This is a genomic window from Phycisphaerae bacterium (assembly GCA_024102815.1).
In the GTDB taxonomy this organism is placed as follows: Bacteria; Planctomycetota; Phycisphaerae; order UBA1845; family UBA1845; genus JAGFJJ01.
In genome coordinates, this window is record JAGFJJ010000006.1 from 1 (window position 1) to 57671 (window position 57671).

Annotated in this window: 47 protein-coding genes and 2 tRNA genes (1 of these 49 running past the window's edge); 18 read left to right on the top strand and 31 right to left on the bottom strand. The window is 61.5% G+C overall.

The annotated features are described in order from the left end of the window. Positions 1 to 74: 74 nt before the first annotated feature. From ltrA to J5J06_01340, 9 genes are all read right to left on the bottom strand, one after another. A complete protein-coding gene (gene ltrA / locus J5J06_01300; protein MCO6435706.1) occupies positions 75 to 1892 on the bottom strand; it encodes a group II intron reverse transcriptase/maturase in 1818 nt (605 codons plus the stop codon). An 883-nt stretch (positions 1893 to 2775) separates the two neighbouring features. Beyond that, a complete protein-coding gene (locus J5J06_01305; GenBank protein ID MCO6435707.1) occupies positions 2776 to 3966 on the bottom strand; it encodes a hypothetical protein in 1191 nt (396 codons plus the stop codon). 69 nt (positions 3967 to 4035) lie between these two features. After that, on the bottom strand, positions 4036 to 4794 hold the full coding sequence (locus J5J06_01310; GenBank protein ID MCO6435708.1) for an ImmA/IrrE family metallo-endopeptidase: 759 nt from the start codon (positions 4792 to 4794) through the stop codon (positions 4036 to 4038). A gap of 4 nt (positions 4795 to 4798) precedes the next feature. After that, the gene (locus J5J06_01315) at positions 4799 to 5161 is read right to left on the bottom strand and encodes a helix-turn-helix transcriptional regulator (GenBank protein ID MCO6435709.1); all 363 of its coding nucleotides are present in this window, start codon (positions 5159 to 5161) and stop codon (positions 4799 to 4801) included. Further along, on the bottom strand, positions 5158 to 6318 hold the full coding sequence (locus J5J06_01320; protein MCO6435710.1) for a restriction endonuclease subunit S: 1161 nt from the start codon (positions 6316 to 6318) through the stop codon (positions 5158 to 5160). The genes J5J06_01315 and J5J06_01320 overlap by 4 nt, the downstream gene beginning before the upstream one ends. Further along, a complete protein-coding gene (locus tag J5J06_01325) occupies positions 6315 to 7895 on the bottom strand; it encodes an SAM-dependent DNA methyltransferase (protein ID MCO6435711.1) in 1581 nt (526 codons plus the stop codon). The genes J5J06_01320 and J5J06_01325 overlap by 4 nt, the downstream gene beginning before the upstream one ends. 4 nt (positions 7896 to 7899) lie before the next feature. After that, positions 7900 to 8592 (bottom strand): hypothetical protein, encoded by a 693-nt coding sequence (locus tag J5J06_01330; protein MCO6435712.1) that lies wholly within the window; start codon positions 8590 to 8592, stop codon positions 7900 to 7902. Further along, positions 8589 to 9614 carry a ParA family protein gene (locus J5J06_01335; GenBank protein MCO6435713.1) on the bottom strand — a complete coding sequence of 342 codons (1026 nt, stop codon included), beginning with the start codon at positions 9612 to 9614 and terminating at the stop codon, positions 8589 to 8591. Before J5J06_01335 ends, J5J06_01330 begins: the two co-directional genes overlap by 4 nt. Positions 9615 to 9631: 17 nt before the next feature. Next, a complete protein-coding gene (locus J5J06_01340) occupies positions 9632 to 11995 on the bottom strand; it encodes a DEAD/DEAH box helicase family protein (protein MCO6435714.1) in 2364 nt (787 codons plus the stop codon). A gap of 288 nt (positions 11996 to 12283) precedes the next feature. Here J5J06_01340 and J5J06_01345 point away from each other — a divergent pair, with 288 nt between their 5' ends. After that, positions 12284 to 13081 (top strand): phage Gp37/Gp68 family protein, encoded by a 798-nt coding sequence (locus J5J06_01345; protein MCO6435715.1) that lies wholly within the window; start codon positions 12284 to 12286, stop codon positions 13079 to 13081. Continuing rightward, positions 13074 to 14225 carry a three-Cys-motif partner protein TcmP gene (locus J5J06_01350; protein ID MCO6435716.1) on the top strand — a complete coding sequence of 384 codons (1152 nt, stop codon included), beginning with the start codon at positions 13074 to 13076 and terminating at the stop codon, positions 14223 to 14225. The genes J5J06_01345 and J5J06_01350 overlap by 8 nt, the downstream gene beginning before the upstream one ends. An 8-nt stretch (positions 14226 to 14233) precedes the next feature. Here J5J06_01350 and J5J06_01355 read toward each other — a convergent pair whose 3' ends face one another. The 4 genes from J5J06_01355 to J5J06_01370 all read right to left on the bottom strand — a co-directional run bounded on the left by J5J06_01355 (position 14234) and on the right by J5J06_01370 (position 17032). After that, positions 14234 to 14635 carry a hypothetical protein gene (locus J5J06_01355; GenBank protein ID MCO6435717.1) on the bottom strand — a complete coding sequence of 134 codons (402 nt, stop codon included), beginning with the start codon at positions 14633 to 14635 and terminating at the stop codon, positions 14234 to 14236. Between the two features lie 2 nt (positions 14636 to 14637). Beyond that, positions 14638 to 16227, bottom strand: coding sequence for a recombinase family protein (locus tag J5J06_01360; GenBank protein ID MCO6435718.1), 1590 nt, complete (start codon positions 16225 to 16227; stop codon positions 14638 to 14640). Positions 16228 to 16301: 74 nt separating this feature from the next. Beyond that, positions 16302 to 16796, bottom strand: a complete 495-nt coding sequence (locus tag J5J06_01365; GenBank protein MCO6435719.1) for a DUF2924 domain-containing protein — start codon at positions 16794 to 16796, stop codon at positions 16302 to 16304. After that, positions 16793 to 17032 (bottom strand): hypothetical protein, encoded by a 240-nt coding sequence (locus tag J5J06_01370; GenBank protein ID MCO6435720.1) that lies wholly within the window; start codon positions 17030 to 17032, stop codon positions 16793 to 16795. The genes J5J06_01365 and J5J06_01370 overlap by 4 nt, the downstream gene beginning before the upstream one ends. A 487-nt stretch (positions 17033 to 17519) precedes the next feature. Between J5J06_01370 and J5J06_01375 the strand changes: the two genes are divergently transcribed. Together J5J06_01375 and J5J06_01380 are read left to right on the top strand one after the other, a co-directional pair. After that, complete coding sequence (locus tag J5J06_01375) at positions 17520 to 18263, top strand: hypothetical protein (protein MCO6435721.1); 744 nt, start codon at positions 17520 to 17522, stop codon at positions 18261 to 18263. Positions 18264 to 18751: 488 nt separating this feature from the next. Further along, positions 18752 to 20128 (top strand): hypothetical protein, encoded by a 1377-nt coding sequence (locus J5J06_01380; protein ID MCO6435722.1) that lies wholly within the window; start codon positions 18752 to 18754, stop codon positions 20126 to 20128. Between the two features lie 396 nt (positions 20129 to 20524). Here the strand turns inward: J5J06_01380 and J5J06_01385 are convergent. Then, positions 20525 to 20597 (bottom strand) — tRNA-Met (locus J5J06_01385). 351 nt (positions 20598 to 20948) lie between these two features. Between J5J06_01385 and purD the strand changes: the two genes are divergently transcribed. The 7 genes from purD (at position 20949) to J5J06_01420 (ending at position 34321) form a co-directional block, all read left to right on the top strand. Beyond that, entirely contained in the window at positions 20949 to 22232 is a 1284-nt protein-coding gene (purD, locus tag J5J06_01390; protein MCO6435723.1) for a phosphoribosylamine--glycine ligase, read from the top strand. Between the two features lie 337 nt (positions 22233 to 22569). Further along, entirely contained in the window at positions 22570 to 24471 is a 1902-nt protein-coding gene (xrt, locus tag J5J06_01395; protein MCO6435724.1) for an exosortase, read from the top strand. A 54-nt stretch (positions 24472 to 24525) separates the two neighbouring features. Further along, on the top strand, positions 24526 to 25224 hold the full coding sequence (locus J5J06_01400; GenBank protein ID MCO6435725.1) for an exosortase-associated EpsI family protein: 699 nt from the start codon (positions 24526 to 24528) through the stop codon (positions 25222 to 25224). A gap of 38 nt (positions 25225 to 25262) precedes the next feature. After that, complete coding sequence (locus tag J5J06_01405) at positions 25263 to 27404, top strand: polysaccharide biosynthesis tyrosine autokinase (GenBank protein MCO6435726.1); 2142 nt, start codon at positions 25263 to 25265, stop codon at positions 27402 to 27404. Positions 27405 to 28331: 927 nt separating this feature from the next. Next, the gene (locus tag J5J06_01410) at positions 28332 to 29042 is read left to right on the top strand and encodes a sugar transferase (GenBank protein ID MCO6435727.1); all 711 of its coding nucleotides are present in this window, start codon (positions 28332 to 28334) and stop codon (positions 29040 to 29042) included. A gap of 32 nt (positions 29043 to 29074) precedes the next feature. Then, the gene (locus J5J06_01415) at positions 29075 to 33283 is read left to right on the top strand and encodes a tetratricopeptide repeat protein (protein MCO6435728.1); all 4209 of its coding nucleotides are present in this window, start codon (positions 29075 to 29077) and stop codon (positions 33281 to 33283) included. Positions 33284 to 33349: 66 nt separating this feature from the next. After that, positions 33350 to 34321: a decaprenyl-phosphate phosphoribosyltransferase gene (locus J5J06_01420; GenBank protein ID MCO6435729.1), complete on the top strand. Its 972-nt coding sequence runs from the start codon at positions 33350 to 33352 to the stop codon at positions 34319 to 34321. A gap of 40 nt (positions 34322 to 34361) precedes the next feature. Here the strand turns inward: J5J06_01420 and J5J06_01425 are convergent, their stop codons facing one another. The 8 genes from J5J06_01425 to J5J06_01460 are packed head-to-tail and all read right to left on the bottom strand — an operon-like array spanning position 34362 to position 41414. Then, on the bottom strand, positions 34362 to 34715 hold the full coding sequence (locus tag J5J06_01425; protein MCO6435730.1) for a DUF1475 family protein: 354 nt from the start codon (positions 34713 to 34715) through the stop codon (positions 34362 to 34364). Beyond that, entirely contained in the window at positions 34696 to 35790 is a 1095-nt protein-coding gene (locus tag J5J06_01430; protein ID MCO6435731.1) for a class I SAM-dependent methyltransferase, read from the bottom strand. The genes J5J06_01425 and J5J06_01430 overlap by 20 nt, the downstream gene beginning before the upstream one ends. Continuing rightward, positions 35787 to 36578 carry a DUF1295 domain-containing protein gene (locus J5J06_01435; GenBank protein MCO6435732.1) on the bottom strand — a complete coding sequence of 264 codons (792 nt, stop codon included), beginning with the start codon at positions 36576 to 36578 and terminating at the stop codon, positions 35787 to 35789. Before J5J06_01435 ends, J5J06_01430 begins: the two co-directional genes overlap by 4 nt. After that, on the bottom strand, positions 36575 to 37135 hold the full coding sequence (locus tag J5J06_01440) for a DUF2878 domain-containing protein (protein MCO6435733.1): 561 nt from the start codon (positions 37133 to 37135) through the stop codon (positions 36575 to 36577). The genes J5J06_01435 and J5J06_01440 overlap by 4 nt, the downstream gene beginning before the upstream one ends. Further along, positions 37132 to 38430 (bottom strand): class I SAM-dependent methyltransferase, encoded by a 1299-nt coding sequence (locus J5J06_01445; GenBank protein MCO6435734.1) that lies wholly within the window; start codon positions 38428 to 38430, stop codon positions 37132 to 37134. The genes J5J06_01440 and J5J06_01445 overlap by 4 nt, the downstream gene beginning before the upstream one ends. Further along, positions 38424 to 39284, bottom strand: coding sequence for a DUF1365 domain-containing protein (locus J5J06_01450; GenBank protein MCO6435735.1), 861 nt, complete (start codon positions 39282 to 39284; stop codon positions 38424 to 38426). Before J5J06_01450 ends, J5J06_01445 begins: the two co-directional genes overlap by 7 nt. Then, positions 39217 to 40461, bottom strand: a complete 1245-nt coding sequence (locus tag J5J06_01455; protein MCO6435736.1) for an FAD-dependent oxidoreductase — start codon at positions 40459 to 40461, stop codon at positions 39217 to 39219. Before J5J06_01455 ends, J5J06_01450 begins: the two co-directional genes overlap by 68 nt. Beyond that, positions 40461 to 41414, bottom strand: coding sequence for an acyl-CoA desaturase (locus J5J06_01460; protein ID MCO6435737.1), 954 nt, complete (start codon positions 41412 to 41414; stop codon positions 40461 to 40463). Before J5J06_01460 ends, J5J06_01455 begins: the two co-directional genes overlap by 1 nt. 432 nt (positions 41415 to 41846) lie before the next feature. On the opposite strand from J5J06_01460, the gene J5J06_01465 reads away from it, so the two are divergent. After that, a complete protein-coding gene (locus tag J5J06_01465) occupies positions 41847 to 42197 on the top strand; it encodes a hypothetical protein (protein MCO6435738.1) in 351 nt (116 codons plus the stop codon). A 374-nt stretch (positions 42198 to 42571) separates the two neighbouring features. Further along, on the top strand, positions 42572 to 42760 hold the full coding sequence (locus J5J06_01470; protein ID MCO6435739.1) for a hypothetical protein: 189 nt from the start codon (positions 42572 to 42574) through the stop codon (positions 42758 to 42760). Positions 42761 to 42947: 187 nt separating this feature from the next. Here the strand turns inward: J5J06_01470 and J5J06_01475 are convergent. The 4 genes from J5J06_01475 to J5J06_01490 all read right to left on the bottom strand — a co-directional run bounded on the left by J5J06_01475 (position 42948) and on the right by J5J06_01490 (position 46469). Further along, a tRNA-Lys gene (locus tag J5J06_01475) sits at positions 42948 to 43019 on the bottom strand. A 192-nt stretch (positions 43020 to 43211) separates the two neighbouring features. Continuing rightward, a complete protein-coding gene (locus J5J06_01480) occupies positions 43212 to 44780 on the bottom strand; it encodes a glycosyltransferase family 39 protein (GenBank protein ID MCO6435740.1) in 1569 nt (522 codons plus the stop codon). 61 nt (positions 44781 to 44841) lie between these two features. After that, entirely contained in the window at positions 44842 to 46071 is a 1230-nt protein-coding gene (locus tag J5J06_01485; GenBank protein MCO6435741.1) for a metallophosphoesterase, read from the bottom strand. Beyond that, a complete protein-coding gene (locus tag J5J06_01490) occupies positions 46068 to 46469 on the bottom strand; it encodes a hypothetical protein (GenBank protein MCO6435742.1) in 402 nt (133 codons plus the stop codon). Before J5J06_01490 ends, J5J06_01485 begins: the two co-directional genes overlap by 4 nt. Positions 46470 to 46728: 259 nt before the next feature. On the opposite strand from J5J06_01490, the gene J5J06_01495 reads away from it, so the two are divergent. Beyond that, on the top strand, positions 46729 to 46935 hold the full coding sequence (locus J5J06_01495) for a hypothetical protein (GenBank protein MCO6435743.1): 207 nt from the start codon (positions 46729 to 46731) through the stop codon (positions 46933 to 46935). Positions 46936 to 47109: 174 nt separating this feature from the next. Here J5J06_01495 and J5J06_01500 read toward each other — a convergent pair whose 3' ends face one another. Continuing rightward, complete coding sequence (locus tag J5J06_01500; protein MCO6435744.1) at positions 47110 to 47862, bottom strand: PHP domain-containing protein; 753 nt, start codon at positions 47860 to 47862, stop codon at positions 47110 to 47112. 217 nt (positions 47863 to 48079) lie between these two features. Beyond that, positions 48080 to 48994, bottom strand: coding sequence for an alpha/beta hydrolase (locus J5J06_01505; GenBank protein MCO6435745.1), 915 nt, complete (start codon positions 48992 to 48994; stop codon positions 48080 to 48082). A 170-nt stretch (positions 48995 to 49164) separates the two neighbouring features. On the opposite strand from J5J06_01505, the gene J5J06_01510 reads away from it, so the two are divergent. The 4 genes from J5J06_01510 (at position 49165) to J5J06_01525 (ending at position 54497) form a co-directional block, all read left to right on the top strand. After that, positions 49165 to 50745: a hypothetical protein gene (locus J5J06_01510; GenBank protein ID MCO6435746.1), complete on the top strand. Its 1581-nt coding sequence runs from the start codon at positions 49165 to 49167 to the stop codon at positions 50743 to 50745. A gap of 125 nt (positions 50746 to 50870) precedes the next feature. Then, on the top strand, positions 50871 to 51422 hold the full coding sequence (locus J5J06_01515; GenBank protein MCO6435747.1) for a hypothetical protein: 552 nt from the start codon (positions 50871 to 50873) through the stop codon (positions 51420 to 51422). 94 nt (positions 51423 to 51516) lie between these two features. Next, positions 51517 to 52830, top strand: coding sequence for a hypothetical protein (locus J5J06_01520; protein ID MCO6435748.1), 1314 nt, complete (start codon positions 51517 to 51519; stop codon positions 52828 to 52830). A gap of 224 nt (positions 52831 to 53054) precedes the next feature. Continuing rightward, the gene (locus J5J06_01525) at positions 53055 to 54497 is read left to right on the top strand and encodes a hypothetical protein (GenBank protein MCO6435749.1); all 1443 of its coding nucleotides are present in this window, start codon (positions 53055 to 53057) and stop codon (positions 54495 to 54497) included. A gap of 27 nt (positions 54498 to 54524) precedes the next feature. Here the strand turns inward: J5J06_01525 and J5J06_01530 are convergent, their stop codons facing one another. The 3 genes from J5J06_01530 to J5J06_01540 form a co-directional block, all read right to left on the bottom strand. Continuing rightward, positions 54525 to 55073 (bottom strand): TIGR00725 family protein, encoded by a 549-nt coding sequence (locus J5J06_01530; GenBank protein MCO6435750.1) that lies wholly within the window; start codon positions 55071 to 55073, stop codon positions 54525 to 54527. 62 nt (positions 55074 to 55135) lie between these two features. Further along, positions 55136 to 56539 carry a VWA domain-containing protein gene (locus tag J5J06_01535; protein MCO6435751.1) on the bottom strand — a complete coding sequence of 468 codons (1404 nt, stop codon included), beginning with the start codon at positions 56537 to 56539 and terminating at the stop codon, positions 55136 to 55138. Between the two features lie 19 nt (positions 56540 to 56558). Then, positions 56559 to 57671 carry the 3' portion of an FAD-dependent monooxygenase gene (locus J5J06_01540; protein ID MCO6435752.1) on the bottom strand. Its footprint extends 27 nt past the window's final position, so only the last 1113 of its 1140 coding nucleotides appear in the window; its start codon lies off the right edge, out of view; its stop codon occupies positions 56559 to 56561.

The window sequence follows — 57671 nt, forward strand, 5'->3', positions numbered from 1 at the left end:
GGTCGCGGTAGGACCCCGGGTTGCCCCGGGGCCCCCGCACAGATCCGTACAGGCGGAATTACCGCATACGGCTCCTACTTCGGGTGCTTGGCGTAGAATCGCTCGTTGGGATACGGGTGCAATATCCGGGCTCTGGGAATCCATTTGTCAGCCAGCGGGCCGAAACGCTTCCAAGGCAGCCGATGCTTGTGGCTCCGGCGTCGCAACGCAAAGAGCCAGTGACGTATCGCCTGCGTTCGGAACGCCATCACGCTGGCCATATTGCCCGGGACAGCGTGGTAGTTGAGGTAGCCCCTCACCACCGACGCCAACCACCGAGCCTGCCCCGCTACCGGTTCGTGTCGGCGGCGCATCAGCGTCGCCCTCACTTCTCGGAGCTTGGCCGCCAGCCGCTTGCCCACCGTCTTTCGCTTGACCGTGAACTTCCTGTTGGCCCATTTGCGCCCACAGATGTGGGTGAACCCCAGGAAGTCGAAGGTCTCCGGCTTACCCTGCCCCCGCCGCTTTCGGTTCTCGACGGCGAACCGCCCGAACTCGATCAGCCGGGTCTTGTCAGGGTGCAGCGCCAAGCCGAACTTGTCTAATCGTTCCTTGAGTTCCTTCAGGAACTGCTCGGCTTCGGCGCGGTGTTGGAATCCCATGGCGTAGTCGTCTGCATAGCGCACGATGGTTACATCGCCGCAAGCCGTTCGTGTCCGCCACTGGTGTACCCACAGATCAAGGACGTAGTGAAGGTACACGTTTGCCAGGAGTGGTGATATCACCGCTCCTTGTGGCGTACCCATTTCCGTCTTTGACCAAGTCCCGGCCTCGGATACCCCTGCTCTGAGCCATTTGCGGATCAGGCGGAGTATCCTCCGGTCGGCGATGCGGTGCTCGAGGAACTTCATCATCCATTCGTGGCTGATGGCATCGAAAAAGCCTCGAATGTCTGCATCAAGCACCCAATTCACCTTCTTGCCCATGATTCCTGTCCAGAGCGCATCCAGCGCATCGTGCTGGCTGCGACCGGGCCGGAATCCGTAGGAAAAGCCCAGGAAGTCTTCTTCGTAGATGGGATTGAGCACCATCACCACCGCCTGCTGGACGACCTTGTCTTCCACGGACGCGATGCCCAGTGGTCGTTGCCGCCCATCGGCTTTGGGGATGAAGGTTCTCTTGGAGGGCTGCGCACGGTAGGCCCCTCGGTGGACCCGACCATGAAGATCACGCAAGCGATCCTCCAGGTTGACTTCGAACTGCGCCCACGTCATGCCGTCCACGCCGGGTGCCGCTTGGCGCTTGAGCGCGTAGAAGCTCTCCCGGAGCAGATCGACAGTCACGTGGTGCAGCAAGGCGGTGAACCGTGCACGCTTGTCTGCGCGTGCGACTCTACGCACACCGGCCAGTCCGTTCGACGTGCGGGTCCGGCTCTGTGTCCAGGGCACGGCCGTCTGTCCGATGTTTCCCTCAGTCAGGCCCCTTTCCTCCACCGCCTCCGCGGGTGTCACTATCGTGTTACCTTTGTTCGGCGGCTTCCTCGGTACTATGGGCCTGTCCGACTTCCCACGAGCGTACATGCCGGACGTGCGGCTTGTAGCCTTCTCCAGCCGGCCCGCCATGCCAACTTCGGCGGGCGCTCGTGGGACCTCCCGGTTCCCGTGCAAGGAGTGTCCACGCATACACAGGGTCTCCGACTGCGCGGGGTCCGTCGGCAGCTCGCCCTTGACGCTGCCGCCGGTGTTGCCTTCCGCATAAGTTAACAGCGTCGGCACCCCGGAATGCTTGATTTCGCAGCTCAATACCTGGTCTGCGTTTTCCCCTGTCAACGCTTCAGCGGCGACCTCGCGATCGACGCTACATGACTCGGGGCCGGAATGGCTGGCTGGGCCTTTTCCGTGCGACTCTTTCATTCGCTTCTCCTTGCCGGTTTTGACCGGCGCATCTAACTCTCCAGCCGATCCCGATACGGCTCGCGGATCGATCCCGGCACGTGCCGCCAGCAGTGATACGGCGGGAATGTCGCGATTGGGTTCGCCAAGCAAACGGGCTATGTAGGCCAGTCCAACCGAATCTCTCACGCAGACCACCTGGCCATCGAAAGCAAGTCGCCAGTACTCGCCTTGTCGGCGGAACTCGAAGGCGGCCGCAGATTCCTCTTCGGCTTCGCGAACCAGGGCAGTCAGAACAGCCTTATCCAGTACGATCGCATCGTCGCGCAGCTTAGCGATCCTGAACAACTGAAGAGTGGTTGGTGCAGGTGCCTTCCAGAGGTCAGGAGACGGTGTTTCACTAGGAACAAGAACGAGCGGATGCAACATCATGGGGAGCACAGAGGCCGCCTTCAGGTCGCCGGCATCTTTGCGGGCCAGCCCACGCGCAAATAGGACATCCCGAAGGCCGCCGTGCCAATCGAGTCGACCACAGTGCCAAATTCGATCAGATGCGAGCGCCCTGCACGAGCCGGACAGCGTCAGCGAAGCGGCGATGCTGCGAGCCAGCAACGAAACATCGACCGTGAACTGCTGCAGTTCTTCCGGACGGACCTCCGCTCGCAGCACCTCAGGACATGAAACGTAAAAGCGGACCTCACCGTTGGGGAGCTCGCGCGCGACGACTTCCTCCATGTGTCCTCGGTTACAGGCTGGGCAGCGAACAAACCATGAAGTGACCGAGGGCCTCAATACGCCCGCGGCGAGCAACCGTTCTCGCGCGTCCCTTGGCCACCGGCTTATCCCGCTCGCGGTAACAACTGGCGTAACGGCCTCCAGGGTGGGCCAGATGTAAGTCAGCGGCTCAACCATGATCGATACCCCACGCGCGAAGACATTTCTCGCCGAGGACGCGCAGGTCATCGTCGTCCTGGCTCTTCAGGTCACACGCTCTGGGTGTCACGTTGATAGTAAGCGTGCGCCCGCGTCGCTCGCCGTCCCCGAAGAGCCGGGCGCGAATGCGCACCTCCTCAACCCCTACTTGTGGCCGACTCAAATCGCGGCTGGCCAATAGGGCGTCGAGGTTATCGAGGACCTGGGGCCACTGAAGCCCGGGCCGCAAGCGCAGTCCCAACCCGTCAAGAGCATGATGCTCGAGGTTCGGCAGGACGAGCAGGCGGGATACATGCACACTCTCGATCCGATCAACGGTCTCCCAGGTGAACATGAACTCGGGCGACAACAGATGATCAAGGAGGTATGCGGGGCGATCGGGGTTGACATCGTCGACTTCGTCCCATCCAAGCATCCCCTGGCAGAAGAGCCGGCGGAGCTCACGTTGGGCAGGCTTCCCTCCGGCGGCGATCATCTCAAGTGCTCCGGTCGCCGGCGTGTAGACGAACAGATTGGTGAATGCCGTTGGGACATCGAGCGACTGCAATTCGCCGTCGTCGTTGAAGACCATGAAGTTGTCGGGCCAATTCGGCAGGTACGCAAAGAGATACTCGGCGCCGCTCCGGCGCGTGTAGTGGTGGACTTCGCAGTATTCGCCGCGAAGTTCCTTGTCCTGGTAATGCTTGCGAAGCGCCGCCTTCAGCCTGGCGATTCGCTCCTCAGTTACGGCGAAGTTCTCGCTGGGCGCGGTGGGCCACCGTTGCCAGTACCGAGTGGTCGACAACGAGTCGGCGCGGGCGAATACAATGGCCTCCTCGAACGCATCCGTTGCATTCAGGTAGGTCCACACGACCTTGTCCAAGCGGCGCTTCAGCGCGTCCCAGTGGTGAACCTTCTTGGGATACCGCGCCTGGAGTTCCTCCAGAATGACCTTCAGTCCTGCATTCTCAGCCAGCTGCTGGAAGTTCTTGAACAATACCTGCACTTGACGACGCTTGGCCGCTGGGAGCGCCTGGATCGCCTCGACAATCGGGGCGACCTTGTGCTCCTTAAGCCCATCCCAGGGAACATCACGAAGCTCGCCGCGTTTGGCAAAGAACTGTTGCAGGTGGACATTGGAAATCTGCTTGAGTACCTTCCGTAAGTCGAACGCGTTGGCCATTTTGGCCTCCTTGCTTGGGCGTGCCCGTTAACTGAACGGTAAACGCTCTGGACAAAAAAATAACGATGTTCACGCGAACAGTGTCGGCTCCTTCTTGCGAAGAAGGAGATTCATTCCTTCGAGCCGAATGCGCATCGCATCCGGCGATACTTCGAATGTCTCCGCCATCGGTCGTGCCACGTACTCCAGCAGCATGTTGTCGATGGCGTCGTCCCCGGACTTGATGCCGCCGCGGCGTAGGACTTCCGCCGTAAGGATCGCCTGTTGCTTGCGGCGCAGATCGTCAAGGTAGATCGGATCCATGCTACCGTGCGCCGCATGCCAAAGCCTCTTCACCATCTCGCGCGGCATTAAGATGCAGCCTGCCAAATGGTTTGCCTGGAACTCCTTTCGATCGGTCAGCCGCGAGCGCAGCACATGGTCAGGCTTGGCGCCGCCTGCGGGCAGCAACGCGGGTTGGTTGGCCTGCCGTAGATACAGATGGCGGTGCAGTCGCCAGTGCGACAACTCATGCGCCAAAGTGAATCGGTAGCGGCCGCGCATGGCGGGGAAGTCCTCAGGCACCAGGCTCGCGTCCACCTCAATCCGTTTGTCGTTGAAGAAGATCGCGGCCAGCACATCGCCCTCCGGGTACTTTGCCCGCAGGTCTTTGTACTCGACCACAAGCTTGAAATACTCCTCGACAATGTCATCGATTGGAATGGGTGGCTCATTTACTTGGCCGTGGGCGTTTCCGTATTCGGAGAGGATGAGCGCTGCTTCGTTCTCGAAGTCGTCCGGAGCGAGATACGACACCTCGGGTTTGGGCTTTGTGAATCTCCGAGCCATCGGACTACTTTCCCTTCTTCTTCATGTCTTCGGCGCTTTGCCGCAGCTCTCTCAACTGATCAGCCGTCAGGCCGCGCACAGCGCGGAGCAGGTCCGGCACTTCGGTTGGTTCCTGATGAATGATCCCCGGAAGGTCTTCCGTTATCCGCCCTGCCAGGGAGGTCCACGCATCCACGCTCTCGCCCAGCAGCTCTGCCATGCGCTTCACGCGGTCGGCTGTGGGCGGGTCCACATTCATCTGTTCGACCTGCGAAAGATACGTCGGGCTGACGCCAACGAGTCGGGCGAACTTGCGCAAGCTGAATCCCTTTTCCATGCGCTTTTCACGCAGCAATTGTCCAAATCGCTTCTGGGCCTTCTTGCTCATGACAGTTCGCCCTTGAACGCTCGATCGAGGATCGCTGGGAGCATGGCATCGCGCGCCGCGGCTGCCCCGTGGCGTAGCTCTCGAACTTCTACAGCGCGCGACCAGATTCGGTCGAACCATAACTGTTGCTTGTACCTCGGCACCGGAACAGGAATCTCTAGCATGGCCTTGGCACTTAGCGTCCTGTTCCGGTCAGCGCTTCCGGGAGAGGCTTCGCCCACGTGGTAGAGCCCTTCGGGCGAGAGTAGATGAAAACAGAGAAAGTGCGCGGTCGCCACCCCATCGGTCGGCACAAACGTCAAGTAGCGGTGCGAGCCATACCTCCCGTCGTCGTCCGGACCCGCAACGGCGATTGCGCCCTCCCACGCCTTGATGTTACTGACTAGAATGTCGCCGCGTTTAACAAGGAACGGTTTCTGCCAGGTGATCTCACTGCCAAGCAATGGCGGGTTGTGGAAGGTCCCCTTTCCGAACGAACGAACCGAGATTTGCGGGTATTCGGCGAATGTGTCGATCACGGCGGGTCGTCGCGTCAACGGGGCGACTTCGCCGAAGGGCTCCCGCGGTGCGGATTCGGCGATCTTGTGATGGGCCGCGAATAGCAAGCTGTCTGTCACGGCCTCTGCCTTGCGCGCAAGATTGCTGCTCTCGTCGAGCTTAGCAGCGAGATGGTCGATCCGTGCTACGATCCGTCGTTGGACCTCCAACGACGGGAGGGGAATTGGCGTCTGAAGAAATCGATCTTCCTTCAGGCGAACGCGATTGGTTGTGCCCTCGCTCGCCGCGCGACACATGTCGACAAATGCCGGCGTCTTGCTGAGCCAACCAAGGAACGCCGGAAGGAGTTTCCCACGGTCTGATTCAAAAGACGGGAAGTCGTTGGTCACGACCGCACCGTCGAGCTCAGTTGGCACGACGCCCATCGCACCATTCCGAGCGTCAATTCGTGACACGATGAATTGGTCGGCGGCGACGCAGAATCGACGTTCGGCCGCAATCTCCGCACCCGTCACCATCCGCCGAAGGACAACGCCTTTCCCCCACAGCCGAATCGTCACTTCACGGTACTTCTCGGCCGGAACCAACGACACCATGCGCTCATTCTTCGTGAGGAGTTCACCAAGCGGCACCAAAGGCCAACCGTTCGTGGACGTCATGTACTGACCTCCGCGAGTTCGGCTTTGATCTCCTCGATGATCGCGATGATCTGCCTTTCCTTGGCAAGAATGTCGTCAGCCAGTTGTTTGGGCGGCAGATGTTCCATCGCCGCGGCGCTGTTCGGGTTCTTTAAATCGAGGTTGCATGACGCCAGCGCGCCCGCGCCGTCGTACTTCAGCACCTGCGAGGCCGGTACGCGCCAAGCGTAGTCTGTTTCCTTTCGCCGTTTCAATTGATACCACTTGATGCAATCGGTGAATTCGTCGAATTGAATCGGCTTGGTCTTGGTATAGGTTCGGCGCCCATCAGGCAGTGGCAATTCGTAATACCAGATTTCCTTCGTAGGCCCCGAGCGGTCGAAGAAGAGCAGATTCGTCGGAATCGCCGTGTAGGGGGAAAACACTCCGTTCGGTAGCCTGACGATCGTGTGCAGATTGAACTCTTTGAGCAACTCCTCCTTGATTCGCGCCGCTACGCCGTCGCCGAAGAGTGTTCCATTGGGCACAACGATTGCGGCCCGGCCACTAGAGTCGCTCCCGCGCTGCTTGCGCAACTTCCGCATAATGAGTTGAAGGAACAGAAGCGCCGTTTCCGAGGTTTGCTTGTCCGCTGGGAAGTTGCCACGGATGCCCGCCTCCTCCTCGCCACCGAACGGCGGATTGGTGAGGATGACGTCCACGCGGTCCTTATCGCCGATGTCCGTGATTTTCACGGCCAGGCTGTTGCCGTATTCGATGGCCGGAGCGTCGAGTCCGTGAAGCAACAGGTTCATCTGGGAGAGCATGTAGGGCAGTGGTTTCGCCTCGCCGCCACGAATGCTGCGTTCTTGAAGGATTTTGCGCTGCTGCACCGTCTTGCACTGCTTCTCCAAGTACGCGAATGCCTCGGCCAGGAAGCCGCCGGTACCGCAAGCCGGGTCGAGCACAACTTCGCCGAGTTGCGGGTCGGTGACGGTGACCATGAACTGAATCACCGGCCGCGGCGTGTAGAACTCGCCAGAGTCGCCGGCGGCGTCGCGCATGTCGCGGAGCATGGACTCGTACAACCGCGCGAGCGTGTGAATTTCCTCCGACGAATCGAAGTGAATGCCGTCGACGAGGTTGATCACGTCGCGCATGAGATAGCCAGAGATCATCCGGTTGATTACTCCTTCGAACACGTTAGCGATGACATCCCGCCGCCGGTCACCGTTCGTCGATCGGAGTTTGCGCAGGTGGGCAAGAAGTCCGGTGCCGCGCTTGCCGTCAGGCCGAATCGCTTCGTCCTGATTGACGAACGCGATCAGTTCGTCACCTGTGATGCCCTCTTTGTTTGCGGCCCAGTCGCGCCATCGATAGGGCGGCGCGATCGCCGACTTGTATTTCTTGCCCGCGATGGCCGTGCGGGCTTCCTCGAGCTTCTCGCGGTCGTCGAGAAACTTCAGGAACATGATCCAGGTCAGCAAGGGGAGGCGATCAAGGTCGCCATTCAGGCCCTTGTCCTTTCTCATGATGTCGCGGGCTGATTTGATCAGGCTAGACAATTGCTGCGCCGTGGTTTTGGGTTGGTTGATGATCTCTCTTCGGTTCCTCGCCATCCGGTTAGTTTCCCTCAGGTGCCCAGACGCGGATTCCGGGCATGTAGCGCTCTGATTTGGGCAATGCATGCGGCGATGACATGAGATACTCCTGGAACCACAAGTGCTTGGCAAACACCCCCTCGACTTGTCGTATTCGCGCAGATTCCGCCCGGTACATCTCGCGGGCCTTCTCATACAGTGTTTGCCAATTGTCCTCGTCGACAATGTTCACGAAGAACACGCCGTTGCACTCGCACAGTAGATGGCACCCTCTCAGCATGTCGCTGTTGCCGCTGGACTCGAACATATCGACGATGTTGTGGTCAACGACTATACGTGGATAGATTGCCAATGACGCTTCAAGTTCATGCGCACCAGCATAGGCATGGCTATACGTGATGGCGCCACTTCGAAAGTGTTGCTGGAAGGTGACCCCGCCTCGGAGAAACGCCCCGTTCACCAAGAACGACACCTGAACGTCGCGCAGCACAGTGAGGAAATCAACCACTCTCAAACGGTCCGCGCATGTGAGTATCACCGTATCGGAGATGGTCTGATGGGCAAACTCTGCATCGTTGATGTCTTGCAGACATTGCAGCGAATTCTGCAATACGTCCTTGAACTCGAGCACACCTCGCTTGCGATCGTGCGCAAGCCGCTCGCGATAGCCTAGCACATCGAGGATCGCGGCGTACACATACGGAAGAGCGCTCACGGTAGCACCTTCGCGATCTTCTCGATCTCGCTTTGATACTCACCCATCTTTTCGAGCCACGGCTGCCACACCGTTCCGTAGTACATCTGGCCGGTGGTGGATGCGACCTTCGTGTCCTCCTGTCTGATGTCGAAGATCGCCCGTCCAAACATCTGGGCAACCGGGGCCAGGGGACCAACATCGCGGATGGTGGCCACAAAGGGGTGCTTCGGATCGCAGTGTGGCCCTGCATCTACGCCACCCGGGCCGAGCAGATCGGAGGCGATTTTCTCGGCAATCATGTTCTGCCACTTGACGTATGACTCTTTGACGCGCCCACTGTGCACCTTGAAGTTTTGGATGACCGCTCCGAGCATCAGTGGACGCCCCGGGAATGAGTCGATCCCGAACGGGGTGAACGTCCGCGTGATCTGGTCGTGGCGTTCGATCCATTGGCGAATGACTGATCCCAAGACGCGGACCGCCTGATAGCAGAACCGATCCGGAGTAAGCGGCACGATGAACCCGTCGCACGCGAGCACTACTGTCCGAGTGATGGCACCGGTGCTCGGCCCAACATCGCAAAGCACGTAGTCGAACTGCTTGACAGCGGCCAGTGTGTGGAGCATTCGGTAAAAGACGACGTAGGTGTTCTTCTCGTTGATGTTTTCAGTAATCGCCTGGTTCCAGGCATTGCCGAAGTAGTTCTCGGCCATCGTAAACTCGAGGTCACCCCGGAGGATTGAGAGGTTCGGATATATTCCGGAGTCCACCAGCTGTATTGACGCTGCGTCGATGCTGCGAGTGTCACCGGCAAAGCGGGGGTGCAGCGCTTGATAAATCGATGTACCCGGCAAGTCGCGGTCGGGGTCGTCTAGCAAATCCGTCGATGCAAAGAACATCTCAGTGACGTTGCACTGTGGATCGCAATCGACCACGAGTACGCGTTTGCCTCCGCGCGAAAGAAATACTGCCAGATTGAACAAGGTGGTCGTCTTGGAAACGCCGCCCTTGTTGTTGTACATTGCAACTATCTGCGCCATGGGTGACGTCCTTTCCGCTATGCCGCCTCGTACAGCAGCGTTTGGAGCTGGTTAACCGCCGCGCGTAGGCGTGCCGCGGTGCCAAACTTGGCAGCAATCTCGATCACGTTACCGTGCTCGTTAATTGGCGGTAATTCGAGCACGTCAGGCACGACGAACTGCGCCGTGCCGTGTTCCGTGTACTTGTCCAATAGCTCATTCAGAATGGCCTTGGCTTCGGGTCCATACTGATCAAAAAAATCCTGTCGTTCCGTGCGGAGCCGCTGCGCACGCTCTCGCCGTGTACGCAGCGGCGCGTTGAAGGCCAGGTGACACAAGAGGTCGAGAGGATCGGCATCAGGCTGATTAGCTGTCTCGGCCAGGTGGTCGAAGTCAATTCCGCGATCCTCCAGCCGATCGATGATCTCCCGCCGCTTGTCCGGGTCGGCCCATTCGCCGCGAAGTTCGGCGGCGTTGCGGTACAGCATGCGCACCTTGTCTGCGGTGTAGTCCGTGAATTGCACGACGCGAAGCTGGTTGCCGTCTGGGTCGAGCTCGTACACGAGGTGCGCGGCGACCTCGACTTGTCCGCCGTCGACGTAGAACTTGCGGCGCGGCCCGTCGTCGACGTCAGGCGGTAGGACGGTCGGTCCGTCCTCATCTTCCGGCTCATCCTCGGGGGTCACCACCGTTTCGTCACTGGTCGGTTCGCCCGTTTCGTCGATCGTTTGCTCAGTCTCGATGCTCGGCTCGCCGTCGAAGTCGGGGTCGGCAAACATCCGCGTAGCTGAGCCGGTGTAATCAAGAATGCTGAAGAACAGTTTGCCGTAGTCGTCGCGGACGCGGGTTCCGCGCCCGATGATCTGCTTGAACTCCGTCATCGAGTTGATGACTCTGACCAGCACGATGTTCTCCACCGTGGGCGCGTCGATTCCCGTGGTCAGCAGTTGCGACGTGGTGAGAATAACCGGCGTGCGACGCTCAACATCCTGAAAGTTGCTGAGGTGGCCGCGCCCGATTTCGCCTTCATCGGACGTGACGCGGCAGACGTAGTCTGAATCATTTCGAACCAGATCGGCGCTGAGGTTGTTCAACGCACGACGCATCTCATCGGCATGCTCCTGATCCACACAGAACACAATCGTCTTGGCAAAGCGGTCGGTGCGTCGCATGTAGTCGGCCAAGTGTCTCGCGACGGCCTCCGTTCTGGCACGGAGCGCCACGCGGCGCTCGAAGTCGTTCGTGTGGTACTCTTCGTCCGGGATCTCGCGACCGAAGCGATCAAGCTCTCCCTGCGTCGGCCGCCAACCAGCTGCGTCCCAGGTCGTGACGACGCGATGCACGCGGTACGGTGCTAGGAAGCCATCGTCGATGCCCTGACGAAGGCTGTACGTGTAGATGGGGTCGCCGAAATAGTCGTATGTGTCGGCATTGTCCTGACGTCGAGGTGTTGCCGTCATACCGAGCTTTGCGGCGGGCGCGAAATAGTCGATGATTTCGCGCCAATTGCTGTCGTCGCGAGCACTTCCACGGTGACACTCATCTACGATGATCAGGTCGAAGAAATCGGGGGGGAACTCGCGGTACAGCCCTGGGCGATTCGCGTCCTTTGCAATAGCTTGATAGATGGCGAAGTACATCTCCCGGCTTCTGACCGCTTGGCCGTTTGCAATTTTCCAGCGGGCTTCGCCGAAGGGGGCGAAAATCTTCGCCATCGGGTCATCGATCAGGACGTTTCGATCCGCGAGGTACAGAATACGCGGCCGCCGGTGCTCGCCAGTTCGATTCCATCGCGAGGACCAGAGCTTCCAGCAGATCTGGAACGCGACGACCGTTTTGCCGGTTCCGGTCGCCATCGTGAGCAGAACGCGCTGATGGCCCTGCGCAATCGCCTGCACGGCGCGGTTGATGGCAATTTCCTGGTAGTAACGCGGCGATTTGCCGCTCAGGTGGTATGCGGCCGTGAGCAAGTGGTCGGCGGCGGCGGAGTCGAGGGACTCGTCCCACGTGAGACGTGCCCACAGATCCGCCGGCGTCGGGAAGGTACTAATGGGGCGCTCGATGCCGGTCGTGAAGTCGAACTCGACAATGCCCTGCCCGTTGGTAGCGTACGCGAACTTCAACCCCAGGATCTCGGCGTACTCCTTGGCTTGCTGGAGTCCGTCCCCGGGTGTGGCGAAGGTCGGCTTCGCCTCGACCACCGCGATGGCGAGGTCGGGACGGTATCGGAGGATATAATCGGCACGCTTGCCGGGACGTCGACGCCCGCGCCGGCCAGCCACCACGATCCGTCCATCGGTGAACGTCACCTGCTCGTTGATGCGGTACGGCTCGGCGTCCCACCCGGCGACTTGGAGCCGGGGGACGACAAACCGCCTGCAGGTGTCAGCTTCGCTGGGCATCGATTTCGCCGGGCGCTCTTGTGCGCGTTAACAAAACAGTGTACATCATAACCTGCCGGTCAGTCAATGCAAGACTCGGGGCAGTGGAATCTGATCCTGGCGGCCGTCGCCCGTTGATCGGTCCTGCCCCAAAACGTGCCGGGGCGGCCTGTGGTCCGGCGTAGGAGATGATCGAGCGTCGCACGCGCGACAGGATGTGGACTACGCTTCAGCTGAAGTGCCGGTGGCGTGTTCGGTAAATATTCGGTACGATTCCGTGCCGCGACGGTGATCGAAAAGGCGCGATACATGGCCCAAACCTCCACGATTGAATGGACGGAAGCGACATGGAATCCGGTTGTAGGCTGCCGGAAGGTCAGCGCCGGTTGTGCTAATTGCTACGCGGAGCGGATGTCGAAGCGTCTTGCGGCGATGGCGAAGGCTGACCTTGCTTGCGGCCGCAACCCCGGCAAGAAGGAAGGGTACCTTCATGTCATCAATCGACGCGGCGGCTGGAACGGTGACGTCTATCTCGACTATTCGTGCGTCGAGGCGCCGCTGTCGTGGACCGCACCACGCGTGATTTTTGTCAACTCGATGAGCGACCTGTTCCACGAGGATGTTCCGGAGACGTTTGTCCAAGCGGTCTTCGACGTTATGAACCGTTGCGAGCAGCATACGTTCCAAGTGCTCACAAAGCGCCCAGAGCGCGCCGCGAAGATGTCACGACGCTTGACATGGGGATCCAACATCTGGATGGGCACGAGCGTCGAAGACAAGGCGGTCACCCAGCGCGTACACGAGATTCGTCGGACGAGCGCCGCCATCAAGTTCCTGTCGGTCGAACCGTTGATTGGACCAATTCCGCGCCTCCCGCTCACCGGGATCGACTGGGTGATCGTGGGCGGCGAATCTGGACCGGGCGCTAGACCGGTGCACATTGACTGGGTTCGACAGATTCGCGACCGCTGTGTCGCCAGGGGTGTCCCCTTCTTCTTCAAGCAATGGGGTGGCGTCGACAAAAAGCGAGCCGGTCGCATTCTCGACGGTCGGACCTGGGACCAGATGCCATGTGATGGCAGAATTGAGGTGATCGGGCATGGCTGAACCAAAGGAAACAGTTTATGCGGCGGAGCCGCATACGCGAGCAAAGCACGACATTCTACGGGAATACCTCAAGCGCTGGCTGCCAATCCTTGCTCGACAGTCGCAGAACATGGGCCGTCTGAACACTCGCCTGCTGTACGTGGACGGCTTCGCTGGGGCTGGAGAATACACCGACAACATCCCCGGTAGCCCGATCGTGGCGATCCAGACAGCTCTGGAGTCCACCACAGCTTTTACGGTACCAACTCAGATCAAACTGATCGAGATTCGGGCGGACCGCGTTGCGAATCTCCGCAGGCTCGTCGACCAAATGCGTCCCGAACTCGCACGAGGTGGCCGAATCGTTGTTGATGAGCCGATTCAAGGCGACTGCGAAACAGTGATAGACCAGCTAATCGACCAGCACGAACAGTCTCATCAGCGGCTGGGGCCGGCGCTTTTCTTCTTGGATCAGTATGGCTATTCCTCGTTCTCGATGGAGCTGATCGGCCGAATACTCAAGAACGAAGTCTGCGAGGTGTTCTCGTATCTGAACTGGAATCTGCTGCACCCCTTCATGGCAGACCAGACGAAACACGCCGGCATCGTAAAGGCTTTTGGCGGCGACGAATGGCTGGAGGTGATCGAACTTTGTGGCAAGAATAGGGAAGACCGATTCCAGGAAATCTATCTCAATGCGCTTCGGCGACGGGCCGGAGCGACCTACGCTTATCCCTTCGCAATGCGCGATCAGAACGATCGCGTGATCTACTGGCTGTTCTTTTGCAGCAACAATCTCCGCGGCCTCGAGGAGATGAAGCGGGCGATGTGGACAGTCGATCGTTCCGGCGGTTTCGAGTTTTCGGATCGGCACGCCCAAAGCGCGGGAAAGCTGTTCAAGTACGGGGATTCGGAACTCGCGAATGATGTGATTGAGGCTTTGGACGGGCAGACGTTGACCGTCGGCGAGATTGAGGAGTACGTCCTAGTGAACACGCCAGCCTGCAACTACAAGCGCGCCTTGGCGATTATCGAGCGCACAGGTCGTCTGGAACCAATCGACCCTCCAAAGGGGCGACGCGCGGGAAGCTTCAGCGAAAAGAGCTTGCGGGTTAGGTTCGTGTGCCCGGTGCAGAAGAAGGACTTGACGCTCTTCGACAATTGACGCCTTGCTCACAAAGCGTAGGCGTGCGTTTTGATTTGTGTCCACTTCACACGTTGTTGCCTCCAGTCAGTTTCGGCAGTGATCGGTCTCAACTTCCGCTCGTGGAGCGGGTCGCGACCCTGTGCGACTGCTGGCAGGACGAGCAGCGCCTCCTGGATGTCCGGCGCGAGGAGGTTGAGGTTCATGATCTGCGTCATCCGGGGTTGGGTGACGTGGGCCAGGCGGGCCAGCTCGGACAGGTCGGAGACCTTGCCTTCTCGAATGAGCCGATCGAAGTGGATTGCAAGGGCCATGAGGCGGGAAATCCGCGGAATGCGGCCAGGGGAAACCTTCCTGGCAGGACGCGGCGTGTCGACGAATGTCTTTCGCCCGCGGCCACGGCGTACGATCGCGACCTTTCGTTTGACCATAATCACGCGGCGGCCTCCCGTGGATTGGGCTTGGTAGTATGCTTGGACGGCGGGTAGGACGTAGTCTCGTCACTGCCATTTCGGTCGGCACCATTCGCCAACGCTCGAATCCCGGCGTCGTGAAACGCAATCTCAATCGTGCTGTCCGCGGCATCGAAATCGACTCGTTGAACGAGCAGGTTGATCACGCGGACTTGCTCGCGCGGTGTCAGAGCGGACCACAGGCCTTCGAAGTCGGCGAACGCGGCGGCGACGTCGGATTCGGTCACCGCTGCGTCTTGAAGCTCCCTGATCTGAGCATCAATTTCGGCCAATCGCCGTTCCACGTCGGCAATCTGATCCGCCAAATTGGAAATGAGTTCCGGGTCGGTGTCGGCAGCAGCGGAAGCCATGCGCCGCAACTCGGCGTGGTGGCGTTTCAGTCCCTTCTGAAGCATCCGCCGTTCTTCCTCCAGTCGCCCGACGCGCGTCTTTGTGTCAGCCGTTGCCTGCGCCAGAGTCTCGGCTCGCAGTTCAGGGTCGTCGGCGACGCACCGAATCTGTTCCACCACGGCCCGTTCGATTTCTCCGGCTGGCAGCGAACCCACGGGACATTTCCGCCGTCCCCGCTTGATGGCGTCCGTGCAGGTGTAGTAGCGGTAGCGTTTGCTCCCCCGCGTGGTGAAGGTGTGGACCATCGCTCGCCCACAGGCCTTGCAGTGCAGCAAACCCCGAAGCAGCGCCCCGTGACGATTGCGAAGCTCCGCACATCCGATGTTGCGATTCCTGGCCAGGAGCCTCTGCACCTTGTCGAAAAGGTCCTTCGGTACGATTGCCTCGTGCTCACCCGGAAAGATGTCCTTCTTGTGGCGTACCCGGCCGACGTACAGGACGTTGGTCAACAGGACGTGCAGGCGGCACTTATCGAACGGGAACCCCCCGCGCTCCGCGCCACTTCGCGTCTTCCACACTTTGGTTCGCCAGCCCCGTCGCTCCAGCTCCGCCGCCGTGGCCAACAACGTGCCGCACTCGACGTACAACTCGAAGATCTGCCGCACGAACGAGGCCTCGACGGGGTTGACAACGAGCTTGGGGCTTCCGCTGGACCGGTCCACGTCAAACCCGAGGATCGGCGTACCACCCGTCCATTTGCCGCGCTGGCGTGACGCGGCGATCTTGTCGCGAATGCGTTCGCCGATGATTTCGCGCTCGAACTGGGCGAACGACAACAGGATATTGAGCGTCAATCGGCCCATCGAGCTGCTGGTATCAAACGCCTGCGTGACACTGACGAACGCGACTCCGTGTTTCTCGAACACGGTCATCATCCGCATGAAGTCGGCGAGCGACCGGCTGAATCGGTCGATCTTGTAGACGACCACCGTGTCAACTCTGCCCGCTTCGATATCGGCCAGCAGTCGCTTCAGCGCGGGGCGTTCCGTATTACCCCCCGTGAAACCGCCGTCGTCGTAACGATCCGGCAGGCAGACCCATCCCTCGGCCTTTTGGCTGGCGATATACGCCTCGGCCGCTTCGCGCTGCGCGTCGAGCGAGTTGAACTCCTGTTGAAGCCCCTCGTCGCTGCTCTTGCGAGTGTAGATGGCGCATCGCACTTTCGCGACTGTGGCCGCCTTGTCCGGTTGGCTCTTGCGGCGGTGGGCAGGTTCACGCGTTGCGGTCGCGCTGGTCACGCCTTGCCCTCCAGGCCGAAGAACCGAAACCCATTGATGTGCGAACCGGTGATCGCCTTCGCGACCGCAGTCAGCGAGCGATAGCGGTCGCCGAGGTACTCGAAGCCGTCGGCCAGCGCCGTAACGGCAATCGTCCGACCCTTGTACTTCCGCGTGATCTGCGAGCCAATTGGCGGCAGGCGTGGGTCGGTGGTCAGTACGACGGGTACGGAGGTGATTGCGACGGGCTTTGAACTCGCCGTCTTCTGCTTTGGCCGCGGCGGCGTCACGCGGACGTCCGCGACATTAGCCAGTTCCTCGGCCCGCCGAATCGCCCGCTCCGACAACCCGCCTTCGGCGTTGGCCTGGAGCCGCCACGCGATCCGCCGGATCAGGTACTGCTTGTGCCGGCTGCGGACCGGTTCGCCAAAGACCTCGACGTATCGCTCCTGGAGTTGTCCGACCGTCATCGCCTCCAGCGTCGCGACCTCCTTCCTTATGTTCAGGCTCATGTTCCGTCTCCATCGCCCCGCGGACCTAACCCGCGGGTACCGTTGACCACACTGAGCCTCGTTTCGCGGGAAAGCTCAAGGGCGATCTCGCCGCGAGGCGAGGATTCTTGAGCATCGAGATTGCCCGTGGTTCTGGCCGTCCGGTGCCACCGGACAACGCCCTTGGCGAGGATCGATGCGACCTCGCGCCGTCGGTCGCCAGGAGAGAGATGTTCGTCCGCGCGCTGCTTTGGCATAACGGGCTCCACGCGGTAGGGCGCGATCGCACGATGCCAACGCGCCGCCGCATACCCGTTACTTATGCCAAGTGTTGATGCTGCGTCCGCATTATCTCGCTCGGACGCCAATTGAATTGCACTTTGGATCGAAATCGGGTCATAATGGCGCTCGACCGGAGTCCCATTCAGTGACATCAGCCTACGCGTGTGTCCGACAGTCGGGAGAAACCCCATGCAATGCTTAATTAGGCTGGCCCCAAAAAGCGGGAAACGAGTCACGCGGTCCCTGGGGCGAACAAGTCTTGTCGGTGCGTGGTTGCTGCCCCTCTTGTTCACATTGACGGGCTGTCACACCCCTTCGGCCCCACAGGCGGGTCGGCCGCTTGTGGCGCTCAAATCGATATTCCGCCCAACGTACGATGTAGCCAGAGACCGAGTCGATGAGTCGTTATCACCGCTTGTTGTCGTTCGGTTTAGTGATGTTTGGCTAATCAAAAATCGTACGGTGGTCGAAAAGGCGAAGGGAATTCCGCAAAAGTACCACCTGCTGCACCGGACCGCGCACGTCCCACTTGTAGTGTTCCTGAAGCTCCAGGGAAGCTTCGGCGTGCCGCTTGGGCCACGCAAAGCACAAGAATTGCAGGCGTATCGGCAGCTGATCGTTTCCGCAAGGAAGGATCTCGGCGACTACCGGTTCACACCCGACGAGATTGCCTGGCAAGAGGCTCTCCTTCTCGTGAGCAGTGAATTCTTGGAGGAGTTGACTGAGGACTCGATCATCACAACCAAGTCCTTTGCTGACTATCGAAATAGAGTCCAATCTCCAATGATGGCTCTTGCGGATCGGGCGGGCGAAGCGCAGGTTGAATCACTTCATTCGGCGATGCAGACGTTTCGGAAGAAGCTGACTGACGAAGAGTGGAAACGGCTGCGCGTGCTTATCATCGGGCCACGCCAGCCCAGGCAGGACTATGCCGCAACTCAGTATTTTGCGGCGCTCTTCAATGAATCCGGCAATACGCCGTATCCTGGCGAAAGCAAGCGTCTGTTCTATGTTGAATCACCATTCATCGATAGGGACGATAATTCGTTTGAGCACGAACGCCGAACGGTCGCGTCGATGATTCTGGACCGAGCGGTGTCGGAGGTCTTCTTCGACGACCCAAATCGGATGAGCATCGATATCGCGGCTGATGGTGCTCGAAAGCGCGTTGCGCTGCTTGATTTCGCTGGACTCCGATCAGATTGATCGAGAGCATACGGGCCCTCCGCCAGGCGACCGTGGCGGTAATCGTTGCGAATTGTTTGAGGATGGATTCGTTCGTTCCCGCGAACACAACAACTAACTATAACCCACGGGTCGGCACTCACCAGAAACTCCGAGACTCTTGGCTGCACGCTGGCGCAAGAGCGGCGATGCCGGCTCGGCGCTGTCGCGCGGCGACGTCTCTCGACGAACGGCGCGACGCGGGTTGGTTGGTAAACCGTTGCGAGAAGGGCCGACAGAAACAAAAACGCCGGCGCGTCTCCGGGCGTTGGCTGGTTAACCGCTAGGTCGGCCGCGAAACCAACGGAGAGAGAAACCGATAAGCACATCCCTGAGCCCGCGTCACGCGCCTTGCGTAGCCTGGGGCCAACTTGTAAAGTGGGGGCTGCAGTAGATGCTGGATTCGGGCCGGCATTTGCGTCGCCTCACTCTCCCCCATTATGGGTCAAGTCTTAAAGGGAGGTACTACCATGCGCCGAAATGCAGTCGTATGCGGAATCATTGTCGTCTCAGCACTTGCCCTTTTCTGCCGCACAACGCATGCCTGCGAAGTCGTCGTCAAGAACGACTCCGCAACTGACGGCTCAGGGGCAACACCGTGCCCGTGTTTTCTGGCCGGCGATAGCGTGGCCGCATGGCTGACGGCGCCAGTCGCGGGAGAGCTCGTAGCCGTTCAAGTGCTCTGGAAATCACAGGTTGGCGGTGCCACGGACAGGTCCGTAGATGCGATTCGTGTTCACAACGGCTCGACGGATCCTGAGTCGTTTCCTGAGCCGCAGGATGTGCTGGCGACGATCACGTTTGCTCGCCTTTCGGATGGTATGTTCAACGAATTCCGCTACCTAGACCAAGCCCAAACAACGCCACTTCGCGTGCCCGTTTCGCAGGGACAGGCGCTCGCCATCGAACTCCAGTTCCTCAGTTCCAACTCGGGCCAGGCGTCTGCCCCGAGCGTGTCCTACGACAACGACGGATGCCAGACGGGAGCCAACTCTATCTTCTCCATTTCCCAGCAATTGTGGACGGACGCCTGCTCTCAGGGTGTTACCGGCGATTGGGTCATCCGCGCGATCATCAATGTGTCCGGGGTCAATCCACCGCAGCAATTGGACACGTACCCGCATGGTGTGTCAAAGCAGCGCTACATTTCGTTCGCGCCGGATACAAGCCACGTCAACCACGCCTTTCGCGTGAGGGATGTGGGTTCGGGCCAGGCGTATTTCATCAGCACACCGCGGACTTTGCCGGCGAGCGTTCTGGGGCAGGGCCTCACCTTCCTGGTGTCCGACGTTAACCCGCCTTTGTTCGACTGGACGAGTTTGCCGCAAATCCACGTCGGCGGATGTCTTATCGCGCCGGGCGATGTCGACGCGGCGCTCGGACGGAGGTACGAGGTTGAGGCGACGTCGGACGGCGTCTGTTTCTCTCCCGCGATTCCGGTGTTCACCGCGGCTCGGCCGACGCTGTTCAACGCCCGGTTGTGGGGCGATCTGGTGGGTCCGTTCTCCGTCGCAGGAAACGGCAGCACGACGCCGCCAACACCACCGGGTTCCTGGACGCCGCCGGATCGCAGTATCAGCGGTTTTGACGTCTTCGCCGTATATCAGGCGGCAACGTCCTTCGCGACCGCCCCGCACTTTACTTGGACGGACGTGAATCCCGAACCGACCGACCGCGTAACGATCGGCCCGGACGTTCTGCGTATTGTGAACGCGTTCGGTGTGGGATCGGGCAAGGAGTTCTATCCGTACGCCTATCCGCAGGTGCCGACGACGATTCATGCACCGACGCCCCCGTCGCCGGCGCTGTGTCCGACGCCGCCGCTGATGGCGGCCTTGCTGCCGTAGGGATTGGATTCACGGGTGCCGGATCAGCACTTTTCGGTTTCCGCTGACGTCTCTCTGGCACCCGGTTGTCGATTCGTGGGCGACATCATTTGTGTCCGCTGAGCCAACCGTCCGTGCGCTGGCGTCGGGATCCCCAAAGCGAATCCGACAACCTGCTATAACCCCGGGGTCGGCAGTGACGAGAGACTCCGAGACTCTCGGCTCTTCGCGGGCGCAACGGGCAACGGTGCCGCCTTGGCGCTGTCGCGCGGCGGCGTCTCTCGACCCGACGCGCGATGCGAGGCGCTTGGTAAACCCTTGCGAGAAAGGGCGATAGAAACGAAAACGCCGGCACGTCTCCGCGCCGGCGTCGTTTCTTAACCCCTGGGTCGGCGGGTTTCGCTTTCGACCGCCAACTAGCGGGGGCAGGACTCGAACCTGCGACCTCCGGGTTATGAGCCCGACGAGCTGCCAACTGCTCTACCCCGCAATCGTTCGACGAGCCTAACCCGATCTTTACGATCCGTCAACGCCTTCCTGCACCTCGGGCCGACCGCGAGAATCAAGACCAAGAAGCGCCGGGAGAATCGGCATGAAGCTGACAACATCGCAGGACGAAGGGCGGATTACAACCGCCTTCGGGTTGAGACGAGGCGAAGTAACTGAACGCAATACGCCGGCCGACAAGCACCCGAGAAACGCCCGCTGAGGGCATCGGTTTGCACCCACAGACCGCCCGGCAGAGACCAACGGCAAGCGGGTTCTCGATCCGCCTCTTCGGCGGGATTCTGGTAGAATCCGCACCGTACGCACTTAAGGTAAGTTCAACCGGAACAGAGAAATGAAGATCCTCATCATCGGCGGCGGCGGCCGCGAACATGCACTTGCAGTCTCCCTGGCCCAATCTCCACGGCGCCCGCGCATCTTCTGCGCTCCCGGCAACGCAGGCACTGCCGCCATCGGCCAGAATGTCGCCATCGAATTGGATGATTTCAATGGGCTTGTGCGGTTCGCACAGGACGAGCAGATCGACCTGACCGTTGTTGGCCCCGAGGCTCCCCTGTGTGGCGGTGTCGTCGATTGTTTCCGTCGCGCCGGTCTGCGGATCTTCGGTCCCACTGCCGCTGCGGCCCGCATCGAAGGGGACAAGGCATACGCCAAACGCCTGATGAAGGCCGCGCTCGTCCCAACTGCCGAAGCTCGGATCTTTCAGCGACTGGAGGAAGCCAAGACCTATGCTGCTTCTCGCGATACCGGCCTTGTGGTCAAGGCATCCGGACTCGCCGCCGGCAAGGGGGTCATTGTCTGCCCCGATCCCGCCGACGCCATCTTGGCGCTGGAACACGTAATGGCCGAGCGCGCCTTCGGATCGGCCGGCGATACCGTCGTCGTCGAAGAGTTGCTCAAGGGCGAAGAGCTCTCCGTCTTTGCGCTGGTCGATGGGCGCACGATTTACATGCTTGAATGCGCCCAGGATCACAAGGCCTTGCTCGACGGCGACACAGGCCCCAACACCGGAGGAATGGGAGCTTACAGTCCCCCACCGACCGCCACGCCGGACCTCCTGGCTCGCGTGGAACGCGACGTACTCGTCCCCATCGTGGACGCCTTGAATAACGACGACGCGCCCTACCAAGGCATTCTCTATGCCGGGCTCATGATCACGGCGGCTGGGCCGAAAGTGCTCGAGTTCAATTGCCGATTCGGCGATCCCGAGGCGCAGGTGCTGTTGCCTCGCCTCTGCTCAGACTGGCTCGATGCATTCGAGGCCGTGGTGGACGGGCGACTCAGCGAAATCGACATGCGCTGGTCGAGCCAATGTGCAGTCGGCGTCGTACTGGCCTCGGCCGGCTATCCCGTTAAATCCGAAACTGGAAAGGTCATCGAAGGACTCGATGACGTGGAAAACATGCCCGGCGTTCACGTGTTTCACGCGGCAACTCGTACCCTCGAACATCTGACCTTGACCGCCGGAGGGCGTGTCATGTGCCTGACCGGCATCGGGCGTGACGTTGCTGAAGCGCAAGAGCGGGCCTATGCCGCCGCCGAGCGCATTCACTTCGACGGCATGCAATACCGACGGGACATCGCCGCTCGGGCCTCGCCGACCTCAGGATCACCTTAGCCCCCAGAAACGGGAGAACGCCCGGTAACTCCCGGACCTCGTAGATGCTCCGATAATCAGAGATTGCAGCCACTCTGTTGAGCGCCACTCGCTGGAGCATGGGGTTCTTGTCCGAGTCTTTACATACGAAAGATTGACACCGGCAACCGCCCGCGTAAACTCTGATACCGGGTGGCGAGAGCCGGGTCAGACCGCTGCTCATTCCAATCTGCTACTCGGGTTGAAGTCGGGCGCGGTTCTGCATGGCGAGGGGGGAAGAAGCTTGTCACGCCCACAACGTACTCAATCCACGTTCGCAGCAAGGACCAGGTCTGTCAATCGCAGGATCGACGCCGACGTGATTGTCCTTGCCGGCAGCGTTGGTCTGGATGACGCCTGGACCTGCGAACGTCCGCGCTGCGCGTTGCCGCTGCCGGGTCGCGTGCTCATCGATGACGTCATGGCCAAGGTGACTGCGTCTTGCACCGGTTCCATATCCGTCTGCTCAAACGGACATCTCGACGTCCTTGACGCGGTTGTCCGCCGTTACGATTCCGTGGAACATCCGGTTCGCCTGGTGGAAGACAACATGCCGCTGGGTACGGCCGGTTGCGTCAAAGCGTGTGCACCGCATCTCACCGGTCGACCCATTCTGGTCGTGGGTGGTTCCATCTGGCTGGAAGATGATATTGAGTCCATGATCGAGAGCCATCGATCTGATGGCAATGCGCTTTCTATCTCCTGCATTCCGCATCAGGTCCGGGCGGACGGCTGCGCCCAGTCACGGTTGCGTCCGGCCGGCCTTTTCTGCCTGGATCCTTCCGCACTCGAGCACATTCGAAGCGCGGGATATCAGGACATCAAAGAACAGTTGATTCCTGCACTGATCGCCGCGGGGAAACGTGTCGGCGCGATCGCGCTCCGGAATCAGAGCCACCAGGTTTCGGACTGGCCGACCTATCTCCATGCGCTGACGCGTTCGCTCACATGCGACAGCCTCGAGGCTACCGGCTACCGGAGTCTTGCTCCCGGTATCTGGTGTGGCGACGACGTGGATATTGCGCCCGATGCGAGAATTGTTGGACCGGCGATCATCGGCCATCGCGCCGTCATTGGTCCCGGTTCAGTCGTCATCGGTCCGACCCTGATCGGTGAACACTGCCGACTGGAATCCGGCGCCTGGGCCGTAAGAGCTGTCCTCCCGGCAGGCACCACCGTCGCTGCGGGTACGCGACTCACCGATGCCATCGTGCCGGCCGCTCCGCCGGAGACAATCGCTTGCGCGTCTTGTTCTCGACTGAATTTGGCGACCGTGCCGGAAGTCCCACGATCGACCGCATTCGCATCAGGGCCGGCCCCAGCCGCCGAGCCCGTTTCGGCTTCTGCATTTGCAAGTGTCGGCCTGGTCATCGGTGCAGCCTTCCTTTGGGCGTTTTGGCCTAATCTCCAGGTTCTCTGGAATGTCTGGCAGCACGATGCCAATTACAGCGCGGGACAACTTGTGCCCTTCGCGGCGGCCTACATGCTCTACCTGCAACGCAACCACTTGCGGGCCGCACGTCCCAGCCTCAGCGCCATCGGCATTCTACTGTTCCTTGCCGGCATGGTGCTGAATCTCGCCGGCGCGCATTACCTGTTCGCGTCACTCTCGAACCTTGGCATCGTCGTTTGTGCGAATGCCGCGGCCCTGCTGCTCTTGGGCTGGCCCGTCTACCGCAAGGTCTGGTACCCGATGGTGTTTCTGCTTCTCATGCTGCCTCTGCCTTCGCGGGTCCATGATGCTGTCATGCTTCCGCTTCAGACCTTGGGCGCCCAGGTATCGGCCACGATGCTCGAGATCGGAGGGATCCCGGTGGAGCGTTTCGGAAACGTCCTCGAAGTGTCCGGACATCGGGTCGCCGTGGCCGAGGCCTGCAATGGACTGCGCATGGCGATCGCTTTCATCCTTGTAACAGGTGTCGTGGCTTCTGTGATTCCCCGGGCAACCTGGCAGCGCGTGGTTATTTTCTTGTCCAGTCTTCCCATCGCTTTGGGCTGCAACATCGTTCGCATTGTGTTGACGGCCCTGCTTTATCGGGCGGGACAAGCATGGCTCGCCGAGGGAATTTTCCACGACGGCGCCGGATTGCTCATGATGCCTCTTGCGGTCGGTCTCGTGTTGCTGGAACTTCGGCTGCTACAGAACTTGGCCGATTCCTTAGGAGAGCGGTTCGCCGTGGACCGCGGAACACCGAGCCCTTCGGTTGCATCCGTCCGATAAAGGACATTCGTCCGAGTACGGCCGAAACCGATCAAGTCTCTGCGATACCCTGCAATGGAAAAGGCGCGACCCATTCAGGTCATTGCTGTCCTGTTGCTGCTGCTCGCCGTTGTCGGAGGAGCGAGCCGGTGGGCACGTTCCAGCCGCGCCGCCGCCGCGGCCGCCTACACACCGCCCTTGGCACCCCTGGAGACCATTCCCATGGACATCGGCGGCTACCGCGGGCGCGACATCCCCCTGCGGGCGGACGTCATGCAAACAGCCGGTGTCGATACCTACATCCAGCGGGAATATGTGAACCCGACCACCGGAAAACGAGTCTTGCTGTACATCGGGTACTGGGGGAGGGAGAATATCGGGACCGGACACGGTCCCGAAGTCTGTTACCCGGCTGCGGGCTGGAAGATTGACAGCCCTGCCGAAGAGAAGCCGATCCCGGGCGTCAATGTAGGGGACGGGCAGACCGTCCGGGCGGGCTTCTTTCGATTTGTTCGGACCGAGCCCGAGGGCATTCGCCGTATTGCGGTGGGTTTCGTTGCGGTGGTCAGCGGCCAATATCAGCCCTCGTCCCGAGGCGTTTTCTGGCACAGACCGGGATACCTGCTGCCGGACGGCGGGCACTTTCTGGCGCAGGTTCACGTCAGCGCCGTCCCAAGAGCGGACGAATGGGATGCCGCGGATGCCGATATTCTAGAATTCATGGAACTGGCTCTTCCGCTCCTCGCCGAGCGATTGCCGCGCGGAGTGGAATGACGGAGGCACAGGAATTCGGCCCAGCCAGATAGGAACGCATGAGTACCCCTAAGGACATCGTTCTCGCAGAACAGAACCAGGCGCTCGGCCTGCCGGTATCGAAGCCTGCCGAGCACCACGGCGACAACCTCGTCACCGCGGTCTGTGCCCGCTGGGGTACGGCCCTGATTTTTACGCTGCTCGCCCTTGTGGCTTCGTTGTCGGCGGTCTGGTTCCTGGTCAAACCCAAGTACCTTGTCTCGTCCGTGATCCACATCGCCCCCGTGACGCCGCCCATTCTCCAGGGCGACATCAACGTCGACATCTCCCGCAATTACAATACCTACGTTGCGACGCTGCGAGGCATTCTGTTGGGCCCCGACTTGATCCTCGAGGCATTGCAGGAGCCGGCGGTTCAGGCGCTTCCGCCACTGGTGGATTCAGGAGATGCGGTAGAAGCGGTGCTCGACCGCCTCGAAGTGACGCGCCTTCCCGGCACCGAGCTCTTGCGCATCGCCATGACCGGGCAAAAACCGGCGACCCTCGCCGCCGTCGTCAACAGCATTGTTTCGACATTCCTCCGCCACGAAGAGGACAACCGCCGCAGCAACGATGAGCTTGTACTCAGTTCATTGCGCCAGGAACAGGCAGCGCTGGAAGCCAAGCTCCGCGCTCTTGGCGAGAGCCTGCGTAACCTGGCGCAGGACGCCGGGATCATCCTGGCGGACGGCGCGGGAGTTCCGGCCGATCAGTCCGTCGCCGTCTTCCGCCAGATGCTCACCGCCGCCCGAACGGATAAGTCCGTCGCCCAGGCGCGACTCGATGCCCTCCGCAAGGCGCGCGAATCCGGCGACTTCGGCCGTGTCGACTTCGCGGACTTCGAGGCGTATACCGCCCGCGATCCGCAACTGCTGACCCTCAAGGAGGAGCTGCGGCGCCTGCGAACCGACGCGTACATGGACGAGGCGCTGGGCCGCGGAGCAAATCACCCGGAAGTCCGCATGCGACCCAAGCGGATCGAGGGGCTGGAAACCGGAATCGAAGAGCGGCGCCAGGAGCTTCGGAATGAGTTCCTCCGCGATCAGGAACGGACGCTTCTTTCCCAAATTCGCGCCGCGGAGATCCAGGAGGAAATGGTCCAGAATGCCCTGGCCGGACTCGACTCTGAGCGCCTCGCTGCCGTTCGGCAGCACATCAACGCCGAGGACCTTCGGCACGAGCGTGACCAGGTCGAGACGATGCTCACGCAGGTCAAGAACAAGATCTACTCGGTCAACGTGGAGCAGCGTCGCATCCCGCGCGTGACGCGCAAATCGCAGGCAAGTCCGCCCGCCCTACCCAATATTGACGAGCGTCCCAAGTTCGCCGCGGTCGCCTTTGCCGCGAGCCTCCTTTTCGGCTGCGGGATCGCATTCCTGCGCCATCGACTGGACACGCGCCTGCGGACGCCCGATCAGGTCTCTGCGCAGATCGGTGTCCGCGTACTTGGCAGCGTTCACCAGGTCCAGGGCGCCAACGGAACGCCGCTCGCCCTCGACAAGAGCTTGCAGGATCCGGTTCGCGGAATATCCACGGCACTGCTCGCCACGGGAACCGGCCAGGCCGAAGGCCACAGCCGCCTCATCACCAGCCCGGCACCGGGCAGCGGAAAATCCTCTATCGCAATCAACCTCTCTCGCAGTGTGGCCGTCACAGGCCGGCGCGTTCTGCTCATCGACGGTGACAACTACCGCCGCGGCCTGACCCGTAAGCTCGAATTGGACGACCACGCGGGACTCGCCGAGTTCCTCGCCAATGAGGCGACTGAAGGCGATGTCCTTTGCCCGGGTTCACTCCCCAACCTGACGCTCATGCCCTCCGGTGCCATCGACGAGTCCTTCGGTGAGCACCTTACCAACCGCGAAACCCAGAATCGCCTCAAGCGCTTGTGGAGCCGCTTTGACGAGGTGATCGTCGACTCCCCGCCCATTCTCGTCGGAAGCCACGCACTGGTTCTGGCCACCATGGTGCAGGAGGTCGTCCTGGTACTTCGGGCCGGGCGAACGGCAAGGGAAGAAGCGGAAGTGGCGCGCGAGCGACTTACCGCCGTCGGAGCGCGCGTCGTCGGCGCCATTCTCAACGGCGTTGATCCCCGCCGTGTCCGTTCCGGATACGGCTACGGGTATGGCTACGACTACACATACGGTGAAGCGCACCAATAGGCTCGGTCGCGGTGGGCGGACAATGCTGATCTTGAACTTACGGGGGCAAACGCCATTTCCTCGTTGCCGGCCAACTCCTGCTTGATTCACTTTTCAGCCGAGGACCTTCGCCGCGTTTCGCCGCCGGGCGTTATTGGTCCAAACGCAACTGCGGAGAAAAGTGCGGGGCCGCTCGAATGGTATCTGGGCTGGGTGATCGGATCGGTCGGACCGGTTCGACTCCTGCTCCCCGAAGCCGCTCGGGAGCTTGCCAAATATCTGCCGGATCGCCTGCTGACCGGCGCGCCGATCTGGTTCAACGACCGGGGCGATCTCGAACCGAACATTGATCTTGCTCAAGGTCCCATCTGGCTGATCAACGGCGGCTCCATGCCGATCGTCGACTGGGACGAGGCCGGTCGCTCCGCCAACGAGAGCGAAAACGACGCTCTATTCTTCGGCCCCCCCGGTTCGGTCTCGACGGCCCACTATCCGGAATCGCTGATCGTCGACGGTACGGGTCGCGTCCTCAAAGTCGAGCGGCACTACTTCGATTCTCCCGTTTCAACCGAAGTCTCCTTCGGCCCGGCATGCCTGGTCGCCGCTCGTGGAGAGCGGGCCGGCAGTATCATTCGCCATCTCCTTACCCAGGGATGGTCGCTCGACAGTGTCTCGGCGCTTTTATCGACATGCCGCGCGGCGTGGTGTTCCGTCCCTGGCGTATTATCAAGCCTGAACGGCGCGGAAGCCATCGAGGAGAACTCCGTCACGCTCGCCAGTCTCGGCAATGACGACGCAACGGCCTGGCTGAAGTTCGGCCGTCCACAAACGGTTAATACCGCTCCCAATGTGCAGGCCTTGTTGGAGCACGCCCCCGGGTCCGGCCGTGCATTGACGCTGGGCGCCCGCGGCCGCGTCGATCCATCTTATCGATTTGTCAAGCGCGCTATGGACCTGGGGCTCTCCATCCTTTCGTTGATTGTCCTTTCGCCGCTGCTGGCGCTTGTCGCTTTGCTCGTGAAGTGCACGTCACGGGGGCCGGTGTTCTACGCCGATGTCCGACAGGGGCGAGGCGGGCGCGAATTCCGTTGCATGAAGTTCCGCACCATGGTCCGCAACGCCGCAGAGCTTCAGGCGGAGCTTCGGGCCAAGAACGAGGTTGACGGACCGCAGTTCAAGATGGCCAATGATCCGCGGCTGACGCCGATTGGCGGCTGGCTGCGCCGCTACAACATCGATGAGCTCCCGCAGCTCTTCAACGTACTGATCGGGCAGATGAGCCTGGTCGGACCGCGGCCTTCCCCGGACCGCGAGAATCAACTCTGCCCCGGTTGGCGCCGGACAAGACTGACCATGCGTCCGGGCATCACAGGTCTCTGGCAGGTACTCCGCCTTCGCGGCGACGCTCCTTCCGATTTCCAGGAGTGGATCTACTACGATGTGGAGTACGCCCGGCACCAGTCGCTGTGGCTGGATGTTCAATTGCTTATTTATACTCCGTTGACCATGATGTGGCCCGGCCTGCTGGATCGCTTCGCGGAGCATCTTGCACGGAAGGGCATTTGCGCCCAATCGATTCGACTCCAGATCCGGCGGCGCGATCGGGAGACCGAGAAGGAAGCCCATAAGCCGTCTGCTTCCGCCGCGCCGGGCGATTGATCGGATCATCCGTTCCTTGGGAGGTTTCAGGCATGACCGTTCGCCGTCGTCCGCGGTCCCGCGGACTCCGTATCTTCGTCTGGCTGGTCGTTGCGCTAATCATCATCGGCGGCGCCGGCACGGCCGCGTTTTCACTCTACAAGTACCGCCGCCAACAGAACACCACAAAGCTGCTCGCGACTGCCCGTTCCGCCGTCGAACAGAACAACTTCGACGAAGCACGGAACGCCTATCGGCAGTACCTCTATCGCAAGCCCGACGACATCGAGGCCATGGCTTCTTACGTCGATCTCTTGATGAATCAGCTGTCGGAGTCGCCGCGCCTCGTCGGCGAAACGCTCTCCGCTTTGCGGAAGCTCTATCAACTCCAGCCCGAGAATGATGACGCGTGCAAGAAGCTCTCCGATCTCCTCCTGGGCCTGCGCGAGTTCACCGAGGCCCAGGCACTGGCGAACAACTGGCGGAAGCGTGCCCCGAACTCCATCAACGCCGTGCAGGCGGAAGCCGTCGCACTCCGCGGACTCAAGCGTTACGACGAGGCCGCGATGCTCCTCGAATCAACGGTGGCAGACCACCCCGATGCCGCCGCACTCTATCCGCTGCTCGTTGCGCTGTACTCCGTCGAGCTGAACAATCCGGACACAGCAAGAAAATGGCTTGACGAAGGGTTGAAACAGGCACCTGAGGCTCCCGCCATTCACCTGGCTGCGTTCGGCTATTTCAAAGGGCAGGGAGATGATACGGCCGCAGAGCGTCATCTCACCGAAGCACTGACACTTGCCCCCAACGATTTGGATACGCTCTATCCTGCGATCGTCTTTTTCATCGCCCAGGATCGCCTGAGCGAAGCGGACGAACTCCTCAAGCGGGCACGGTCCGAATTCCCCATGGACCGCAGCATACTCGTTCTCCAGGCCGACTACGCCACGCAGGTCGACAAGCCGGATGTCCTGCGCAAAGCCGCCGAGGACCTCCTCGCCCGGGTTCGCGATGAATTCGACATGGACCTTGTCGCCCGCGCCGGAGAGCTCTTTCTCACCGCCGGGGACCTTCAACAGGCCGACCAATGCATTCAGCAACTCGTCGAGGTCAAGGAGCCCTCCGTCCGCTTGACCGATCGACTCAATGCCCTCCGGGCTCGACGGGCTCTCGCCACGGACCAGGCGTACGCAGCGCTAACCGGACTTGAGGAGCTGCGGCACCGCCGCGGGGACGATCCAAAGACACTCGAACTTCTCGCCTTGGCCTATGGAAACACCGGCGCCGTGGCATCGGCCCGAAAATACTACCAGCAGCTTCTGGCACACGTACCGGACAGCGCCGCCGCCCGGCTGGCCGCAGCCCGCTTCGAACTCCAACAAGGCCAGACCGACACGGCTCGTAGCATTCTCGAACGTGTCAATACGGACCGCCCCGAGGAGCTCCAACAACTAGAGGGTGCGCAGCTCACGGCTGATCTGCTCGACTGGGCGGCCGCCGACCGCCCGGCCGACCAGCGTGCGGCACTGATCGAACGACTCGTCGCATTTGCGAAAAGTCCACCAGCAACACCGCAGACGGCTCGGCTTCTCGCCCGCTGCCTGGACTTGGCCCAATTCCCCAGCGAAACGAGTAATTTGGTCCGGCAGCGTGAGACCGATCCCGAAACCGGACTGATTATTCTGTCCGCGCGCGGACGATCCATGTTGGCTCGCGGGGAACGCACCGGTGTCGGGCCCATCGCCGACCGACTGATCGCCGAGCCCGAGTTCGCACCGGACGGATATACGCTCAAGGTCCGAGCACTGCTCGCAGATGACAACCTTGACGACGCCGCTGATCTGGCGCGAACCCCTGAACTGCCCGCGGATATTCGTGGTCGATTGGCCTCGGTTTTGGCCGATCATGAGCGTCAAGCCGGTCACGTGGACACCGCTCGCGAGTGGTTTGAGACCGCGACCAAGCTAATTCCGCAAGACGTGACATCCCGCATCCGCCTCGTGGAGCTTTCCGATTCGCTGGGTGGCGCGGAGAAGTGGATTGATCAGATACGTGCGATTGAGGGCGAACGGGGACTCACGTGGCGCTTCCAGCGCGCTTCCGCACTGATGCGCTTCGGCTCGACGACCGACGAAGCGCAGGAAGCGATGGATCTGCTGACCGCCTGTGTGACCGAACGACCCGAATGGGTCGAAGCGCGGGCGGCGCTGTCCACGACCCAGGAACGCCTCGGACGCATCGACGATGCCATCGAGTCCATTCAGGATGCCATCGTGCGGCAGCCGGAATTGGCCGACGGGTCGCTCGGGCTCCGCCTCGTTTCACTCTTGAAGCAACGCGGGCGGTTTGACGAAGCCGACCGCCATCTGGCAAGGCTGGTCAATCTCTTCCCCAGTAACCCCGACGTTCTCCAGCAGCGTACGGAACAGCTTATTCGAGAGCGCAGGATCTCCGCTGCCGCCGAAGTGGCCGAACGGGTTCTGGCCGCCGGCCGGACCGATGCAGACTGGGTCGGACTGACCGGCGATTTACTGATCGCCGCCGGCAAACCCGATCGGGCCGAGTCCATCCTGCGATCCGCATTGGAGGGGCAGGCAGAATCCACGTCGCTCCAATGGACGCTGGTCCGCGCCCTCGTGGCGCAAAACCGCCAGGAAGAAGCCGAGTCCTTCCTGAGAACCTCAGCCGATCAGAACAGGACCGCCGAGTCGTACCTGCTTCTCGCTCGCTTTCTCGAACTCCTCGAACGGCCGACGGATGCCGAAGCAGCGGTCACGGCGGCCCTGGAACTTGCCCCGGATTCACCTTCGACCCTCGCGGCTGCCGCTGAGTTTTGGGGAGCACGCGGCGACCGCGATCGCCGGCTCGACTTCGCCCGACGCGCCGTGCTTGCCTCGGGGAAGGATCCGCAGAGCTCGCTCGCGTGGGCGGAATCCTTGGCCCAGGGCGGATCCCCCAAGGACCGCGCCGAAGCCGAGGCCATCGTTGAACGGCGTCTCGCTGAAGATCCGAATGACGCACGGGCACTGGTCATTGCAGGACGACTCGCCGGCAGTGCGGAGCCGCCGCGACTTGAAGAAGCAGCGCAGCACCTGAGCCGTGCCATCGAGTTGCAGCCGTCGGTCACGCAGGCATACGCCATTCTGGCGGCCGTGCAGATGCGCCTGGGGAAACTGATCCAGGCGGACGCAACCATCGAAAACGGCTTGATCCGGCAGCCCGAGGATGTTGAACTGCTCCTCCTCCGTGCGGAGCTGGATGGCTATCGAGGGCAGATTGATCGCACGATTCCCACGCTACGCCGGGTATTGGAGCTTCGTCCGCGCATGCCCCAGGCCGTGGCGCGATTGGCTGATGCGTATATTCAAACCGGTGCGGCCGACCGCGGCATTGCGTTCCTGGAACAATCCGCCGGACGTACTCCCACTGTCGCCGAGATGCTCGCCGTGGGGCGGCTGTATGACGCCCAAGGGAATCATGAGAAGGCCCGGCAGCAATTCGAGAATGCCTTGAAGGAGTCGAACGGATCCGCCGAGGCATTTCAGTTCCTGCTGCACCATTTGGTCGGCCAGGGCGACTACGTCGCCATCCGCGATCTCGCCGAGACCAGGAAACAATCGAATCCGGACGACGTCTCGTCCCTCGCTGTCGCGGCTCAGATGCTCGGCAGCCACCCAAGCGATGCGGGGATGCGGGATCTGGGAATCAGGATGCTTTTCGTTATCGCAAGTGAGCATCCCGACCAGGCCGCCGATGCCATGTATCGGGCGGGATTGTGCCTGTACCAGCAGAACGACTTTGCCGCGGCGGAATCGCGCTTTCTGGAAGCGCGCCAACTCGAGCCTGCCTCACCCGAACCCGTTAACGCCCTTGCATGGCTGTACGTCCGCCACCTCAAACGTCCGAAGGAGGCTGCAGATATGGTCCGCGAATACCTGGCTGCGGGAGGCCGGAAAACGGGCGAGTTGCTCGATACCTACGGAACCGCCTTGCTGGCCGCAGGAGATTACGTAGGAGCTGAAACCAACCTGAATAACGCAATAGAGATCGCAGGACAGTCGCCTACATTAACGGCCGCCCATTTCCATCTGGGCCAGGTCGCGGCAGAAACGAATCGTATCGATCTTGCTCGGGAGCACCTGCTCAAGGCCAGGGAGCTTGATGCGCGTCTCTCCGGGCTCGACGACGCCGACCGACAGTACCTCGCGGACTTCCTGGCGAACGACAAGCCCTTGACTCCCGGTACATCCGGGCCGAAGTAGTACGAAGCCGCAAACGGTTGGAAGGTGTTGCTGCGAGACCAGGAAGGAGCCAGGGAACAAGTGCCGGTGGCCGACTCTATCGAATCGGGCACGTCGTCGGCCACGCCGCGCGACCTGATCGCCCTGCTGCGCCCGCAGCAATGGGTCAAGAATGTCGTCGTGTTTGCCGGTCCCGCGGCCGGCCTGAAGCTCTCCTCAATTGAAGGCGTCCTCAATGCCTGCGTGGCATTTGTGGCGTTTTGCTTCGCGGCGAGCTCGATCTATGCGCTCAACGACACGATTGATCGCGAAGTTGACGCACGTCACCCCACCAAGCGCCATCGACCCATCGCGCGCGGAGCGATCTCACCCACGGTCGCCTTGATCCTCGCTGGTGCGCTTGCTGCTTCGGCGTTCGCATTGACCGCGCTTCTCGTCAACCTGACGGTAACGGCCATCCTGGCCCTTTATCTGATCACGATGATCGCTTACTCCCTTGCTCTCAAGGAGCGAGTCATCCTCGATGTTATCCTTCTTGCGTCAGGGTTCGTCATGCGCGCCTGGGCTGGCGCCGCTTCGGTCGATCTGGTCACATCCGAATGGCTCGTCGCCTGCGTCTTCACCATTTGCCTCTTCTTTGGATTCGGTAAGCGTCGCTGCGAATCGACCATGATCGGCGACGGTGATGCCGCAGGCGAGCATCGCAAGACACTGGTCCGTTACACGCCGCAGCTCCTCACGCACCTGATCGCCGTCTCCGCCGCAATTGCGATCGTCACTTTCCTGCTCTACACCGTCGAGCCTTCGCGTTCTCCCACGCCCTTCCACAAGGAGTATCTCTTTTACACGCTGCCCATCGTGGTTTATGGTGTCTTCCGCTTCGCGATGCTCACTGAATTGGGCATCTATGCGGGACCAACCGAGATCATCCTCAAAGACCGCATGATGGTCGCCGCCATTGTTGTATGGGGTGCGATTGCGTTGGGCATAGCCTACCATGACCCGATCGTGCGCGGTCTCGGAATGGAGAACTGGGTCTGGGGTCCACCGGGTCGATAGCTCCCGTTGGCAGCGCCGCGCACTGATGTAAACCAGCGCTTCAAGATGGTTGACCGCAGCGGCCGGAGAATATGTCTTGGAGCGTCGCCGCTCGCAACGCACGTACGACCAGATAGGCGACGGAAACGAGGTGCCCCAGGCAAAGAAGGGCAACGCACCAGGGCAACCACGTCGAGAGCCGGCGTTCCACATTCCACATCCACGCAGCGACCACAAATGCTCCGGCGTAGACATCCACCAAGGTGACGACGCCCCAACGATCGGCGGCAAGATGGGAGAGCCCTGCGGAGAGAGTTGAGGCCATCGAAGCCCAGACGATGCCACCCGCCAGCGTCAGGGCCAGAATTGCTCCCGCTCCCGCCAGAAAGCGCGTCTCAAGGCCTGACAGTTTCATGGGGTCCTCCGTCCGCGGTGGCTGGGCGGTGTCGCTTCACGAATCGGTAGTGTGATACCCACCATTCCATTCCATCCGCGTATCCGAACAACTCGGCACACGATAGAAAGAAAACGCGCCAGCGACGCATCCAGCGTTGTTTCTCGTGCGGCCCATAGACGCGTTCAAACAGCTCGAGCACCGCGGACCGCTGGGCGTCGAGGTTTGCCAACCATGCTTCGGCCGTCTTGCGGTAGTGCGTACCATCCTGCCGCCATTGATGCTCGAGCAGCAGGTCTCGCTGAAACCGGGGCAGAAGATCGTCAGCGGGCATCATGCCGCCCGTGAAGAAATAGCGCCCCAGCCAGTTCGCCGGACCGACTGTCTCAAAGAGGTACGCGCACCGGCCGTGAACGAAAATGTGCACGAATAGCTTGCCGTCCTCCCTCAGCCAGTCGGCGATCCGACCCATCAGCCTCTCGTAGTTCCGCATGTGCTCGAACATCTCCACGGAAACGATACGGTCGAAACGGTCGTCCGTGTCGAAGTCGTTGATGTCGGCGGTGATGACACGGAGGTTGGTCAGGTTTCGGATTCGACACTGTTCCTCGATGAACGTCCGCTGCGAATGGGAATTGGAAACGGCCGTGATGTGGCTCTGAGGATAATTCTCTGCCATCCACAGGGAAAGCGAACCCCAGCCGCAACCAAGCTCGAGGATATCTTGTCCATCCTGCAGCTCGGCATGTTCGCAGGTCACACGAAGCGAAGCCGCCTCGGCTTCCCCCAGATGGTTGACCCCTTCGGGCCAGTAACATCCGCTGTACTTACGATGCGGCCCCAGCACGAGCCCGAAGAAAGCCGCGGGTACTTCGTAGTGCTGGGCGTTGGCGGCGTCCGCGTTCAGCGCAATAGGCGCCGCAGCCATCTCCGCCAGTAGCCGCCGGTGCGCCTCCTGCTGCTCGGTCCCACCGTAGCGGCCGCGCTCCCTCAACCCGCTACGAATGACCGCGCGGATCCCCGAGCGGACGACTCCGTCGGGAACCCAGCCGCGCTCGACTAGGCCAATCGCCGTTGCCAAACCGGGAAAGCTCACGAGGCAGCCTCCTTGGGGAACCAGGGGAAAAAGGCGCTGGTGGTGCGCTGGTATTCGCGATAGCGCTCCCCACGACTTTGGAGCGCTCGCTGCTCGGTCGGGGGAATGCCGGTAATCTTCAGCAGGAAGACAAGCATCAGCATCGGCCCGAGCAGCGTGATCCAAGCTGCCGGTCCCACGCCAACTGCCAGCAAGGGGTACGCAAACCAGTGCAGCCACTCAAAGAAGTAGTTCGGATGTCGAGAGTAGCGCCACAGACCCGAACGGCATACCTCCCCCTGATGGGCAGGATCGTTCCGGAAGCGAGCCAGCTGGCGGTCCGCAATCCCCTCTCCCGTAATCGATACGGCGAAAAGGAGCATCGCTGCAGCGTCCTGCAGGCCCAATGGCGCGGCGTTGTACATGGCCACGTACTGCGGAACGGCGAACAGAACGACCCAGGTCGCCTGGAGAAGGAAGAACATCAGCAGCACGGACTGCTCCTTGGGTGCCGCCCACTCCCGCAAATTTCGGTAGCGACCGTCTTCAGGCTCGCGGCCCACGCGCCGCACGAGATGCGTCCCGAGCCGCAGCGACCAGAACGCGGTTATCGCCGCAACAGTCGCCCGTCGGATGGGATCACCCGGAGTCACAAACGCCAGCGCGACCACGAGCACACCGATCCCGAAAGTCCAGCCCACGTCGACGATGCCCGCATTGTGCGTTCGCCGCTGAACGAGCCAGAGCACGAACATCATCACGCCGGCGGCGAGCAGCCCGCTCCCGAGGTGGATCAGCCACGGGCTCATGGTGCTCCTCCCGCAACCTTCACGTGACGAACAACTGACGGTCGCGTGTGCATGACACACCTCGTGGCGATCAGCATGATCCCAGGCAACGTTGCGCCCCAAGCCACGGCGAGCACCAGAGCGCTCCATGCGGGACTTGGCAGAGTGACCACGCCGAGGGCGCTCCCGGCAGCATACGAAAGCGGTCCGCTGATAGCGCCCACCACGGCAGCCAATCCAGGACGCGCCTTCAACCAGGCAAACGATGTGTTCAACGTTGTCGCAAACGCCAGCCAGAGTGCCCCGACCCATAGTGGAGCCGGAAACATGACGGATTCCGCCACCGGGAATTCCAGTGCACCGAATCGCGTCGCGATGTTGTCCGCCGCGTAACCCACTCCGGCCGCGAGGGGAACGAACCACCAATCGACTCGCCGCATCGGGGAGACCGCGAGATGAACGGTGAACGCAACCAGCGCGATGCAGATTCCAATCCATGCCCTGTCGGACCGGGCGCTGAGAACGCAAGCCCACCACGCCGTTTGAAAACCGAGGAGATTCGCCGCAATGCGACTCATGGCAGGTTCGCCCCCGCGATCGTGCCCATGGGCAACTCGCCTCGAAAACGTGGCTTGACCAGCATCATCTGAACGTTGCCGATGGTGCGTTCGTGGAATCCCGCCTCACAGTAACAGAGGTAGAACTCCCACATTCGGATGAACTCCGGGGAGAATCCAAGCCCGTGGATTTTGGGCAACTCTTCGCGAAATCGATCGTACCAACTGCGCAAGGTCTGAGCGTAATGCGGAGTGATATCCTCAAGGTGAGCGACGGTCAGATCCGTCGCCCGGGCGAGGGAGCGGGTCATCGCCCCGATCGAGGGAATGCAGCTCCCGGGAAAGATGTACTTTTTGATGAAGTCCACCGATCGCTTCGCATCCTCATAATAGCGATCCGCCATGGTGATCACCTGAATACAGGCGGCGCCATCGGGCTTGAGCAGTTCGCTGCAAGTCTTGAAGAACGTGTCGAAATACTGCCAGCCGACGGCCTCGATCATTTCGATGGAGACAAGTTTGTCGTAATGCCCCTTAAGATCACGGTAATCTCGCAGCAGGACCTTGACGCGATCGTCGAGCCCCGCTGCCGCGATCCTCTGCCGGGCAAATTCGTACTGCTGAACGGAGATCGTCGTGGTTGTCACGCGGCAGCCATAGCGCTTCGCCGCATGCACCGCGAAGCTGCCCCAGCCCGATCCGATTTCGACAACGTGGTCGTGAGGCGCGAGTTGCAACTTGCGGCAGATCCGATCCAGCTTGGCAATCGACGCGTCACGCAGCGTGCTCTTCGGACGCTCGAAAATGCCGCACGAGTAGGTCATCGTCTCGTCGAGAAAGAGCCCGTAGAAATCGTTGCTGAGGTCATAATGCGCGGCAATGTTCCTCCGGCTTCCGGCCTTCGTGTTCCGGCGAAGGGCGTGCCCCAGGCGCTGCCTGAGGGCCGACAACCGGGTCAATGGCCCGTTTAAATCTCGGAAAGCGCTTTCGTTACGCAGCAGCAGGCGGATGAGCGCAGTGAGCTCTTTTGTGCGCCACAAGCCGTCGACGTATGCTTCCGCAGCGCCGAGCGTTCCGCCCAAAAGCAGCGCCCGGTAGAAACGTGCATCGTCGATCGCAACGTCGGCGCGAAGCTCCTCGGGGGCGCCTGGATCGCCGAAACGCCGACAAGCGCTGCCGTCGTAGACCTCGATCGATCCCTCCCGCATGGCCTCCAATGCCCCGAACACCAGGCGTCTGGCGATTCGGTCGAGCCAACCGGGGCGAAACTCCCGCCCACGAGCCCGGGCGCTGGGAATGGTTGATTCTGTCAGCATGACTCGGCCCTCGGCCCTCCCTCCGCGAGCGTGGAAGGATGAGGATGATACGGACAGCGCTTCAGCCACAGTCGAAGCGCCTGCCAGTGAATCGCCGCGATCACCCGTAGCGTCATCAGCGGGTATTTCAGCAGGACGAGGTTCAAGGCCGCGCCCGAAATCTCCCGCCTGCGCAGCGTCATACTGGCATCAAAGTATTTCTCACCGTTCCGCGCGTTTTCCATGTGGATGCTGAGCTGCGCAGACGGTTCGGTGAAAAGCCACGTGTACCTTGTATCCATGCCCATGAACGGCGAGACGTGAAAGGTCTTGTCGAACTGGAATCGCTTGACACCACCCCCGCGCGCATCGGCGCGGGTCGGCAGGACATAGCAATGCTGCTCGCCCCAGGGCGTGTTGTTGATCTCCGCAATAATCGTCTCCACCCGTTGGTCCGCGGCGTCAAAACAGAAATAGAAACTCACGGGATTGAACCGGTAGCGGAAATACTCGAGGTGGGTAAGCAGGCGAACCGGCCCGGCGGGGCGCGTTCCAGTTTGTTCGGCAACGAGGTCCATCACGGCTTCCCGAAGATCCCGGTCGGCCGGTGCATGGTTTTTCAGGTGATCGCGGCGCCGGAACCGGGCCGGGGCCCTTCCTTCGCAGGACCACAATGGATGGCGCCGAAACAATGTCGGAAGCTCGTCCAGATCCAGGTACATCATGAAGACCCGGTGTTGAAAAGCGTGCTCGACCGGGGAATAACGACGGTGACGTACGCGGCCTTCGTAAATCGCACTGCGCACGTTACAACTCCTTCCCGAAGGACCGGCACACCGCCAGGGCGCTGTTGACCCCGTCTTCGTGAAACCCATAGCCCCAGTAGGCGCCGCAATAGTGTGTGCGATTGACGCCGCTGATTTCCGCATGCCGGCGCTGGGCGGCCACGCTGCGCGTCGTGTAGACGGGATGCTCGTAGACCAATTGACGCAGCCGCCGGTCGGCGCTGACCCGATCCTTGTCATTGAGCGTCACGCAGTAGGTGTGCTGCGTATGCAGGGACTGGAGCATATTCATGTTGTAGGTCATGGTCGCCGCGGATTGCCGCCGCTCAGGAATGTGGTAGTTCCAGCTCGCCCACGCTCGCTTCCGCTTGGGCAGAAGACGAATGTCCGTGTGCAGGTCGACGTCATTGCGCTGGTAAAGCATGGTTCCGAGGATTTCACGCTCCACGCGGCTGGGGTCGGCCAGAAGCCGCAGGGCCTGATCGCTGTGCGTGGCGAGAATGACGTGGTCGAACCGTTCGACGCCGTATCGAGAGGAGGTGACCTCCACGTGCGTTGGCAATCGGCGAACGGCGCTGACCGGTGTCCGTAAGCGGATACGGTCGCGATAGGGACCGGCAAGCTTGTTCACGTACTGGACGGAACCGCCGCGAATCGCCCGCCATTGCGGTCGATGAAGGACATTGAGCATCCCGTGGTTGTGACAGAACCGCACGAAATATCCAATGGGGAAATCATAAAACTGCCGTGGGTCGGCCGACCAGATCGCCGCGCCCATGGGAATGAGGTGGCGCTCGACGAACGCCGCTGAGTACCGCTGGGCACGGACGAATTCCCCGAGCGTCGTCTCGTGGTCCCCGCTGCCGAGAAGTTTGCGGGACTGTCGGTAGAACCGCAGGATGTCGTAGATCATACGGTAATGATTGAGGCGGAGCAGGTTACTGCGCTGGGCGAACAGCGTGTTGAGGTTGTCGCCCTTGTATTCCAGATTAGCGGCCTCGTCCCGAACACTGAAGCTCATGTTGCTCGGCTGGGTGGCCACGTTCAGATGATCGAGCAACTTGCAGAAGTTCGGATACGTCCACTCGTTGTAGACGATAAACCCCGTGTCCACGTTGGTCGGACCCGTGGGATCGTCCACCGTGACGGTGTGTGTATGGCCGCCGATATAATCGCCCGCCTCGAAAACGGTCAGATCGTGGTCATCGTGTAGCAGATATGCGGCGACCATGCCCGAGATACCCGTACCCACGACGGCGATGCGCATCACCCGCTCCTCGATTCGCACGACGCACGCATGGTCACCGAGCGCACGCCTGCGCTGACCCGCTTCAGGTTCCAGATCAGCCCCAGGGTCTCCAGCAACCGGAGTCCGTAATACGTGATGTCGATCTCCCACCAGTAGAACCCCTGCTGCGCCGCCCACGGGCAACGGTGGTGGTTATTGTGCCAACCTTCACCGAGTGTCAGCAGCGCAAGCAGGAAATTGTTGCGGCTGTCGTCTTTGGTCTCGTAGCGTCGCGAGCCGAATAGATGGGCGAGGGAGTTGATGGTGCACGTGCCGTGGAGCAGGACCACCGTGGAAACAAAGAAGCCCCAGACGAGCATCTGCGGACCGTCTGTACCCAGGTGCGGGACCACGCGATGAAGTACGGTGCCCGCCAGGAACAGGGCGACCGCGAGCGCGGATGGAACCAGGAAGTCGAATCGGTCAAGGAAACGCAGCTCTGGATACCGCAGTAGGTCGCGCACATAGCGACTGTTGATCGCGAGGTTGTCGCGGGCCGTAAGCCAGCCCAGATGGCTCCACCAGAATCCGTGCTGCGCCGGGGAATGGGCATCCTCTTCCCTGTCGGAGTGTTGATGATGCTGCCGATGATGACTCGCCCACCAGATCGGACCGCGCTGCGCCGCCGCATTGCCCCAGACGGCAAATACGAACTGCGCCCACCGCGAAGTCGCGAACGCCCGATGGGAGAAGTAACGGTGATAGAAACCGGTAATCGCGAACATCCGGAGCAGATACAGGGCGATGGCGACCGACAGAGCCGTCCAGCTCCAACCGACCCATAACACACCGAGACATCCGGCGTGCAGAGCGACGTAGGGGATCCAGCGGACCGGATCGGTGACCTGACGACGTGGATCGTGCACAGCAGCATTGAGCTCGCGGGAATCGACCCAGCCGATGATGGAGTGGATTGAGGCTCGCATGCGCATGCTGACATTCCGTTCAGGTAGGGAAATCCTGTCGCCCCATTCCGCCACCGTCGATGAACACTCCAGCCGCCACGTGTCCGGCGGCCGAGCACCACCTTTCAAGTACTTCAGAATTCCCTGAATGACGACGGGCCCTTGAGGCATACCCAAGACTGAAAAACGTTCAAATCGTTCAGGACGAGAGTATAGCCTGGCCGTTAGCTTCGTCAACCCCGCCCGCTCGGTCACCGGGCCTTGGAGATTCCTAAAGCATTATTAATCCGCTACTTATCTGAACATGGCCTGAATTCTCGTGGTGCGTATAACGCCGGTTGTTAATATGGGAAATACAGCGAGTCTTTCACCAAACTCGCTCCACCCGGAAAAGGTCCGCAGGGCGCGCGCCAGTCTTTCGAGCGTTTTTCCGCTCCCCTGCCACTCCGGACCCCTCGGATGGCCCAATTCGGCGCCCGCGTCATTCTGGACTGCGATCGGCGGCGCGCCAGTTCGCACCGCTCTGCTTCTCATCATGTTGGCCGAAAGGGCGCGGCGGAAGGTTGTTCGATCAAGGAACGCGTCTGGCACAAAAGCCAACAGCCGGCCAGGGCTGACGCCAACTTAACGCTGTTCGAGCGGACCACCGGCAACAAGGACGACCTGTTGGCCCTGTTTCGACTGGCCAATGTGGTCGAGTTCCTTCGCTCGATCAAGGGATTTGGCCAGGATGCCGAGGTCGTCAGACCCCAGTGGCTCCTGGACCATCTTCGCCAGGAATTGCGCCCGGCCTGTAAGCATGATGACTGATCGCCGTAATATCCTTCGCACACCGAAAAGATCAGAATTCTGAAGAACTTCGCGCAGCGATTCCCACAGCCATTCGTCGATTCTGCTCTTCTCCGCCACGCCATCTTGTGGGCCCGACCTGATTCGTCGTGCCAGCCAACCTGTTAGGGATGACCCCTGCTGTCGTTCCAATGCGTTATGTTCTCTCGAACGTTCGCCCTTGCGCTTCATCAGGCTCGATTCGGCGTGAAGCAGAGCCTTGAGGCATTACGGGCAACTTCGCGAACCCAAAGAGAACATTGATCTTACCACAGTTCGCATGACTGACACGCTGCATGATTGGCAAAGGGCCCGTTGCGATACATGGCGCTATGCATCCACAACGATCCGAACACATGAAGGTTGCAACAATTCCAAATGGGAACGGAGCCGATTCCGCAAATGACTGCAAATGCAGACTCTTCTTTGCGGACGTGGTCTTCCTTTCGCGAAAACTGGCTATTCTGGAGTGCGCGCAATGCGGGCGCATCTGGATCATCAACAAAAGCGGCCAACTCGTGCGCATGGGGATCGTGCCGTCTTGAGGACAATACCCAAGGATGTGCGTCGAGCACCGTTCGCCTTGCGCAACGATGCCATCACCGTAGACTGTCGCGCTCGAACCGATGTCGCGCAAGTGCCGGGGCCAGAACCAGTTACTCTCCGGCCGACCATGTCGCCTGTAACGTCGGCCAGCTCTCAATATCCGCGGCGGACCTTCACCTGCAAGACTGAGGGTGTTGGGGATCGAACCCAAGACCTACGGCTTAAAAGGCCGTTGCTCTACCGCTGAGCTACACCCCCCCGCTTCAGCCACCGCCCGCAAGCCGCAGCGACTGCTTCAAACGATCACATCCAATCCGATTGTAACCGCCCGGCTCGTCACGGCCAAGAAACGTCGGCGACCTCACCCAATCTGATCGAGGACAATCCTCCGAATCCCGCGCGTCGTGCGCAATCGTCTCACTTCATCTGCATCCGTCTCCGCTGTTTCCACTATTCAAGCCGAATGAGACGATAATGCCCGCGGTCACGATACTCGAACGGCAAGAGTTCCTCCTGTTGGCGCCCCCGCAGATAATCCTCGAGACCGGCCTTCTGGTACTCCGCGTCTCCCACCAGCAGATAGCGAACGTCCCGGTCAATCTGCTCAGGCTCCACGATGTATGTCACCGGTTCGCGAACGTAGAATAGAAAAATCTGGTTGCCCGGATCGAACGCGTAGATCGTCGCGCCTTCTGGAACACGCTCGTTGATCGCTTCTCCCCAGATGTGCCGGCTCTCCTTTCCCTCTCGAAGCATCGGCGTGAAGATTGCCCAGTTCATCGCCCCGAGCATGATCAACACGGACAATGCGCCAACCGCCCGAAGGGAATTGTTGAGCGCAATACGCTGTGCTCCAAACACCGCGGCCGCGCCCACGCCCAGAATCAGCATGCAGATGACCTTCGCGTTGAACCCGGCGACGAAAGCCATGACCACGGTGATGATCGGAATACAAACGGCGATGACGGCTACGAGTCGACGTGCGTCCTTTCCGATGGTGAGGCGATCATCGGCCCGCAGAGCCGCGGTCAGGGCCATGCAATACAATGGAACCACCGGCATGGAATACCGCGCCACCGAGCCCGGTATGACGATCACCAGCAACACGCACACCACCACGGCGTTTCGAAGTCCGCGTACGCAGGCTGCCTGCTCCGGCGACATCGCCTCCAACACCGACCGCTTCCACAGCAGCGGAGCCAATACGAGCCAGGGCAGCAGGCTCTGGAGAGACCGCCAGATGACTTCGCCACGCTTCTCCCACGCGAACTCCGGCCCGAGAAGGACGAATCCCGCCTGCTCCGCATACGTCGAGGCAATCTTCGAGGCGGGTACCTGTTGCTTCGCCAGCCAGAGCCAAAGCAGGAATAGCCCCATCCACAACACCACACCGCAGATATGCGGAAGGCGGAACAGCCGCTTGAGTTCCCGCCGGGCCAACAAAACGAAGAACACCATCGCGTAGAAGATCACCACTCCGAAGAGGGGACCCTTCGTCAGCATGGCCAGTGCCAGGAAAGCCGCGGACCCCAGCCACATCGACCACGGCGAATACCCCCCGAGGTATCCGCGCATCCACCAGTAGGCCGCCATGCCGATCTGCGCGACGTACACCGCTTCGATCTCGATCTGCCGACCCTTGTCCACCGTGCTCAACATGGTCAGGTACAACAACGCGAGCAACAGTCTCTCCGTCAAGTCCATCGCTCGATTGGGCACCAGGATCACGATTGAGACGAAGAGCAGGATGAACACAGGAGAGGGAAATCGCGCCGCAAACTCCGACCGCTCGCCGAAGAGCCCGATCGAAGCGCCGGTCAACCAGTTGATTCCGGGAGGCTTATTCAGATACGGCCGGCCGCTCAGATAGGGTACGATCCAGTTACCGGACTGGAGCATCGCGATACCCGGCCGGACGCGACGGCCTTCCTCGCCCCGAAGCTCCAACGACCCAAGGTCCGGCAGGAAGATCCCCGCCCAGAGAACCACAATCAGCAACCACGCCTTGAGTCGATCCATCGCGGGGAGATTCCTTCTTCCTGGAGCGTGGGAAGATACATCCCGTCAGCCCGGGATACGGTCACGGAGTACTGGACACCGGAGTTGGACTGTAATCCAGAACCTTGAACTGATCGACGGTCTTGCCGTCGGTGTCGATCTGCCGTAACGCCATCTCGTCCGCCCGCACATCGACAACCGTGAAGCTGTGCTTCTCGTCGTACTGCCGGGCGAATTGCGGATCGGCCTCCTTCTTTGCAGGATAGAGCTCACCGCCGCCTCCTCCGGTGGTCACGTAGACAACACCGCCGCCTTCGGGCATGACCCGATTGACAAGCAGGGGATACGTGCGCTCATAAAGATGGTTGTGCCCCTGCAACACGAGGTCGACGCCGCGAGCCTCGAATATCGGCTGAAACACCGAGCGGATCCGGTGTGCCGAAGCATAAAATGCGTGGGTATACATCGGGTGGTGGAAAAAGACGACCTTCCACTTCCCGGTGTGTTCCTCCAACACACGATCGAGCCACGGTCCTATTTCATCGCGGATGACGTCCCCGGAAACATCCGTGTCGATTCCCACGAAGCGCACTTCGCCGTAGTCGAAATAGTAATGCTGCTCCGGTTTCTGCGACGACGGCCCGTTCCGCGGCAGCACGAAGTAATCGAGTAGAGGCTCGCCCTGCGCCGTTCGATAATCGTGGTTCCCGATGACGGGGTAAAAGGGCGCGCGACGAATCAACCCCGCATAGGGCACATTGAACTTGCGCGCGTAGTCCTTGGCCTCGCCGTCGGGATAAATGAGGTCACCAACATGGACGACCAGGTCCGGCTTCAGCGGCGGCATGAGCTTGGCCAGCCGATATTGCTCCGAATCCCCTGTGCCGCTATCGCCAAATGCGAGGAATCGGAAATCGCGTTGCCCCAGTGGCGCGGTTCGAACGGCTTCCGAAGCCAGCTCCTTGTCGCCCTCGCGTAGCGCGTAGCGATAGGACGTATCCGGCTCCAACTCGGAAAACGCCAGGGCAACGAGCCGGCCGTCCTGCTCGGCGACACTCGCTCGCGACGACGCCTTGCCCGTCGCATCGACCAATTCCGCCACGATCATGTCCGGCTTGCCCGATTCCACCACGAGCGTGAATCCGTCCGGCGTAACCATCTGAACCACCGGCACGGACGCGAGTTCCCCTCCACGCTCGCGGCATCCGGAAGACAGCGCGCCCAGCACAAGGAGCGCGACGATCCGGCCGGATCGCTGCCAGACAAGGAACCGGTGCCCTGCCGCGAATTTTCTGCGATCTGCCCGAGTCATTTCGTGTCCAATTCCGAACCGGACTTGGCCGTCTCCGGTGTGGAGCGCATGGCCTCGATGTTCGTGGCCGTGATCTCCCGAGTCTTCCCCGCTTCCGTGCGCTGCCGCTGAATCTCGGCCTTGACGACAGCCTCGTCCCCGGGACGCAGGTCGCCCAGCTTCGCCGGTGCGCCATTCAACGTGATCGCTACGCCGGGGCCCACTCGCGCACTGACTTCCACCGCTTCGCCCGTCTGTGGGGATCGATACTCGATCGATCCGATGCCCGCCGCCGCGTCAACGAACGTTATGGTCCCGCGAACCTCCACGCTCCGCTTCGGCGAATTCCTACCCGCAAGCAGAAACCACGCCGCGATCCCGGCCAGAACCACGATTGCCGGCACAACCAGTTTTTTCATCGCAGGTCAACTCGCTTCTTGTGCGTGCCAATTCCCTGGACCCGCCCCGAGCCCGGGCCGGCGACTCTCGCCACACCGCAAAGGCGTTTGCACGCGAATCCTAACCCCTTTGTACATCAAGGGCGACGGGCAGCGGCAACCAGACTGGCGGGGGACTTGAAGTTTGTACCGCGCCGCGGCACAATGGCTGCCCATGTTACGGTGGTGCGTTCTGCGCCGCCATGGAGAAGGAAAGGGCCATATCACAAAGGAGCATCTCATGAAGCGTCTGGGTTCAACGCTGTTGTTGTCGCTTGTTGTCGCAGCGGGTGGTTTCGGTCTCATGGCCCTGCGAGCCGAGGCCCGCCCCCAGCCATGCCCGCAGATCTACGCCCCGGTGATCTGCGACAATGGGAAGATCTACCCGAATCAGTGTGAGGCCGATCGCCATCACGCAAAGAACTGCGTCCCCTATCCCTGGATCTAGGACAGGCAACGTACTGCCGGAGCGCGCGTCGTCCGCGGCGCGCAACCGCTCCGCTCTTGTGCAACGAAAAGCCCCGATGCGTCGCAGGCGCTTCGCCTTGACGAATCGGGGCTGCTTTGTCTTGGTGGACGAAAAGGCCGCCGGCACGAGATCGGCGGACGCGAAGTCCGGGATTCACGCCCGGACGGGTTGCAGCGCCGCCTGGGACGCGGCGGCCGGCGCGGAGACCTCTACCGACGCGCTCTTCGAGCGGATGCCGTATCCGCCCGGAAGCGTCAGCCCCAACTGCTGGCAGGCAATCCGGTACGCCGTTGCGGCAAAATAGGAGAATGGGTGCCGGCCGGGGTGCAACGTCGCGCCGCGAAGCGCGTCAACAAAATCGGCCGGCCCGTCAAAATCGCGCATGATCTGGTAGCACGGCGCGATGCTGTGTGTCATGTGGCTATCCGCACCCACGAATTGGGCGAAATCGAACGATTTGGCGAAGCGTCGTGCCTTGCGATCCGGGCCCGACGTGACGTGTTGCCCATTGTTCACTTCCACCGCGTCGATGAGGTCAAGCATATCAAACGCCTTCGCCCCCACCCCCACGCCGAAAGCCCGGGTGAACGGATGCGGCAGGAGCACGAGCCCGCCCTGTTCGCGGATGGCCAGGGCTGTGTCCCGGGCGCTCATACCCGGCCGGATGAACTCCTCCAGAAACAGGCCGATGACGTCGCCGTCCCGGGTCGTAATCTCCTCGCCCACGATGACCTTCATTGAGGTCATCTCCCGCAGCCGCAGGGCTCCCTCCAGGTTGTCATGATCGGTCAGGGCCAGGCAGCCGAAATTCTCGCGCTCCGCAAACGCCACGAGCGATTCCAGCGAGATATTGCTGTCGTAGGAGTAGTTCGAGTGAAAGTGAATCAGGGTCTTCAAGCCGTCCATGCCGCTTCTCCCCGCTGCGGGCGAAACCGCCCGCCTTTCCCCTTCCGACGCGGTCCGCAATAGTTGGTGCTGACTTGCCTGCCGCGCCGAGGACCGCGCCATGCGCTCCTCGTTTTGACTCTAGGCCTCTCGATTGGCCGTATCAAACGGGTCGCCGGACCACACCGATCGGCCCGATAATGGCACAACGCCCGGCCCGAGATCGACGCACCCGCCGTCAGTCGGCGCCACGATTCGAGAACACATCGTCCAGAAAGCCATCGAGTTTCCTGCGATACTCCGGTGAATAGAGAAAGCCGGCTTCGTTGTGATCGCCGGGCGTAACGATGAATTCCTTCGACTCCGCGGCCGCGTCGAACAAGCTCCGGCCCATTGAAAGAGGAATCAGCGCGTCATCCCGCCCGTGGAAGAACAGCTTCGGACATCCGATTCTCCCGACCTTGCCCACCGACTCGTAGCGGTGCACGAGAATCCAGCTCACCGGCAGCAGCGGATAGTGCAGCCGGGCAACATCCGTCAGGCTCGTGAACGTACACTCGACGACCAGCGCCGCCGGCCGATGGCGCAACGCCAACTCAATTGCCACCGCCCCGCCCAGCGAGCGCCCCCCGATCACAATCCGACTGGTGCTTTCTCCCCGTGTCTCCGTCAGGTACGCCCACACCGCTTCTGCGTCGCGGTATGTCCCTTGTTCGCCGGGCGAACCCGTGCTTTCTCCGTATCCCCGATAGTCGTAAAGCAGCACGTTGCAGCCCATTCGATGGAGCGCCTCGGCCACCGCCAGGTCAAACGACATGTTGCCGCCGTTCCCGTGCGACCACAGCACCGTCCCGCGGGCAACGTCCCTCGGGATATACCACGCATGGATCGTCTCCCCGTCGGATGTCGGCAGGTGGATATTCTCGAACCCGAGCCCGACATCGGCCGGCGTCGCCTCGAGTTCCCGTTGCGGAAAATAGATCAGTCGTTCTTGAAACAACGCAGCTCCAACGCGGGCCAACAGGTACCCGATCGCCAAGGCCCGAGCCACCCTCAGCGCAAAGCGGCGCATGTTCCGTTTGGCCGGCTCGCAGCCATCCTGATCCCCGACAGCCTTTCGATCAGGAAACTCGTCACGGGCGCGCTCCATCATGCCCCATTTTCCATGCAAGCTCCCCGCCACGCCACCCTCGGACGACAAGCGACACCGTTACCTGAGCGCCGTTGTCAGCCGGAGCCGATCTACCTATAAGGGAACCGATTCCGCGCGATCGGCAATCGAGAAGGACCCAACGGCTTCGATCTTTGCAGACCAGACCAGTTTTGAACCAGCCGCTTCGACCCATCACGTCTCCCGCACCCCGGAGGGTCCATCTCCTTCTGGTCAGCCTGCTGGCGATCGGCCCGAACTGCTCGCGCGAACTGCCCTCCGCCCGGCTTCGGCACGAAGTCAATCTGCCCGTTCCGGCGCGCTCCGCCGAGCCGCCCGGACGGGAGCGGCTCCTCCCCGAACCCCAGGGCGTGCAATACGCCCTCTCCGCCCGGACGGTCATCCCGCTGGCGTTCAACCATCAGCCGGACATCAAGTCCAGTTACGAGCGCTTCCGCTCCGAGGAAGCCCGCTACGACTTCTTCTACACCTCTCGCGATTCGCTCACGCCACGCCTGAGAATTGACAACCAGTTCGATGAAGCACGATTCGATAACATCGTATCCCGCGCTCGTGATCACGCGGTGCAGCTCGCCCTCGAAAAACGCTTCTTCGACACCACGAGACTCGACCTGGCCGTAGGCATCGACGCGACGGAGATCGACGACGACCTTGGCAACAATCCATTTGTCGCCCTCGACCTCCGCTATCCGCTGTGGGTCTCGCGTGAGAAACTGGAGCGCACGAGCGAGGACATCTTCCGCCGCAACGAGCTCGACGACGCCCAGCTCGCCTACATCCAGCAGGTGCGGTCAAGACTTCAGGACGTCCTCTTTCGATTCCACGACGTCATTCAGCGGTTCCGCACGGTCGAGAACTACCGTCAGTGGCGCGACGATCTCCTCGCACTCCGCACCACGGTCAACGACATCGCGGACCGCGACGCCACGTCCGATCGCCGCCGTCTCGAAGCCGAAATCGCCCGCGTATCTGCCAACTTCCGCACCGAGTCCGGCTGGTACGACATTCAGCTCGGCCGCTTCAAGGCCGCGGTGGGCATGCCCTTCCACGCCGAGGTCGAATTCATCGAAGAGCCCTTCAACCCCTTCGCGGGCATGACCCACCAGGACGTGCTCCAGGCCAGCATCGACACCGACCCCGAGATCGCTACCCTGCGAAACTCCGTCCGCAACGCCGAGGTCCAGCTCGACCTCGCCCGCCGCGGCCGCTGGGATGCAGCACTGCTTCTCGGCGCTGAATCCGATCTGGAAGGAGGAGGCTCACGGGAGGGCGCCTCCGACTGGTCCGTCGCCGTGGGATTGGACCTCAGCGCCGTGGACCCCCGCGTGACCGACAGCCTCGTCCGACAGGCCGAGGCCAACATCCGCCGCTTCAAGCAGGCCATCGTCGCCCGGGAGAACGCCATCTATGTCGACACGCTCGAGCCGATCGTGCGTATCGATACCGTCGGGGCCAGCCGTCAGGACCTCATCCGCAATTTGCCCCGCTACGTCGAGGACTACGAAACCGGAGTCACCGACTATCAGGCCGATCGCCTCAACGTCGAGGAACTCCTCATCCGCCGCCAGAACCTCTTCAATCAGCAACAGGAGGTTTCGAGCCTGACATTCCTGCTTGGCGCGAACGTGGCCGAGCTGCTGTCCGCCACCGGCAAGTTCTTCGAGCTCCTCGACGGCGCCGCACTTTCCCGCCCGGCGGACCCTGCGGCCGAGGGGAAACGCGCCCCGAATTGATCCAAAGAGCTGCGGATTTGCCCGATTCCACCCACGGGTACATACTCCATGTCCGGTCGTCGCAGCTCCAACGTCGCGTTTACCGGGTTCAATTCACGCACTGCGGCTCATTGAAGGAAAACGCCATGTTCCCCCCGATACCGAGTTGGGACCAGTTTCATCCGATCGTCGTTCACTTCCCCATAGCCCTGCTCATGGTCGCGCCGGTCCTCGTGATCCTTGGCCTGATCCTCTACAAACATTTTCTCTGGTTCGCGATTTCGGCCTTTACCATCATGGCCCTCGGGGTCATCGGTGCCTTTCTCGCCGTGGCTTCGGGGGAGGCTGCCGCTGACCTGGTCAACCGAACGCCGGAAATCAACAGCGTCATCGAGCGGCACATGGAACTCGCGGAAACGTCCCGGCTGGTGTTCCTCGGCCTGGCGATCGTCTTCGCGGGAATCGCATTCGGACCTCACCTCCTCAAACGCCCGCTCAGGCGAAAGGCCGGAACGATCACCGTCGTCGTCTTCCTGCTCGTCTATTCAGGGGGGATGCTTCTTCTGGCCAACACCGGCTATCTCGGAGGCCACCTCGTCCATGATCTCGGCATACGCCCGCTGGTCTCCGAGTATCAGCAGCAGACATTGCATTCCTCGGACAACGACGAACACGAGGACGAATCGCGAGAGGACTGATAACGAGATTCAAACGCCGCTCGCCAGATGGGGAGGATTGCATAAGGCGTTCGGGGTTCCGGTTGTCGCCAGGCGCCCGGTATAATCCGCCCCGATGATCTTCATACTCCCATTTCTTTTTCTGGTTGGCGCCACCCTCCTGGTCATTGGTCTGGAAGGGCGCCAAGTCGATGACTACCCCTACTGTACGCACTGCCGCTACAACCTCACCGGCCTAACTGCCAACCGCTGCCCGGAGTGCGGAACCGAAATTTCCCGCAACACCGTCGCCTTCGGCCGGCGGGAGCGAAACCGCCCCGTACTCATCGCCGGAGGAGTCGTACTGGGCATTGTCGTGTTGACCGCAGTGTCGTTCGCTGTCGGAGAGATCCGCGGCGTCAACTGGTACAAGTATGTCTCCACACACCGCCTGCTCAACATGGCCGGCCGCGATGTTCGATCGGCTGTCGACGAACTCTACCGCCGTATTCAAACCGGCGCCCTCGACGAAGCGCAGCGGCAGGAAGTCATCGAGTCCGCTCTCGCCCGCCAGACGGCCAATCTCAATATCGATCCTCGGCCCGTGTGGGCCAATCTGCTCGGCTTGCTTGACAGCGTAAACCAGTTGACGCCGGAACAACGGGAGGCTTTCCTCGGCTCGGTCGCACCCGTAAGGGTCCGTGTCCGCGAACGCGTCCGCCTGGGTGACCCGGCCGTCGTGGAAATCGACATGATCGACCGCGGCGCCCCGTCGTGGACCTACGCCGCCGATATCCACCTCATCGACCTGAAGCTCTCTCCCGCAAGCGTCCCGTTCTCGGTTCCACTCTATCCCACGTTCAACCTCGACTCCCGGGCAGACATCCCTCCCTTTGCACTCACTTTCCCGACGACGAACGTCGGCCACCAGACCGCTACGGGTGTCATCGATACTACCCTCTACGATCCCAACACCGACCCGGCCTTTGCCAAGCCCACCTGGCACCATGCTTCGCCCTTCTCCCTCGACTATGAAGTGCTCCCCGAGGACGCACCTGACCCCGTAAATTGGGTCGACGAGCCGGAGCGCGAAAGCACCATCCGCCGGGCAATCTACCCCGACCAGGTTCACATGCAGTGTCGCGGGATCATCTGGCGCAAGTGCCGCTTCATCGAGTACATTTTTCTCGAGCGCTCGTTCGATGTCGATCTCGCATTCGAGGTCATCTTCGAGGTGGGCGGCCGGAAAATCGGCGGCGCCGCAGTCTCCTGGGCCAATGGTGAGATGGGTTGGCGGGCGGCTTACAGCGACGACTTCAAGCCGCTCAAGACGAACCAGGTCCACGTCGTCCTCAGGGCGACCCGGAGCGCGGCACTTCAGTCCGCCGATTGCTACAACATCTGGCGGGGCGAAATCCGCATACCCGCGGTCAGCGTCACCGGCCCGTAACCCGCGATTCGCAACTCCCCGCGCCGCCGGGATTAGCGGACTTCCCCCCCCGACCGGGGAACGTGCTCCCCCTTGCCGAGCAACCGGCCGATCGAATATGAAATGGACATTGCGGCGCTTGGGTGCGGTCGCGTCGAAAGACACACCCCGCGGGATGGCATCCCTCCGTACGTGAGCCGGATCAGGCCCGACCCATAACCGAGCGCGTTTGATTCGGCTTCTTTATGACCAACCCTCGTTTCGGCCTCCGCGCGGAGCGTGCGCCGACCCCGGCGGCCGCCGGAGGAACACGATCCGATCAATGCGGGCTCCGCGTCGGACGCCGTCTCGCCGCATGGCTGCTCGCGACCTGCCTCGTTCTTGCCGGGGCAATCACCGCCCAGGCAAGACCGCAGACTTTCGGTTCGAGCCGCGGCGTTCTTCCCGATTCCGCCGGTGCGATTGCCGAAGTCATCATCCAATACGACCCTGACCTGTACACGGAGTCGCTGCCCTTATTCACCGACCTGCTGAACGCGCTCTCGCCCCGGACGCACGTCACCGTCCTCGTGCCTTCGAACGAGGGCATCACCGATGTGATGTCGGCCTGGGGGCCCGACCTGACCGCAAACGGACGTTCGGCGACGATCATCAATGTCGGGCTCCATCTCAGCATCTGGGCCCGCGACCGCTACATTCCCCGCCAGCCGTTCTCGCTGGTCGGCTCGGCGGCTGGTTTCCTTTCCGCCCCCTATCCGGAATTGGAGCAGGCCAAGATCAACGAGCTTTTGGCATATCAGACGCTCGGGGCCTTCGGCGTGATCGCCGAACCTTCCGACCTCGGCCTTCGCCTGGAAGGTGGAAACGTCGTCGCCAATCGACGCCACGTTTTCGTGGGCGCCAATGTCTTCGCGGAGAACGACGTACCGGCTTCCAGCGCCCCGCTTCGCCAATCGCTGCGCGAAGTCTTCGGGCGCGAATACGTCGTAGTTCGTGATCGCAACGACCTGGTGCCCTGGGTCCACGTCGATATGTATCTCACACCGATCGACGACACGACCGTCCTCGTGGGCAGCGTGACCGCCGCGGCCGACATCCTGCGGGAGTCCGGGGAAGGCTATCTCATCGGCGCGGCGGAGGACGCCGAAGAGTGCGGCCCCCTCGGCTCCATCGGCGATGCCTGCCTGTCGGATATCGTCGAGACCTCCCTGGACGACGTGGCCGAACAGGTACGCGGGCTTGGCTATCGCGTTATCCGTTCACCCGTCGTGCCCGATGTCCCCGACGATTGGATGCTCACCTACAACAACGTGGTGTTGGAACGGCGCAACGGCCGGCGATATGCCATCGTACCGGTCTACAACGTCCCCTCGCTCGACAACGCCGCGGTCGACCTCTACCGCAGCCTTGGTTTCGACGTGCATGCCGTCGACGTCTCCGGCATTTACCGGCTGGGCGGGGCGCTTCGCTGCGTCACCAACGTGGCCCGGCGAACACGAGTCGGGACGACCAGGTCCGCCGCCGCGGTCACCGAGGAGAACAAACCGGGCTACCTGATGGTGCTCGATCTGACGTCCAACGACGAAACCATCCAGCCCGACCACCCGTGCCTGCCCGAGCCGGAATCCGAATTCGCTCCGCTCGAAGCCGGTCCCCCACCGTTCCGCTATGAGCAGTCGGTCCGCTGATCCCCGGGCCGCGTCAAAAGCGCCGCATCACCCCGCGTCGCCGTCCTCGAATAGTGCTTGCAGTATCTCCCCCGCGATCTTCACCGCTTCCTCCGGCGTTTCCGCGTCGAACAGCCGCTTCCGCCGACGGTACACATCATAGGCTTCACCGGGATCGAATTGCAGCAACACCACGCGCTTGTCGTTCTTGAGAGCAAGGTCGATCTCACTGCGCGTGCCCAGCTCGCCCGGGCACGCCACCACGACATCGCTGGAAAGCACGTTGATCACATTCCGGGCGTCTCCCATGCCCGTGACGATCGCCAGGTCCAGATCCGGTGCCGCACCTTTGGCACTCTTCCCCGGCAGCACGCCCACGACGAATCCCCCCGCTTCCCGCGCCCCCCTTGCCGACGCGGCCATCACGCCGCCGTTTCTCCCGCCGTTAAGCAACACCCAACCCCGCCCGGCGATGAGCGACCCGAGCTCCTGCGCCAACTCGGCAACTTCTTCCGAAACCTTCGACCCGCCCATAACGCCCACCACAGCCCGGCGGCGCGCCTCGCCATCAACCTTCCGTGATCCCCCTCTCCTCATCGTTCATTCTGCGTGTTGCGTCCGCAGACAACCATCCATCCGATTTCTTGATCCGTCATTGGTCATTCCTGCGCTTCCAATTCAATCCGCATCGTCTTCGCCCGCGGCAAATCCGCGTAAATCGCATCATCGTGCTGCAGGCTCAACTCATTGTCCGCGACATAGCCCGGAACACGTATCGTCCCCAGGTTCCCGAACGCGCCGAACTCCAGCGCCTGCTCACCGGCAATCTCAATCACACCGGGCTGCGTCTGCTTCACCAGCCAGCCTTCCGCCAGGCCCCCCGCGCCTTGGAGCGTGAATACCGCTTCCGGATGCATGGGCAGCAGAAACCGAAACTTCGTAATGCTCCTGGGAATGTAGCTGGCCTTCAAGGTGAATTGCGTGACGTTGGCGACCGCATCATAAACGCCGCGCTCGACCCGCAGAACGCCCTCGTGCTGATCGCCTCGAATGTCCGTCGCATTGAATGAATAGCTGAACGTGGACACCACGTCCTGCTCCAGCCCGAACGCCACTTCCACGTCCACGGGCCCGTCGTTCTTCTGCGTGATATAAGTGAGGTTCCATTGCCCGCGAAGATCGGTCGTGATCTCCGCGAATACCTCCCGCAGGTTCTCCCGCCCCGTCTGCGGAAAATAGCGCCCGCCCGTCTGCCCCGCCAGCGACGAGAGAATGGACTCGTTCCGCCCCGTCGAACTGAAATCGATCACATACAGCGAAATCCCCTCCCGAACCGCCTCCTCTCGCAGCGTCACCGGATCCTGCGTGCTGCTCGTGTCTTCTCCGTCCGTCAGAAAGACCACGGTATAGACTTCGCCCGGCCGCCGAGGCTGGCTCTCCAGCAGCGCGAATCCCTCCGCCACCGCATCCCAGACGCGCGTCAATCCCGGCTCCAGTGAGCCCTCCGGCGGAATGGCCTCCAGAAGCGCCGCACGGCCCGCTTCGTCCACCGTCGTCAGCGGAGCGACCGTACCGAACCCTTCCCCCAGCTCGTCGCGATCGTGAAACTCGACGAGCCCCATGCGATGCGTCGCCGTAAACACCGGCTGCCCCTCTTCGTCCACCGCCTGGAGAAACTCCTTCGCAGCCTCGATCATCGGTCCGATCGCACCCCGCACGTTCATCGAGTTCGTGTAATCCAGAACCAGCACGACCCGCAACGGAAGGCTCGGCCCCGGAGTCACGAACTGGTTCGTCTCCGTGTAATCCAGCACCCGCCCGTTCTCGAGGATGACGAAGTTGTCCCGCGTCACGCCCTCCGCCACCGCGCGATTGGATGCGTCACGAAGCCGCAGGTCGAAGCTGACCACGTACGGCGGCTGGACCCGCCGATCCAGAACCTGCGTCTTGCCGCTCCCTCGACCCGACGGGTCGTCGGGCCCCGGCCCCCCACCGCAACCCGCCGCAGAAACGATAAGTCCGGTGACCGCGAATAGCGCTGCAATTCGAATCGTGAGTGTCATCCCTTACACCTCACTTGCGTCAGATGGGTTCATCAAACGCCTGGGCAATGTTCTTGGCGAGCATTTCCGTCGAGTAAAAGCGTACTACGAAGTCCCGAAGCCGTGCAATGGGGCGAGACGACAGGAACATCATGCGGCTCAGCTTTCGCGAATCCCGCTGAATCCTGCGAACCCGGTCCTTCCTTCGCTTGACGTACAACGACAGCGCCTCATCCAGGGTCGCGCGGCTGGCACGCGAAAGCTCATCGTTCAGGACGGCCGCCGACTCCATCGCCATGGACGCGCCCACACCCGCGGTCGGCAGAAAACCGGCCGCAGCGTCTCCCAGCAGCACGACTCGATCTCGCACCCAGGTCGCCGAACGTGCGTCCGCCATGGGCCAGAAGTACATCGTCGCATCATCGCGCGGAATCGCCTCGAGAAGCTCATCCGTCGTCGCGCCAAGCCCGGTGAACCTCGCTCTCACGCGCTGCTCCCGACCCGCCCCCGCTTGGCCGAACCCCCCTGCCCGGGGAGCACCCGCAAAAACACATACCTTGTCTACCGCGGGATACACGCCGAGGAACCTGCCCGAACCCCAGTATTCCACGAAAGCGCCCTTCGGGATCGACGCCTTGTCCGCCCACCACATCCAGCCGCCCCAACCCGTATCGAAGCGGGACGGCTCGCCGAACATGACCGCCCTGGCCCGCGAGTTCAGTCCGTCGGCGCCCACGACAAGGTCGAATTCGTCTGACGAACCATCGCTGAACGTGGCGCGCACGCCACCATTCAGGCCCTCCAGACCTTCCAAGGCCGTATCGAATTCGATCTCGGTCTCCCGCAGCCCCTTCCGGAGCACGCGCACCAGATTCGGCCGGGTCGTCCCCAGGATGGCGCCGAAGCGCCCCGCGATCGGATCAAGCGACCAGCGCTTGAGCAGGCGGCCGCGATCGTCGTGCACCTCGTAGCAGCTCGTCTCGACGCTGACGTCCGCAAGGGCCTGGTAGAGTCCGAGACCATGCAGAACGCGCGTCCCCAGCGGATAGAGCCCCAGCGAATAGCCGGCGTGCTCGAAGTTGGGCGCCCGTTCCACGATGCGCAAACGAACACCCCGCGCTTCCAGCAATGCGGCCAGTGTCAACCCGCCGAT

What these genes read in the sequence shown, in the direction of transcription:
- J5J06_01305 (MCO6435707.1), bottom strand. Translation starts at nt 3,966, where the DNA reads ATGGCCAACGCGTTCGACTTACGGAAGGTACTCAAGCAGATTTCCAAT.
- J5J06_01525 (MCO6435749.1), top strand. Translation starts at nt 53,055, where the DNA reads ATGACCAACCCTCGTTTCGGCCTCCGCGCGGAGCGTGCGCCGACCCCG.
- J5J06_01380 (MCO6435722.1), top strand. Translation starts at nt 18,752, where the DNA reads ATGCGCCGAAATGCAGTCGTATGCGGAATCATTGTCGTCTCAGCACTT.
- J5J06_01335 (MCO6435713.1), bottom strand. Translation starts at nt 9,614, where the DNA reads ATGGCGCAGATAGTTGCAATGTACAACAACAAGGGCGGCGTTTCCAAG.
- J5J06_01485 (MCO6435741.1), bottom strand. Translation starts at nt 46,071, where the DNA reads ATGACTCGGGCAGATCGCAGAAAATTCGCGGCAGGGCACCGGTTCCTT.
- J5J06_01535 (MCO6435751.1), bottom strand. Translation starts at nt 56,539, where the DNA reads ATGACACTCACGATTCGAATTGCAGCGCTATTCGCGGTCACCGGACTT.
- J5J06_01325 (MCO6435711.1), bottom strand. Translation starts at nt 7,895, where the DNA reads ATGGCGAGGAACCGAAGAGAGATCATCAACCAACCCAAAACCACGGCG.
- J5J06_01320 (MCO6435710.1), bottom strand. Translation starts at nt 6,318, where the DNA reads ATGACGTCCACGAACGGTTGGCCTTTGGTGCCGCTTGGTGAACTCCTC.
- J5J06_01455 (MCO6435736.1), bottom strand. Translation starts at nt 40,461, where the DNA reads ATGCGCATCGCCGTCGTGGGTACGGGTATCTCGGGCATGGTCGCCGCA.
- J5J06_01480 (MCO6435740.1), bottom strand. Translation starts at nt 44,780, where the DNA reads ATGGATCGACTCAAGGCGTGGTTGCTGATTGTGGTTCTCTGGGCGGGG.
- J5J06_01515 (MCO6435747.1), top strand. Translation starts at nt 50,871, where the DNA reads ATGTTCCCCCCGATACCGAGTTGGGACCAGTTTCATCCGATCGTCGTT.
- J5J06_01405 (MCO6435726.1), top strand. Translation starts at nt 25,263, where the DNA reads ATGAGTACCCCTAAGGACATCGTTCTCGCAGAACAGAACCAGGCGCTC.
- J5J06_01350 (MCO6435716.1), top strand. Translation starts at nt 13,074, where the DNA reads ATGGCTGAACCAAAGGAAACAGTTTATGCGGCGGAGCCGCATACGCGA.
- J5J06_01410 (MCO6435727.1), top strand. Translation starts at nt 28,332, where the DNA reads ATGGACCTGGGGCTCTCCATCCTTTCGTTGATTGTCCTTTCGCCGCTG.
- J5J06_01450 (MCO6435735.1), bottom strand. Translation starts at nt 39,284, where the DNA reads ATGGGTTTCACGAAGACGGGGTCAACAGCGCCCTGGCGGTGTGCCGGT.
- J5J06_01440 (MCO6435733.1), bottom strand. Translation starts at nt 37,135, where the DNA reads ATGAGTCGCATTGCGGCGAATCTCCTCGGTTTTCAAACGGCGTGGTGG.
- J5J06_01365 (MCO6435719.1), bottom strand. Translation starts at nt 16,796, where the DNA reads ATGAGCCTGAACATAAGGAAGGAGGTCGCGACGCTGGAGGCGATGACG.
- J5J06_01460 (MCO6435737.1), bottom strand. Translation starts at nt 41,414, where the DNA reads ATGCGCATGCGAGCCTCAATCCACTCCATCATCGGCTGGGTCGATTCC.
- J5J06_01400 (MCO6435725.1), top strand. Translation starts at nt 24,526, where the DNA reads ATGGAAAAGGCGCGACCCATTCAGGTCATTGCTGTCCTGTTGCTGCTG.
- J5J06_01505 (MCO6435745.1), bottom strand. Translation starts at nt 48,994, where the DNA reads ATGATGGAGCGCGCCCGTGACGAGTTTCCTGATCGAAAGGCTGTCGGG.
- J5J06_01470 (MCO6435739.1), top strand. Translation starts at nt 42,572, where the DNA reads ATGAAGGTTGCAACAATTCCAAATGGGAACGGAGCCGATTCCGCAAAT.
- J5J06_01415 (MCO6435728.1), top strand. Translation starts at nt 29,075, where the DNA reads ATGACCGTTCGCCGTCGTCCGCGGTCCCGCGGACTCCGTATCTTCGTC.
- J5J06_01340 (MCO6435714.1), bottom strand. Translation starts at nt 11,995, where the DNA reads ATGCCCAGCGAAGCTGACACCTGCAGGCGGTTTGTCGTCCCCCGGCTC.
- J5J06_01315 (MCO6435709.1), bottom strand. Translation starts at nt 5,161, where the DNA reads ATGAGCAAGAAGGCCCAGAAGCGATTTGGACAATTGCTGCGTGAAAAG.
- ltrA (MCO6435706.1), bottom strand. Translation starts at nt 1,892, where the DNA reads ATGAAAGAGTCGCACGGAAAAGGCCCAGCCAGCCATTCCGGCCCCGAG.
- J5J06_01445 (MCO6435734.1), bottom strand. Translation starts at nt 38,430, where the DNA reads ATGCTGACAGAATCAACCATTCCCAGCGCCCGGGCTCGTGGGCGGGAG.
- J5J06_01425 (MCO6435730.1), bottom strand. Translation starts at nt 34,715, where the DNA reads ATGAAACTGTCAGGCCTTGAGACGCGCTTTCTGGCGGGAGCGGGAGCA.
- J5J06_01370 (MCO6435720.1), bottom strand. Translation starts at nt 17,032, where the DNA reads ATGCCAAAGCAGCGCGCGGACGAACATCTCTCTCCTGGCGACCGACGG.
- J5J06_01355 (MCO6435717.1), bottom strand. Translation starts at nt 14,635, where the DNA reads ATGGTCAAACGAAAGGTCGCGATCGTACGCCGTGGCCGCGGGCGAAAG.
- J5J06_01500 (MCO6435744.1), bottom strand. Translation starts at nt 47,862, where the DNA reads ATGGACGGCTTGAAGACCCTGATTCACTTTCACTCGAACTACTCCTAC.
- J5J06_01520 (MCO6435748.1), top strand. Translation starts at nt 51,517, where the DNA reads ATGATCTTCATACTCCCATTTCTTTTTCTGGTTGGCGCCACCCTCCTG.
- J5J06_01490 (MCO6435742.1), bottom strand. Translation starts at nt 46,469, where the DNA reads ATGAAAAAACTGGTTGTGCCGGCAATCGTGGTTCTGGCCGGGATCGCG.
- J5J06_01345 (MCO6435715.1), top strand. Translation starts at nt 12,284, where the DNA reads ATGGCCCAAACCTCCACGATTGAATGGACGGAAGCGACATGGAATCCG.
- J5J06_01310 (MCO6435708.1), bottom strand. Translation starts at nt 4,794, where the DNA reads ATGGCTCGGAGATTCACAAAGCCCAAACCCGAGGTGTCGTATCTCGCT.
- J5J06_01465 (MCO6435738.1), top strand. Translation starts at nt 41,847, where the DNA reads ATGGCCCAATTCGGCGCCCGCGTCATTCTGGACTGCGATCGGCGGCGC.
- J5J06_01435 (MCO6435732.1), bottom strand. Translation starts at nt 36,578, where the DNA reads ATGAGCCCGTGGCTGATCCACCTCGGGAGCGGGCTGCTCGCCGCCGGC.
- J5J06_01495 (MCO6435743.1), top strand. Translation starts at nt 46,729, where the DNA reads ATGAAGCGTCTGGGTTCAACGCTGTTGTTGTCGCTTGTTGTCGCAGCG.
- J5J06_01530 (MCO6435750.1), bottom strand. Translation starts at nt 55,073, where the DNA reads ATGAGGAGAGGGGGATCACGGAAGGTTGATGGCGAGGCGCGCCGCCGG.
- purD (MCO6435723.1), top strand. Translation starts at nt 20,949, where the DNA reads ATGAAGATCCTCATCATCGGCGGCGGCGGCCGCGAACATGCACTTGCA.